At 43.6% G+C, this 57,212-nt stretch carries 61 protein-coding genes (2 of these 61 cut by a window edge); 35 read left to right on the top strand and 26 right to left on the bottom strand.

Annotation, left to right across the window (positions count from 1 at the left end):
* Positions 1-987 carry the beginning of a TonB-dependent receptor gene (locus INP83_RS02690; RefSeq protein ID WP_219126203.1) on the bottom strand. It extends 1,494 nt beyond the left edge of the window, so the window shows 987 of its 2,481 coding nt (coding positions 1-987); the start codon lies at positions 985-987; its stop codon lies off the left edge, out of view.
* Between the two features lie 152 nt (positions 988-1,139).
* Between INP83_RS02690 and INP83_RS02695 the strand changes: the two genes are divergently transcribed.
* Complete coding sequence (locus tag INP83_RS02695) at positions 1,140-1,664, top strand: 5'(3')-deoxyribonucleotidase (protein ID WP_186458809.1); 525 nt, start codon at positions 1,140-1,142, stop codon at positions 1,662-1,664.
* On the opposite strand, the gene ruvC is transcribed toward INP83_RS02695, so the two are convergent.
* Genes ruvC through INP83_RS02715 form a run of 4 tightly spaced genes read right to left on the bottom strand, consistent with a single transcriptional unit; the run spans position 1,665 to position 6,862 of the window.
* Positions 1,665-2,264: a crossover junction endodeoxyribonuclease RuvC gene (gene ruvC, locus INP83_RS02700; RefSeq protein WP_146273229.1), complete on the bottom strand. Its 600-nt coding sequence runs from the start codon at positions 2,262-2,264 to the stop codon at positions 1,665-1,667. It lies immediately after the preceding gene.
* 11 nt (positions 2,265-2,275) lie between these two features.
* The gene (aat, locus tag INP83_RS02705; protein WP_219126204.1) at positions 2,276-2,920 is read right to left on the bottom strand and encodes a leucyl/phenylalanyl-tRNA--protein transferase; all 645 of its coding nucleotides are present in this window, start codon (positions 2,918-2,920) and stop codon (positions 2,276-2,278) included.
* 10 nt (positions 2,921-2,930) lie between these two features.
* Positions 2,931-4,868, bottom strand: a complete 1,938-nt coding sequence (locus INP83_RS02710) for a DUF3857 domain-containing transglutaminase family protein (protein ID WP_219126205.1) — start codon at positions 4,866-4,868, stop codon at positions 2,931-2,933.
* 5 nt (positions 4,869-4,873) lie between these two features.
* Complete coding sequence (locus INP83_RS02715; RefSeq protein ID WP_219126206.1) at positions 4,874-6,862, bottom strand: DUF3857 domain-containing protein; 1,989 nt, start codon at positions 6,860-6,862, stop codon at positions 4,874-4,876.
* A 130-nt stretch (positions 6,863-6,992) separates the two neighbouring features.
* Here INP83_RS02715 and INP83_RS02720 point away from each other — a divergent pair, with 130 nt between their 5' ends.
* Together INP83_RS02720 and INP83_RS02725 are read left to right on the top strand one after the other, a co-directional pair.
* The gene (locus tag INP83_RS02720) at positions 6,993-8,378 is read left to right on the top strand and encodes a DUF1800 family protein (RefSeq protein ID WP_219126207.1); all 1,386 of its coding nucleotides are present in this window, start codon (positions 6,993-6,995) and stop codon (positions 8,376-8,378) included.
* 2 nt (positions 8,379-8,380) lie between these two features.
* Complete coding sequence (locus INP83_RS02725) at positions 8,381-9,577, top strand: DUF1501 domain-containing protein (protein ID WP_219126208.1); 1,197 nt, start codon at positions 8,381-8,383, stop codon at positions 9,575-9,577.
* 110 nt (positions 9,578-9,687) lie between these two features.
* Here the strand turns inward: INP83_RS02725 and INP83_RS02730 are convergent, their stop codons facing one another.
* On the bottom strand, positions 9,688-11,346 hold the full coding sequence (locus INP83_RS02730; protein WP_219126209.1) for a glutamine--tRNA ligase/YqeY domain fusion protein: 1,659 nt from the start codon (positions 11,344-11,346) through the stop codon (positions 9,688-9,690).
* Positions 11,347-11,522: 176 nt separating this feature from the next.
* On the opposite strand from INP83_RS02730, the gene INP83_RS02735 reads away from it, so the two are divergent.
* Together INP83_RS02735 and INP83_RS02740 are read left to right on the top strand one after the other, a co-directional pair.
* Entirely contained in the window at positions 11,523-11,939 is a 417-nt protein-coding gene (locus INP83_RS02735) for a cobalamin B12-binding domain-containing protein (protein ID WP_146273118.1), read from the top strand.
* A gap of 14 nt (positions 11,940-11,953) precedes the next feature.
* Positions 11,954-12,742 carry an enoyl-CoA hydratase/isomerase family protein gene (locus tag INP83_RS02740; RefSeq protein ID WP_219126210.1) on the top strand — a complete coding sequence of 263 codons (789 nt, stop codon included), beginning with the start codon at positions 11,954-11,956 and terminating at the stop codon, positions 12,740-12,742.
* Position 12,743: 1 nt separating this feature from the next.
* On the opposite strand, the gene INP83_RS02745 is transcribed toward INP83_RS02740, so the two are convergent.
* The gene (locus INP83_RS02745; RefSeq protein WP_219126211.1) at positions 12,744-13,307 is read right to left on the bottom strand and encodes a hypothetical protein; all 564 of its coding nucleotides are present in this window, start codon (positions 13,305-13,307) and stop codon (positions 12,744-12,746) included.
* A gap of 324 nt (positions 13,308-13,631) precedes the next feature.
* Between INP83_RS02745 and INP83_RS02750 the strand changes: the two genes are divergently transcribed.
* The 9 genes from INP83_RS02750 to INP83_RS02790 all read left to right on the top strand — a co-directional run bounded on the left by INP83_RS02750 (position 13,632) and on the right by INP83_RS02790 (position 19,457).
* Positions 13,632-14,198, top strand: coding sequence for a hypothetical protein (locus tag INP83_RS02750; protein WP_146273121.1), 567 nt, complete (start codon positions 13,632-13,634; stop codon positions 14,196-14,198).
* A 181-nt stretch (positions 14,199-14,379) separates the two neighbouring features.
* Entirely contained in the window at positions 14,380-15,816 is a 1,437-nt protein-coding gene (locus INP83_RS02755) for a sigma-54 dependent transcriptional regulator (protein WP_219126212.1), read from the top strand.
* 1 nt (position 15,817) lies between these two features.
* On the top strand, positions 15,818-16,027 hold the full coding sequence (locus INP83_RS02760) for a histidine kinase dimerization/phospho-acceptor domain-containing protein (RefSeq protein WP_219126213.1): 210 nt from the start codon (positions 15,818-15,820) through the stop codon (positions 16,025-16,027).
* Positions 16,028-16,103: 76 nt separating this feature from the next.
* Positions 16,104-17,150 carry an AI-2E family transporter gene (locus INP83_RS02765; RefSeq protein WP_146273124.1) on the top strand — a complete coding sequence of 349 codons (1,047 nt, stop codon included), beginning with the start codon at positions 16,104-16,106 and terminating at the stop codon, positions 17,148-17,150.
* A 68-nt stretch (positions 17,151-17,218) separates the two neighbouring features.
* On the top strand, positions 17,219-17,485 hold the full coding sequence (locus INP83_RS02770) for a YtxH domain-containing protein (protein ID WP_146273125.1): 267 nt from the start codon (positions 17,219-17,221) through the stop codon (positions 17,483-17,485).
* Positions 17,486-17,527: 42 nt separating this feature from the next.
* Positions 17,528-17,881: a phage holin family protein gene (locus INP83_RS02775; RefSeq protein ID WP_146273126.1), complete on the top strand. Its 354-nt coding sequence runs from the start codon at positions 17,528-17,530 to the stop codon at positions 17,879-17,881.
* 4 nt (positions 17,882-17,885) lie between these two features.
* Positions 17,886-18,338, top strand: a complete 453-nt coding sequence (locus INP83_RS02780; protein WP_146273127.1) for a hypothetical protein — start codon at positions 17,886-17,888, stop codon at positions 18,336-18,338.
* A gap of 134 nt (positions 18,339-18,472) precedes the next feature.
* Complete coding sequence (gene trmB, locus INP83_RS02785) at positions 18,473-19,120, top strand: tRNA (guanosine(46)-N7)-methyltransferase TrmB (protein ID WP_219126214.1); 648 nt, start codon at positions 18,473-18,475, stop codon at positions 19,118-19,120.
* Between the two features lies 1 nt (position 19,121).
* Positions 19,122-19,457 (top strand): MGMT family protein, encoded by a 336-nt coding sequence (locus tag INP83_RS02790; protein WP_219126215.1) that lies wholly within the window; start codon positions 19,122-19,124, stop codon positions 19,455-19,457.
* On the opposite strand, the gene INP83_RS02795 is transcribed toward INP83_RS02790, so the two are convergent.
* The 3 genes from INP83_RS02795 to INP83_RS02805 are packed head-to-tail and all read right to left on the bottom strand — an operon-like array spanning position 19,438 to position 20,613.
* Positions 19,438-19,809, bottom strand: coding sequence for a hypothetical protein (locus INP83_RS02795; protein ID WP_219126216.1), 372 nt, complete (start codon positions 19,807-19,809; stop codon positions 19,438-19,440). The genes INP83_RS02790 and INP83_RS02795 overlap by 20 nt on opposite strands.
* 52 nt (positions 19,810-19,861) lie before the next feature.
* A complete protein-coding gene (locus tag INP83_RS02800) occupies positions 19,862-20,224 on the bottom strand; it encodes a VOC family protein (protein WP_146273131.1) in 363 nt (120 codons plus the stop codon).
* Entirely contained in the window at positions 20,224-20,613 is a 390-nt protein-coding gene (locus tag INP83_RS02805) for a glyoxalase/bleomycin resistance/extradiol dioxygenase family protein (protein ID WP_219126217.1), read from the bottom strand. The genes INP83_RS02800 and INP83_RS02805 overlap by 1 nt, the downstream gene beginning before the upstream one ends.
* A gap of 115 nt (positions 20,614-20,728) precedes the next feature.
* Between INP83_RS02805 and INP83_RS02810 the strand changes: the two genes are divergently transcribed.
* The 4 genes from INP83_RS02810 (at position 20,729) to INP83_RS02825 (ending at position 27,686) form a co-directional block, all read left to right on the top strand.
* Positions 20,729-21,073, top strand: a complete 345-nt coding sequence (locus tag INP83_RS02810; protein WP_183553441.1) for a carboxymuconolactone decarboxylase family protein — start codon at positions 20,729-20,731, stop codon at positions 21,071-21,073.
* A gap of 162 nt (positions 21,074-21,235) precedes the next feature.
* Positions 21,236-21,790, top strand: coding sequence for a DNA-3-methyladenine glycosylase I (locus tag INP83_RS02815; protein WP_219126218.1), 555 nt, complete (start codon positions 21,236-21,238; stop codon positions 21,788-21,790).
* Positions 21,791-22,138: 348 nt separating this feature from the next.
* Positions 22,139-24,946, top strand: a complete 2,808-nt coding sequence (gene polA, locus INP83_RS02820; protein ID WP_219126219.1) for a DNA polymerase I — start codon at positions 22,139-22,141, stop codon at positions 24,944-24,946.
* Between the two features lie 466 nt (positions 24,947-25,412).
* Complete coding sequence (locus INP83_RS02825) at positions 25,413-27,686, top strand: Tex family protein (protein WP_219126220.1); 2,274 nt, start codon at positions 25,413-25,415, stop codon at positions 27,684-27,686.
* Between the two features lie 35 nt (positions 27,687-27,721).
* Here INP83_RS02825 and rmuC read toward each other — a convergent pair whose 3' ends face one another.
* From rmuC to efp, 4 genes are all read right to left on the bottom strand, one after another.
* Positions 27,722-29,095, bottom strand: a complete 1,374-nt coding sequence (rmuC, locus tag INP83_RS02830) for a DNA recombination protein RmuC (protein WP_146273137.1) — start codon at positions 29,093-29,095, stop codon at positions 27,722-27,724.
* 58 nt (positions 29,096-29,153) lie between these two features.
* Complete coding sequence (locus INP83_RS02835; RefSeq protein ID WP_146273138.1) at positions 29,154-29,399, bottom strand: hypothetical protein; 246 nt, start codon at positions 29,397-29,399, stop codon at positions 29,154-29,156.
* A gap of 4 nt (positions 29,400-29,403) precedes the next feature.
* A complete protein-coding gene (locus tag INP83_RS02840; protein WP_146273139.1) occupies positions 29,404-29,658 on the bottom strand; it encodes a hypothetical protein in 255 nt (84 codons plus the stop codon).
* A 176-nt stretch (positions 29,659-29,834) separates the two neighbouring features.
* The gene (gene efp / locus INP83_RS02845; RefSeq protein ID WP_146273140.1) at positions 29,835-30,398 is read right to left on the bottom strand and encodes an elongation factor P; all 564 of its coding nucleotides are present in this window, start codon (positions 30,396-30,398) and stop codon (positions 29,835-29,837) included.
* Between the two features lie 175 nt (positions 30,399-30,573).
* On the opposite strand from efp, the gene INP83_RS02850 reads away from it, so the two are divergent.
* The 4 genes from INP83_RS02850 (at position 30,574) to INP83_RS02865 (ending at position 34,831) form a co-directional block, all read left to right on the top strand.
* A complete protein-coding gene (locus INP83_RS02850) occupies positions 30,574-31,647 on the top strand; it encodes an ATP-binding protein (RefSeq protein WP_146273141.1) in 1,074 nt (357 codons plus the stop codon).
* A 223-nt stretch (positions 31,648-31,870) separates the two neighbouring features.
* Positions 31,871-33,289, top strand: a complete 1,419-nt coding sequence (locus INP83_RS02855; RefSeq protein WP_219126221.1) for a glycogen synthase — start codon at positions 31,871-31,873, stop codon at positions 33,287-33,289.
* A gap of 3 nt (positions 33,290-33,292) precedes the next feature.
* Entirely contained in the window at positions 33,293-34,555 is a 1,263-nt protein-coding gene (locus tag INP83_RS02860; protein ID WP_146273143.1) for a glucose-1-phosphate adenylyltransferase, read from the top strand.
* A gap of 87 nt (positions 34,556-34,642) precedes the next feature.
* Positions 34,643-34,831 (top strand): hypothetical protein, encoded by a 189-nt coding sequence (locus tag INP83_RS02865; RefSeq protein WP_146273144.1) that lies wholly within the window; start codon positions 34,643-34,645, stop codon positions 34,829-34,831.
* Positions 34,832-34,914: 83 nt separating this feature from the next.
* Here INP83_RS02865 and INP83_RS02870 read toward each other — a convergent pair whose 3' ends face one another.
* The 6 genes from INP83_RS02870 to INP83_RS02895 all read right to left on the bottom strand — a co-directional run bounded on the left by INP83_RS02870 (position 34,915) and on the right by INP83_RS02895 (position 39,679).
* A complete protein-coding gene (locus INP83_RS02870) occupies positions 34,915-35,592 on the bottom strand; it encodes a metal-dependent hydrolase (protein ID WP_146273145.1) in 678 nt (225 codons plus the stop codon).
* Between the two features lie 28 nt (positions 35,593-35,620).
* Positions 35,621-35,935, bottom strand: coding sequence for a YbaB/EbfC family nucleoid-associated protein (locus INP83_RS02875; RefSeq protein ID WP_146273146.1), 315 nt, complete (start codon positions 35,933-35,935; stop codon positions 35,621-35,623).
* A 108-nt stretch (positions 35,936-36,043) separates the two neighbouring features.
* Positions 36,044-37,255 carry a serine hydrolase gene (locus INP83_RS02880; protein WP_146273147.1) on the bottom strand — a complete coding sequence of 404 codons (1,212 nt, stop codon included), beginning with the start codon at positions 37,253-37,255 and terminating at the stop codon, positions 36,044-36,046.
* Between the two features lie 117 nt (positions 37,256-37,372).
* Positions 37,373-38,368, bottom strand: coding sequence for a zinc-binding dehydrogenase (locus INP83_RS02885; RefSeq protein WP_219126222.1), 996 nt, complete (start codon positions 38,366-38,368; stop codon positions 37,373-37,375).
* Between the two features lie 212 nt (positions 38,369-38,580).
* Entirely contained in the window at positions 38,581-39,192 is a 612-nt protein-coding gene (locus INP83_RS02890) for a superoxide dismutase (RefSeq protein ID WP_219126223.1), read from the bottom strand.
* 121 nt (positions 39,193-39,313) lie between these two features.
* On the bottom strand, positions 39,314-39,679 hold the full coding sequence (locus tag INP83_RS02895; protein WP_219126224.1) for a CoA-binding protein: 366 nt from the start codon (positions 39,677-39,679) through the stop codon (positions 39,314-39,316).
* Between the two features lie 250 nt (positions 39,680-39,929).
* Here INP83_RS02895 and INP83_RS02900 point away from each other — a divergent pair, with 250 nt between their 5' ends.
* The 8 genes from INP83_RS02900 (at position 39,930) to INP83_RS02935 (ending at position 46,070) form a co-directional block, all read left to right on the top strand.
* Entirely contained in the window at positions 39,930-40,502 is a 573-nt protein-coding gene (locus tag INP83_RS02900; protein WP_255563239.1) for an RNA polymerase sigma factor, read from the top strand.
* Between the two features lie 16 nt (positions 40,503-40,518).
* Positions 40,519-40,902 carry a hypothetical protein gene (locus tag INP83_RS02905; RefSeq protein WP_219126225.1) on the top strand — a complete coding sequence of 128 codons (384 nt, stop codon included), beginning with the start codon at positions 40,519-40,521 and terminating at the stop codon, positions 40,900-40,902.
* 82 nt (positions 40,903-40,984) lie between these two features.
* Positions 40,985-41,200, top strand: coding sequence for a hypothetical protein (locus INP83_RS02910; protein ID WP_219126226.1), 216 nt, complete (start codon positions 40,985-40,987; stop codon positions 41,198-41,200).
* 113 nt (positions 41,201-41,313) lie between these two features.
* Positions 41,314-42,462 (top strand): nicotinamide riboside transporter PnuC, encoded by a 1,149-nt coding sequence (gene pnuC / locus INP83_RS21320; protein WP_370630582.1) that lies wholly within the window; start codon positions 41,314-41,316, stop codon positions 42,460-42,462.
* A 161-nt stretch (positions 42,463-42,623) separates the two neighbouring features.
* Positions 42,624-43,184: an RNA polymerase sigma factor gene (locus INP83_RS02920; protein ID WP_219126227.1), complete on the top strand. Its 561-nt coding sequence runs from the start codon at positions 42,624-42,626 to the stop codon at positions 43,182-43,184.
* Complete coding sequence (locus INP83_RS02925; protein WP_219126228.1) at positions 43,181-43,756, top strand: hypothetical protein; 576 nt, start codon at positions 43,181-43,183, stop codon at positions 43,754-43,756. Before INP83_RS02920 ends, INP83_RS02925 begins: the two co-directional genes overlap by 4 nt.
* Positions 43,740-45,050, top strand: coding sequence for a hypothetical protein (locus INP83_RS02930; RefSeq protein ID WP_219126229.1), 1,311 nt, complete (start codon positions 43,740-43,742; stop codon positions 45,048-45,050). Before INP83_RS02925 ends, INP83_RS02930 begins: the two co-directional genes overlap by 17 nt.
* A 243-nt stretch (positions 45,051-45,293) precedes the next feature.
* Positions 45,294-46,070 (top strand): TerC family protein, encoded by a 777-nt coding sequence (locus tag INP83_RS02935; protein WP_146273157.1) that lies wholly within the window; start codon positions 45,294-45,296, stop codon positions 46,068-46,070.
* Here the strand turns inward: INP83_RS02935 and INP83_RS02940 are convergent, their stop codons facing one another.
* The 5 genes from INP83_RS02940 to INP83_RS02960 form a co-directional block, all read right to left on the bottom strand.
* The gene (locus INP83_RS02940) at positions 46,071-47,258 is read right to left on the bottom strand and encodes a class I SAM-dependent rRNA methyltransferase (RefSeq protein WP_219126230.1); all 1,188 of its coding nucleotides are present in this window, start codon (positions 47,256-47,258) and stop codon (positions 46,071-46,073) included.
* A 31-nt stretch (positions 47,259-47,289) separates the two neighbouring features.
* A complete protein-coding gene (locus INP83_RS02945) occupies positions 47,290-47,892 on the bottom strand; it encodes a flavodoxin family protein (RefSeq protein ID WP_219126231.1) in 603 nt (200 codons plus the stop codon).
* A complete protein-coding gene (locus INP83_RS02950; RefSeq protein WP_219126232.1) occupies positions 47,892-48,236 on the bottom strand; it encodes a four-helix bundle copper-binding protein in 345 nt (114 codons plus the stop codon). Before INP83_RS02950 ends, INP83_RS02945 begins: the two co-directional genes overlap by 1 nt.
* Before the next feature lie 133 nt (positions 48,237-48,369).
* Positions 48,370-49,422, bottom strand: coding sequence for a DUF6515 family protein (locus INP83_RS02955; protein ID WP_255563240.1), 1,053 nt, complete (start codon positions 49,420-49,422; stop codon positions 48,370-48,372).
* 114 nt (positions 49,423-49,536) lie between these two features.
* Positions 49,537-50,109, bottom strand: a complete 573-nt coding sequence (locus INP83_RS02960) for a thiamine pyrophosphokinase (protein WP_219126233.1) — start codon at positions 50,107-50,109, stop codon at positions 49,537-49,539.
* 56 nt (positions 50,110-50,165) lie between these two features.
* On the opposite strand from INP83_RS02960, the gene dinB reads away from it, so the two are divergent.
* The 4 genes from dinB to INP83_RS02980 all read left to right on the top strand — a co-directional run bounded on the left by dinB (position 50,166) and on the right by INP83_RS02980 (position 55,053).
* Positions 50,166-51,278 (top strand): DNA polymerase IV, encoded by a 1,113-nt coding sequence (dinB, locus tag INP83_RS02965; protein ID WP_219126234.1) that lies wholly within the window; start codon positions 50,166-50,168, stop codon positions 51,276-51,278.
* Between the two features lie 465 nt (positions 51,279-51,743).
* Complete coding sequence (locus INP83_RS02970) at positions 51,744-53,048, top strand: ammonium transporter (protein WP_219126235.1); 1,305 nt, start codon at positions 51,744-51,746, stop codon at positions 53,046-53,048.
* Positions 53,049-53,271: 223 nt separating this feature from the next.
* On the top strand, positions 53,272-54,669 hold the full coding sequence (locus tag INP83_RS02975; RefSeq protein ID WP_255563241.1) for a family 43 glycosylhydrolase: 1,398 nt from the start codon (positions 53,272-53,274) through the stop codon (positions 54,667-54,669).
* Between the two features lie 54 nt (positions 54,670-54,723).
* On the top strand, positions 54,724-55,053 hold the full coding sequence (locus INP83_RS02980; RefSeq protein WP_219126237.1) for a hypothetical protein: 330 nt from the start codon (positions 54,724-54,726) through the stop codon (positions 55,051-55,053).
* A gap of 115 nt (positions 55,054-55,168) precedes the next feature.
* Here the strand turns inward: INP83_RS02980 and thiL are convergent, their stop codons facing one another.
* Positions 55,169-56,212: a thiamine-phosphate kinase gene (thiL, locus tag INP83_RS02985; RefSeq protein ID WP_219126238.1), complete on the bottom strand. Its 1,044-nt coding sequence runs from the start codon at positions 56,210-56,212 to the stop codon at positions 55,169-55,171.
* 175 nt (positions 56,213-56,387) lie between these two features.
* Between thiL and INP83_RS02990 the strand changes: the two genes are divergently transcribed.
* Positions 56,388-57,212, top strand: the 5' portion of a protein-coding gene (locus INP83_RS02990; protein ID WP_219126239.1) for a DNA/RNA non-specific endonuclease. Its footprint extends 609 nt past the window's final position; only the first 825 of its 1,434 coding nucleotides appear in the window; the start codon lies at positions 56,388-56,390; its stop codon lies beyond the right edge, outside the window.

Below are 57,212 nucleotides of genomic sequence, written 5' to 3' on the forward strand. Positions count from 1 at the left end.
GATCTCAGACTCTAATAAGAAAGATAATTTATCGTTAGCTTTTATAGCCAGGCTTGGCGCCAGGGCAAATGAGCGGTTTTTACCATAATTCTGGAAACTGCCCTCGTAATTGTAAGCGGAGTTTAAACGGAAGGCTACGTTTGTGCCAAGCGGCGTGTTCAAGTCGATAGTGGTACGGCTGAGGTCATAACTACCTACAGTATGGCCAATTTCTAAACCAAAGGTTTCGTAAGGCTTTTTGGTAACACGGTTAACCAAACCACCAAATGAAGTTAAGGTGCTGCCAAACAACGTAGCCGACGGGCCTTTAATAACCTCTATCTTGTCGATGTTAATCGCATCAATGCCGCTGGTAACCAAACCCGCAATGCCGTTTCTTAAACGGGTTTGGGTAACAAAACCACGCAGTGTAAAATAACCACCGCCATCACCTGCACGGTTGGTAGCATCCCACATTTTTTGTATACCGGGGGCATTTCTTAAAGCATCCTCTACATTAAAAACATTTTGCTCTTTTAAAAGCTCGGTAGTTACTACGCTGTAGCTTTGAGAGTTTTCCAGATTGTTCAAGGGTATCTTTGCTACATCCGTACTTATTTTCCTGGTGAAGCGGTTTGCCCTGTTAGCAATTACATTAACCTCCGTAAGCTGCGACTGGCTTGCACGAACGGTTATGTCCTGCACGTTTGTTACCTGCCCTGCAGTAACTGTAACCGGTACTTCTACCCGCTCAACGCCTACATAAGAAATAATGATGGTATAAGAACCAGCCGGTGCTCTAAAAGAAAATGTACCGTTATCTGCAGTAGTTGTACCGTAACCTGTACCTTCCAAACCGATGGAAACGTTTTCTGCGGGTTTACCACCATTAGTTAACACCTTACCTTGTATGGTGCCCTTCCTTTGAGCAAACACAATAACAGGTGTAAGGAATAATAGAAGTGCGAATAACGCTGATCTGGAGATTGATAGTATAGGTTTCTTCATTATAAAATGCGCTGCGATACAAATAGTTTATTAAGACTAATTTTAAATAACGAGGCAAATATAACCGCGAGATGCTTAGCATCCAAATTATTTAGAATGATTATAAAGAAAGAAGCTTTGCAACAGCATCTTAAATGTGTAATTTTAACACTATGAAAAGAATAGCTATTGATATGGATGATGTGGTTGCAGACGCACAGGCACGCTTTGGCGAATGGTATGCCCGCGACTACGGCATCGAATTCACACCTGAGCAATTATACTCGGCCAGTGTACAGGATTTGATCAAGCCCGAGCACAGCAGCTGCATCCGCGAGTTTGTTTTTCATGACGACTTTTTTAAGGACCTGCCGGTTATCAAAGATGCAAAAGCGGTAATTGCCGAATTGTACAAAAAATACGAAATCTATTTTACTACAGCAGCTATGGAGTTTCCAAACTCGTTGTTGCCGAAACTGGCCTGGTTGGGTGAGCACTTTCCCTATGTTACCTGGAAGAACATTGTTTTCTGCGGTGATAAGAGCATTATCAATGCCGACTACATGATAGATGATAATGTGCGAAACTTCAACGGTTTTATTGGGCAAGGCATCCTGTTCAAAGCAGCGCATAACCACGATGTACGCTGGGATGTAAAAGTTAATAACTGGCAGGAAGTAAAGGAAATGCTGCTTTAATTACTTAGCTGCACCTTTAACCACCCTCCCGGCATTATCTTTTATAAAGGTTTCCCAGCCTGAGTACGCCTTTTTGCTTTTGGCCGCACCCTTAGGTGCCTTGGTGCTAATTTTTTGGAACGAATGGCAAACGGCAACAGCAAGCCCGTCCGTAGCGTCTAAAAAATCAGGCGTCTCTGTGAAGTTTAATAGCGTTTGCAGCATGGCGGCAACTTGCTCTTTGGTGGCGCTGCCATTACCAGTAATAGACTGCTTTATCTTGCGCGGCGAGTATTCTGTTATATCCAGGTTTCGGGATAAGGCAGCTGCCATGCAAATACCTTGCGCGCGCCCAAGTTTAAGCATCACCTGTATGTTTTTACCATAGAACGGCGCCTCAATGGCCAGGCAATCAGGTTTGTAGTTATCTATTAAAGCAACGGTTTTTTCAAAGATGCGCTGTAGCTTAAGCATATGGTCATCAAGCTTGCCCAGTTTTACAACACCGAGGCTGAGCAGTTCAATTTTGTTCCCTTTCTCAAGCACTAATCCGTAACCCATAACAGCGGTACCGGGGTCAATTCCCAATATGATACGCTCTTTAACATTCACCTGCTCCATCAGTAACAAAGCTACGTTTTAATGCGGTTATTATGCAGCACATCCATGTATTGCTGGCGTGGTATCATCCGCGCGCCCAGACTTTCAAGATGTTCGGTATATACCTGGCAATCTATTAAAGCAAAATTGGTGGTCTGGCAAAGCCATATCAATGCAGTTTTAGAGGCGTTACTTACTTTGCTGAACATACTTTCGCCGCAAAATACATTACCGGTCTGCACACCGTATAATCCACCCACTAATTCGTTATTTTTCCAAATTTCAACAGAATGAGCAAAACCGAGGCGGTGTAGTTCTGCATATGCAGCCTTCATTTCGTTTGTGATCCAGGTACCGTCTTGTCCCTCGCGTGCAATAGATGAGCAACTATCGATTACGCTCCCGAAAGCTTTATTCAAGGTTACCAAAAACACGCCATCCCTTATTACCTTACGCATAGATTTGGAGACAACCAATTCATCTGGAAAAAGCACAAAACGCTCATGCGGTGAATACCACAAAATCGGCTCATCCGCGCTATACCAGGGAAATATCCCATTCTCGTAAGCAAGCATTAAGCGCCCGGCCGAAAGATCGCCGCCAACGGCAAGCAGTCCATCCTCTTCGGCCAGGGCTGGGTCCGGGAATATTAAACGCTCATCAAGCCTGAATATCATCAGGGCAAATTTATGCCTTCTTGCGTATCACCAGCTTTTTATTTTGAGCTTTGGCTATATTATCCATGTACTGCTGCATCTCGGTGTATTTTGCTGCCGGTATCACGTGATTATTCAGGTTAAAAGTGGCTGTACTTAACACCTGGTTTTTAGCGGCGTCATATTTATAATTCACGTCATAGCTACCGTAAGTAAACTTAAATGCCTGGTTAACCGGCAAAGTCTCTACCTCGTAGCCCTGCGGCAGATCAATTGTGGTAACACATGATTTTTGCAGGGGTACAGAAAAGTAGAAATCATTTTTACGCTTTTCTAAAGGCGGCACAGTCAATTTCCACAGATCAAACAGGCGTGGCCTGTAAAACATTTTATTGCCGGCGGCTATGTCGCAAAACTTGTCAAACTCCAGCTCAAGGCTTAATTCTTTAACCCCGTCATTATCCGTTACCGGGCTTATCTCCAGCACATTGGGCTGCTTCATGTTTAACATTCTTATAAGCGTTTCCTTTTGTTCATCGCTTTTTAAAGATGCCATGCTGATAAAATCATCCCGGTATGCACCGGTAGTTATTGCCTTCATTTTTGCTTTGGCACCACCTTCAGCTTCAAACGTGATATGAACTTCGGTGTTAAACTGGTTGTCAAGCATTGAACTTTTAGGGGTATTTACCAAAACGCCGCCGTCGGCTGTTACCAACAACGCATTTCGGTTCTCCGTAAACGGACCAAGTTTACCGAATGGCCTGGTGCTGCTGGTACACTCCAGCCAGGTGGTATCACCCTTAAATGGCACACACAAAATAACGTGATTGAAAGGGTCGCTCGGGAAAGCTTTATCAGCCGGGCGTTCATTGTCTCCGGCTCTAACCATTGCATAATAAGATGGAATGTCAACCGCCTTTAGCAAGGCGTGCATATAATTGGATAACGCTTTGCAATCGCCATACTTTTTCTGATCTACAAAAGTTGCCGGGAAGGGCTTTAAACCACCTATACCTAATTGGATACTTACGTAACGCATGTTATCCTGCAGGTATTTATATAAGAACCTGGCTTTCTCTTTATCAGTTTTTAAATTGGCCGTCATCGCTTTTATTTCTTCTACACGTTGAGGCGGCAAGCTATTCACATCTGTATTTAAGCCTAACTGCCAGTTACCGTAGCTTTTCCATGTTGTGAAATCACCGGGGATACCATCAAATGAGAAATAATTATTTGCAAAGGATATACTCGGGAAAACCTGCCAGTCAACCGCGTCGTCCTCGGGCTTTATTGCTTTAAGCGATTTTACCGTCCAGGTGTATTTATCCAGGCCATCCTGTGATGTTTTCACCGGGGCTATAGAGGTATTGTAATTTTTGTACCTGAACCCGTTTGCCGGGTCGGTTTGTACGCTATACTCGGCATACTGCACGGCCCGCTCAGGCGACAGATAACTCCATTCACTCAGATCGAAATAGCTGTTACGGGTAACCTCGTAATTTATCTCAACCGTTGTGGGATAACTTGCAATGCTGTGGCCCGCAACCAACATACGGTCATCAGTTACTATAGAGATACCATCTACCGCTGCCCGATCATACATATCGCCTTTCTTGTACTTTTTTAATTGCACGCCATCGGCATTGTAAATAATCATCTCGGCATCATTAACGCTGTTGAACTTTTTATCGTAAAACAGAACCAGCCTTGCAGCATCGTCGGCCTTTTCATTGAGGACAGTAACGATACTGTGATGTTTTATAACAAGTTTGTCTTTACGTTTTACAACCAACTCATCTGATGCGTAGCGTACAACAGCATTAGCACCATCCTTTAAAGAATCGGGTATGGTTGATGCCTGCAAGTACTCTTTTAGATTTTTATTTTTTTGAGCGCTAACTTCTAAACTGCCGAATAGCAAAAAAGCGGCGGCACAAAGTGCCGCCCTAAATAACTGGAATTTCATGTCAATTATGATTTCTTAAGCACGATCTGCTCGTTAAGCATCTCATACATTTTCTTATAGAACTCGTGTACCATTGGATAGATGTCCCTGCCATAGCTGATGGCTTTTTGGTCTATCTGGTAACGTATCATCAGCATACCGTTCTCGGCAGATGCTACACGCCTGAACAGGATGCTTTCATCTGGCATTTTCAACGTTACGTTCTTAGGCAAGGCATCCAACTTATAATTTGCGGGTAGCTTGTATGAGCCAATAATGGTGTAGCTTTTCTTGTAACCAAAGTCAATATCGGTAAGCCTGTTCTCGCTCAGGAACGGATTAGCCTTTAAGGCGCTGAACATGTTAGGCACAAAATAGATATAGTTCTCATCAGATCCGGTAAGGTCTAATTTGAAATTAACATTCTGTACAAGCGGTAAACTATCAACTTCGGTATTCTCTAATTTAAGCGAACTGATGTTTAGGGCATTGTTATTATCCCTAAGATAATCCGTATATTTTTTCTCACCATCGTCCTTATATCTGTTAAGCGCATTTACCCTATTGTAGCTAAAGCTGCTTATTTGTGCATTACCGTCTAATTTACCATCGTTTGTTACCTCACCTTTCAACATCACCACCTGCCTAACGGCATCATCTCTCTGCAGCATCACTATATCATACTTTTCATTTTCCTTGTCTATGTATAAGCCGCTCGAGTTTAAAAGGTCATAAGGCGTTTCGTTATATTGGTTGTATTTACCGGTAGCATCCAGTATATAGCTCTTGCCTTCGCCCATCGGCACATAAACTACCGCACGGTTAAACTGGTATAGGAAGGTAAAATATGGCACAACCTTGCCATGCTCGCGGGTGCTTACTACCATCGGGAAGGCTTTAACATCAGCCTTTTTAAGTAAATGGTATAGTATAATGTTTATCTCAGCAGAGTTACCGGTTTTCTTTTCCCAGGCCTTAACAGTACCATCATTGGTATACCACCTGTCAACACCGTTCCATTTCATACTGTTCCTCACCTCGTTAAAAAGGTATTGAATTTTTTGATCGTCAGTTTTTAAGCTTTTAGCTTTCGTGATCAATACTTCTTCGTTGGCCAGTTTGCGTTTTAACTGGCTGCCAAAATCCTCATCATCCGCAAGTATACGGCCCACCTTAGCCCAACTATCTGAATATGATGGCGAGTAGGTACCCAAAGGTCTTACTGCGGTTAATTGATGCGCAATTTTTTGAAGGTTATCGGCAGAGGCTGTCATGTAAGCTTCATCGGGTAATGACGGCACATTAGCAAGCCCCCTGTAAGTTGTTTCAAGGCTGTAAGATATGAGGTTAGTGCCCGTGCCATAGCTGCGCCCTTCTGATTTGGCACTGTATTTTACCAAAGGCTGCTCTACATGCGCGTTTATCTGAAAGGTCATAAAATCGGGCACGTAAGTCTTAAACTCGCTGTAACGGGTTGGTAATTTGCTTTGGAAATACCAATCTGGGAAGTTATTAAGTGAGTTGCTTCTCAACGAATATTTATACTCGATGATAGAGCCAGCCTTTACATTCGGCATGCTGAATACCAGGGCAGATCTGTTCTTATCGATCTGTTCAGTGTAGATCAGTTTCTTATCAAGCTTTGTAATTTCAGGTTTGCCATCAACAAGGTTTATGGTTTGTGCCTGCAAACCGTTGATGTACTCAAGGCGGTTACCGCCGTAAAATTCAATGCGAATGTTTGCATTGTCCTTACCGTTGATATTAAAGATCTTGATGCGTTTATGCCTGTCTAAAGACAGGTCCATGTTAGGGTCATAACCTGCGCTGCCAATATCAAAAAGCACTTCGGCGTTGGCATCTTTCTCAAAATCACATGATTTTAGTTCGAGATCAGCTACTTCTACTTTGCCAAAAGGCTGTGCGGCTACATAATTTGAGTTGGTTTCTGCGCTCTGCGCGAGGGATAAAAAGGGAGCAATACAAAATGCTATTGCTGCAATAGTTTTGTTCATTGTAATTAAGGTTAAAAGCAACACTAAGATAATACAATACCGAGAATTGCAAGCAAATATTTTTACCGGTATTAAACTTAGTTACACAGGGCTTGTCAAACCTCACGTTTAACAACTTAGCGCAAATACAATGAGCGACTTAGGTAAAATAAAGCATCTATATGCCAGGGCCGGTTTCGGGCTAAATGTTGATGATCTGGCAACGTTTCAAAAAGCATCTTTAACGCACGCCACTGAGCAGTTGTTCAAGTCATCAACTACCGCACAACCGCTTATGCTGGTAACTGAAAATTTGAGCTTTAAAATGGCCAGTGCAGATAAAACAGATACGCTAACCCGTAAGATGTTTATGAAGCAGCAACGTGAGCAGGAAAAAGACCTCAACATTGCCTGGCTCAATCAAATGAGCACCACGCCGGCACAGCTGCGCGAGAAGATGACCTTGTTTTGGCATAATCACTTTGCATGCAGGTCTCAAAACCCCTACTACGCCCAACAACTTAATAATATTCAACGCAGCAATGCTTTAGGCAACTTCAAAACATTGCTGATGGAGGTATCGCAATCTCCGGCCATGCTGCAGTTTTTAAATAACCAGCAAAATAAAAAGGGACACCCTAATGAGAACTTTGCCCGCGAGTTAATGGAGCTTTTCACCATTGGCCGGGGTAACTACACCGAGCAGGATATCAAAGAATCGGCACGGTCTTTCACCGGCTGGGGTTTTAATAACAAAGGCGAATTTGTTACCCGCGAGCAGCAGCATGACGAGGGCACAAAAACCTTTATGGGCCAAGCCGGCGCCTTTAAAGGTGAGGACATCATTAACATGCTGCTACAAAACAAAAAGACAGCCACGTTCATCTGCACAAAGTTGTACCGCTACCTGGTTAATGATGTTCCGGATAGCAGGCACGTGAGCGCAATGGCTGATGTTTTTTATAACAGCAACTACGAGATAACGCCGCTTTTAAAGTTTGTTTTTGCTGCCGATTGGTTTTATGCACCTGTTAACACCGGCAATTTGATCAAATCGCCGATAGACTTAATTGTTGGCTTAAACCGGCAGTTTTACATCAACTACAACAACCCCGATGTAATGATGCAGTTTCAGCGTGCACTTGGGCAGGTATTGTTTTATCCGCCAAACGTAGCGGGCTGGCCCGGAGGTAAAAGCTGGATAGACAGCTCATCATTAATGACGAGACTGAAAATACCATCAACGGTTTTAAATAATGGGATCATCGATTTCCACGGTAAGGCCGACCCGGAAGATGAGGCGCTATTGGCAACCATGCCCAACCGTAAACAGCAAACCCAAACGCCTGCACAAACAACGCCTGATTGGAATAAGTTTTTAAATGACATACCTAAAGGCACTACCAAAGACCAGGTAGCATCGGTGATATTAGCTGCGCCTATTGATAACAGCATAAAAGCGGTTATTGCTCAATCGTCAAACATTCGGTCAATGGTTGTGGAACTGGTTTCTACTCCTGAATATCAATTGTGTTAATTATGAAAAGAAGGGATTTTTTGAAGAACAGTGCGCTGGCATCCGGTGCCTTTCTTATACCATCATTTTTAAAACCATTTGAGGCGATGGCTTCCAATGAGCTAAGTGGTTTCAAAAACCTCGTTATCATACAGCTATCTGGCGGTAACGATGGGCTTAACACCATTGTGCCTTATGGCAACGATATTTATTACCAAAAGCGCAACACCATTGCCATAAAACCAACTGACCTGGTGAAGCTGAATGATAGGCAGGCGCTTAACCCCAATCTATCGGCTTTAAAAGAACTTTACGACCAGGGCTGGATGAGCATCATTAATTCGGTAGGCTATCCTAACCCGGATAGGTCGCACTTCCGTTCTATGGATATCTGGCAAACCGCCAGCGCATCAGACCAGTTTTTAACTACCGGTTGGATAGGCCGTTACCTGGATGCCAATTGCACCGTGAATAAAGACCCTTACACAGCCGTTGAAGTAGATGATACTCTTTCATTAGCTATGAAAGGCAATAAGATGAAAGGCATTGCCGTGCAAAATCCCGGCAAACTTTTTAACAATACCCGCGAACCTTTCTTTAAAGAACTGGTTAGCGAACACGACCAGCATTTGAATGAGGACAACCTCGGGTATCTCTATAAAACCATGATAGAGACCTATTCGTCGGCAGATTATATACAACAAACCTCAAAAACATATAAAACCGTTGCACAATACCCGCAAACAGGGTTTGCAAACCAGCTTAAAAACGTTGCCAAGTTTATCAACTCCGGCTTAAAAACCCGGGTTTATTATGTATCGCTTAGTGGTTTTGATACGCATACTACGCAATTGAACCAACAAGGCCGCCAGCTAAAGATCTATGGCGATGCAGTTGCGGCGTTTGTGAAAGACCTGAAACAAACGGGCAAGTTGGATGATACCCTGGTGATGACATTCTCTGAATTTGGGCGCCGTGTCGAGCAAAATGCCAGCGACGGCACCGACCATGGTACAGCCAACAATGTGATGCTGTTCGGTGGCAAACTCGAAAAACAAGGTATTTATAACAATGCACCAGATCTGGGCCAATTGGACAACGGCGACCTGAAATATGAAGTGGATTTTAGGGATGTATATGCCACACTGCTTGATAAATGGCTTAACGTTAATAACAAGAGCGTGTTAGGCACGAGCTTCAGAGGATTGGATTTTGTGTAGAACTACATCCATGTCATTTCGCCCCGCTCTCGCTCTTTCGAAATGATATGGCCGTTAAACAGAAAGCCCCGATTGTGGTCAATCGGGGCTTTCTTATAGATTAGGGTTAATTATTTCTTCACCCAACCGTCTTTTAGCGTTACCGTGCGGTTAAACACTAATTTTTCCGGGGTTGATGTTTTATCCACGGTGAAATATCCTTTTCGGATAAACTGTACAGGCTTGCCTTCAACGGCATTTAACAGATCAGGCTCTATAAAGGCTTTTTCTATCACCTGCAAGCTATTCGGGTTGATGTAATCTTTAAAATCTCCATCTTCGTTGCTTGGGTCTTCTACCTGGAACAGGCGGTCATACATACGTATTTCAGCTTCTTTGGCGTGTTCAGTACTTATCCAGTGGATAGTTCCTTTTACGTTGATGCCGCTGGTGTCGTTTCCGCTTTTTGATTCAGGGATATAGGTACAGTGTATCTCGGTTATATTACCATCAGCATCTTTAACCACGCTTTCGCCTTTTACAATATAAGCATGTTTAAGACGCACCATGGTACCAATACCCAGGCGGAAATACTTCTTAGGCGGGTTCTCCATAAAGTCTTCGCGCTCTATCCACAGCTCACGACTAAACGGTATATCGCGTCCACCTTCGCCACCTTCAACCTCAGGGTTGTTCTCTCCGTGCAAAGTTTCTGTCTGGCCTTCCGGGTAATTATCAATTATCAGCTTGACAGGGTCAAGCACTGCCATGCGGCGCCATGCTGTTTTGTTAAGATCTTCGCGGATGCAGAACTCCAGCAAACCCACATCTATCATGTTCTCGCGCCTGGCAACACCAATGCGTTCGCAAAACTCGCGGATACTGGCAGGTGTATAACCACGGCGACGAAGGCCGCTTATGGTTGGCATACGCGGGTCATCCCAGCCATCAACAAAACCATCGGCAACTAATTGCAGCAGCTTGCGCTTGCTCATTACTGTGTAGTTGAGATTAAGGCGGGCAAATTCGTACTGTTTGCTCGGGAATAATTCCAATTGCTCTATAAACCACTCGTACAACGGGCGGTGCGGCACAAACTCCAGTGTACAAATACTATGAGTGATCTCCTCAATCGCATCGCTTTGGCCATGGGCAAAATCATACATCGGGTAAATACACCATTTGTCGCCGGTGCGGTGGTGATGGGCATGTTTAATGCGGTACATCAGCGGGTCGCGCAGATGCATGTTGGGTGAGGCAAGATCACCTTTGGCACGCAGCACTTTTGCGCCGTCAGGGAATTTACCGGCTTTCATGTCGGCAAATAAAGCAAGGTTTTCTTCCACACTGCGGTTTCGGTATTCGTTGCCTTTGCCGGGTTCGGTTGGCGTACCTTTTTGTGCAGCTATTTCTTCGGCTGTGCTGTCATCAACATAAGCCAGGCCTTTTTTGATCAGTGTAACGGCAAACTCATAAAGTTTGTCAAAGTAATCAGAAGCGTAAAGCTCATTGGCCCACTCAAAGCCCAGCCACTTAACGTCCTCTTTTATACTGTCAACATACTCAACATCCTCTTTTACAGGGTTAGTATCATCAAACCTAAGGTTTGTTTGCCCATTGTATTTTTGCGCCAACCCAAAGTTAAGGCAGATGGACTTTGCGTGACCGATATGCAAGTAACCATTAGGCTCCGGCGGGAAACGCGTTAAAACACGTCCGCCGTGCTTGCCGGCAGCAATATCCTCTTCAACAATTTCCTCTATAAAATTAAGTGATCTTTCTTCGCTCATGATGTATGTAACAGGGTGCAAAAGTACGCAAAACTTCACATTATTTTACTTAACACTGTCATCCTGGACTATAGCGTAGAATCTTATAAGCAATGGATAAGTGGTACTATTGCTTCAATCATCGCAATTAAGCCGTACAGAAAATTTCCTACATTTACCAAAACCAAATCATCGCCATGAGCCAGTTTGATCGCCCCATACGTGTTTTAGTTGCCAAAGTAGGCCTTGACGGGCATGACCGCGGCGCTCGCATTATCGCCACATCACTAAGGGATGCCGGCATGGAGGTTATCTACACCGGGCTGCGCCAAACGGCAGAAATGGTAGTGAACACGGCCTTGCAGGAGGATGTTGACGCCATTGGCATCAGCATATTATCCGGCGCGCACATGACGGTTTTCCCAAAAGTGCTGGCGCTGATGAAAGAAAAGCAAATGGACGACGTTTTACTTACAGGCGGCGGTATTATCCCGGCTGACGATATGGCCGAATTAAAGAAAATGGGTGCAGGGGAACTTTTTCCGCCGGGTACCAGCACGCATGACATCGTAAAATATATTACCGAGTGGGTGCATACTCATCGTAATTTTTAAGAATAAACATTACCATGGAATTTGAGCATATCAAAGTTGAGACGATTGGTCGCATACAATATATTACTATTGACAGGGAGAAAAAGCTGAATGCCCTAAACCGCTTTACACTTGCCGAGCTGCATGACGCATTTACTGCGGCTTTTAAGGACCCGGCCGTAGGCGGAATAATACTAACCGGTAAAGGTACCAAGGCTTTTGTGGCCGGTGCAGACATTGTTGAGTTTGATGGTTTGGGTTATGAGGGAGGCAAGGAAATAGCACTACGCGGCCAAAGCACTGTATTTGATATAATAGCAAATGGTAAAAAGCCGGTGATAGCAGCAGTAAATGGCTTTGCACTTGGCGGCGGCTTAGAACTGGCTATGGCCTGCCACATCCGCATAGCTTCTGAGAACGCAAAAATGGGCTTGCCAGAAGTTACGTTAGGTTTAATACCAGGCTATGGAGGCACACAGCGACTTACGCAATTGGTTGGCCGCGGCAAGGCTTTAGAAATGATCTTGACCGCAGATATGATAAGCGCTGCCGAAGCGTTGCAATTGGGCTTGGTAAACCATGTTGTTTTTGCAGACGATCTGATACCAAAGGCAGAAGAAATAATAAACAAAATACTTACCCGTTCGCCGATGGCTGTGGCAGCGGCTATAAGAGCCGTTAACGCCGGGCTGGTTGACCCCGGTAATGGTTATAATACTGAAATAGAAGAATTTGGAAAGTGCTTTGGTACGCCGGATTTTATTGAAGGAGTATCAGCTTTTATGGAAAAACGCCAGCCAAATTTCAGTACTCAGCGCGATTGATCTAAGCGCGCTTTTGAAAGCTGATCCTGCTTAGGCCAGAGCTAAACCTTTGTTGAACGGATGCTAAGGCATTGCCCGTTGCATATATAATGCCACCAACTAACAGTCCCTTTAAAACAAGATACCCTAAATAAGTAGCGAGCACTGCGTCATTTCTACCGCCATAAAATCCATTAGCATATAATGCAGTAAGTTCAAAAAACCAGCTCAAGTTTATTAAAAGCGATATGGATAGCAGTACATATTTATTGCGTCCCTGGTTTTTATTGATCAGGAGCAGCGGCAGTACAGTGCTTGAGAAGAGTTTAATATAAAAGGCCCACCAATAATGGTCGTTCGCCTGCTCAGAAAAGCTGATTATCTCGGCAGAGCTAAAATACCCAATCGCTATCTCGCAAATATTCAGTACTGCGTAACTTACTATTACCCATCTGATAATCTCTAAAGCCTTCCTGTTGTCAGTATTAAACAGCTTTCCGGCTAATATAACCGATATGGTAGTTACGCACATTCCCCTTATAAGAAGATTACTAAAAAGATGTATAAGCGTATAAACTATCTGCATGTTTAAATTTACTAATAATTAGCAAGCACTCAACATCTATTTTAAATTGATGCTAACATCTTAATGTTAAGGAAATGTTATTAAAAACAAGCAATATCATCTTCCAATTTTAAAACCTAAAAACTTATAAATCGCTGTTTTTCATCTTATTTTCACCGATTTCTGACACTCGTTTGACTATTTATACCTAATGGTCAAAATTAATTTATTGTTAATCAATCGATTGAATATTCGTGACAATAGGATGAAAATTCGAATGCCATTTGGTGCTTTACTTTGCCTCGTGCTAATGAAAAACAGCACACATTTAAATTAAATATGACCATGAAAAGTACATTAAAAATCGCAGCATTAGTTTTAGCATTTGCAGGTTTATCATACTCTGCCAAAGCACAAACTACAACAACAACTACTACTACAAATAATGGCGTGCGTTACAGCATCGGCGTTGAAACAGGCGTACCTATTGGCAATTTTAAAGACAGTCACAAATGGAACCTTGGCGGTTCGGTACAGGCTGATATCCCTGTAGCTCAACAATTATTTGTTACTGTTAACGCAGGCTTCAACAACTTCTTTGGCAAAACAATTGCAGGCGTTGATGTTCCTAACGTTCAGTTGATCCCGGTTAAAGCAGGTCTTAAATTCTTCCCGGTACAAAACTTCTACATCCAGGGTGAAGCAGGTGCAGCTTTCTTGTTGAACAAAGATTTCTACAATGACAAATCAACTGCATTTGTATGGGCTCCGCAAATCGGTGTTCAATTCCCGGTTAGTGCAAGTGGTAACTTTATTGATGCGGGTATCCGTTATGAATCAACCAGCAACTACGTAAGCAACTTTGATAGCAAAGTTAAATTCTTAGGCTTACGTTTAGCTTACGGCTTCTAAGCAAGATAAAAACCTACAAAAAACAACAATTGAATAAAAAAGGGAGACTTTAACAGTCTCCCTTTTTTATTTAGCGGCAAATTTTGTCTATAATTAAGCAAATAACAATATTTCTGATAATTTAGCGATTGTTTGCGGCGTAAGCATGCAAACTACATTTACCGCCCCCAGATAGTACTGTATGAAGAAAATTCTCATCATTGACGATGAAGTGAACGTAGGGTTATTGCTTTCAAAGTTTTTAACCCGCAATGGCTTCGAAGTGAGCACTGCAGCCAACGGCAGCGCAGGGATGGAATGCCTTAAGAAGGACGAGTATGACCTTGTCCTTTGTGATTTCAGGCTGGAAGATACCGATGGCCGCGAAATGTTGAAAAGTATCAAGTCACTTTACCCTAAAACCGGCGTAATTATTATAACAGGCTATTCTGATATTAAAATGGCGGTTGAACTGATAAAGATGGGGGCGTATGATTATATCACCAAGCCACTTTATCCGGATGAGATCTTAAACACTATCACCAAGGCCATTGAAACCCAATACGCCTTACAGGAAATTGCGGCGAATGATTACAGCACACCTGCTAAAGTCACCAGTTCAAAAGAGATCAAAAAGCAGATCTTAACCGGCGAATTTGTGGTGGGTACCAGCAAAGCTTCAAAAGAGCTTTACAGGCAAATTGAGCTGGTTTCTCCTACCAATTACAGCGTTATCATCCTGGGCGAAAGCGGCACCGGTAAAGAATCGGTTGCTAAAAGTATACACATGAACAGCCAGCGGGCCAACCAACCCTTTGTGGCTATGGATTGCGGATCACTAACAAAAGAACTGGCTGCAAGTGAATTTTTTGGTCATGAAAAGGGATCTTTCACAGGCGCGTTGTATACCAAAATAGGCCATTTTGAAATGGCTAATGGCGGTACGCTTTTTTTGGATGAGGTAGGTAATCTTTCTTACGAGATACAGGCTGCTTTATTACGTACCGTGCAGGAACGCAAAGTAAAACGCATAGGCAGCACCAAAGAGATAGACCTCGATGTACGTATCATTATAGCTACCAATGAAAACCTGCAGGAAGGCATAAATAAAGGCCGTTTCCGCGAGGACCTCTATCACCGGTTTAACGAGTTCAGCATTTACATGCCGCCGTTGCGGGAGCGTGGCAACGATATTATGATGCTGGCAGAACATTTCTTAAAAGTGGCCAACCAGGAGCTTGACCGAAACGTGAGCAGTTTCTCGCCTGATGTGGTTGATTGTTTTATGAACTATCGCTGGCAAGGTAACATCCGTGAGTTAAAGAACGTAGTGAGGCGGGCAACTTTGCTTACAGAGGGTAATGAGATTACCATGAAGGTGTTGCCTTTAGAGATATCCAACTACAGGGTATCAGGTTTCGAACCGGCAATGTCGTCGTCTTCAGCATCAGCTATTTCAGCCGGTAGCGATGCAAAAGAACCAAAGCACGATCTTAAAAATGCCGCTCTTGGGGCCGAGCATGAAACTATTTTAAGAGTATTACGCGAAGTTAATTTCAATAAAACTAAAGCTGCCGAGATATTGAATATTGATCGCAAAACGCTATATAATAAGATGAAAGCCATTAATCTGAAATAGAATGGCGACAGAGGAGCAACAAAGCCTACAGGGCGACGGCGATTTTTTAAAGCTAAGGCACGATATACGTAACCAGCTATCGAACATACAATTGGCGTTAGCCGGGCTTGAGTTTGAGTGCGACCAAACCAGCGAGGACCTTGCCCTTTATTTAAGCAGCATTGCAGAGTCTGCCAAAAGGATCGACAAGCTATTGGCCGATCACAAATAATATTAACACAAAGCGCTAAACTTTTCGGCGCTTTTTTGTTTTATAGCAAACACTAAACTTTACGGTGTAAAGGGCCATGTCCATTTTCAATTATAAGCAGCGTAACAATATTATACTGGTAAGCATAATTGTGCTTGGCTGTTTCTTGCTGTACGCATTAACCGAACTTTTCAGCTCGATACTTGGGGCCATTGTACTATTCACCATTTTCAGGCCTTTCTATTTATGGATGGTTGAGCGGCGCAGGTTTAACCGCGCCCTGGCAGCAACCATTATCATTGTGTTATCCTTACTGGTTATCGTGATACCGTTCCTGTTCATCAGCATTATGGTTATCGGCAAAATATCCAGCATTAACAGGGAAACAATACCAATTGATAAGTGGACACAAAAGATAGACGCATTTACGGCGACCAACCTGGGCCAACCGCACTTTGCAGAAAATACACTGCAAAAGCTTGGAGCATACGCTGCCGACCTTTTCCCCTCGTTGTTAAGCAGTGCTGCCAGCATTGTACTTACTTTGTTGGTGATGTACTTTCTGTTATATTTTATGTTTGTGCAAATGCGCGAGTTTGAAATTGGCTTGTTAAAATATGCACCCTTTCGTGAGCAGCATGCTTTAAAGTTTGCTACAGAACTGCGTAATTCCACCTACTCAAATGTATTAGGCCAGGGCATTATAGCCATTGTACAGGGCGCGCTGCTCGCTAACGGTTTCTGGCTTGCCAAAATACCTGATCCTATTTTCTGGGGTATAATCGGTGCGTTTATTTCGTTTCTCCCTGTTGTGGGTGCGCCTACATTATGTATCCCCGCATCTATCATCCTGTATGCCAATGGTGATAAGTGGCAGGGCGTGGCCTTGCTGCTATATGGCATCCTTTTCATCGGTAATGTAGATAACGTGCTACGCCTTATCATTAACCGCCGCATAGGTAATACGCACCCTATCATAACCGTTATTGGGGTGTTTATAGGTTTGCCTTTATTTGGTATACTTGGGTTAGTTTTTGGCCCGGTATTGTTATCATATTTCCTATTATTGTTAGAGATATATGAAACCAACAGGATGGCCGCAGACAGATTAGAGCGCATACGCGTTGGGCCTGATGCGCCTTAAGTGGCTGCCAAAAGACACTTATTTAATAATTAATAAAACAAATACTCAACTTAAAAATTTATACAATTATGAACGATAACGCAAAAGTGGCAGTTGCCCTGCTTGCCGGATTAGCCGCAGGCGCAGCATTAGGGATTTTATTTGCCCCTGACAGAGGTTCTGAAACCCGCGATAAACTATCTGAATCATTAGCTAACCTTGGCGATTCTATCAAGGAGACCGCCGCTGCAGAAATTGACAAACTTGTTGGCATGAAAGACAAGGTTGTAGAAAATATAATGAACAAAGTAAAGGGTGCTGAAGAAGAGTACCAGGACGATCTGGAACACGCATAATTAACCCCTGTGGCCAATACCACCAGGAGCTAAACAAAAACCATGGAACAAGCTAAAGAAAAAGAACAACACGAGCCGGTACGCCCTATAATTGACCAGTTAAAGGAGTATGCCGAAACCCGTTTTAAACTGATCAAATACGAGGTGATCGAGCGCAGCACTTCAATAGTTGCTGACATTATTACTGATATTGTGATCATCATACTTTGGTTGCTCGCTTTCCTTTTCCTGAGCTTTACACTTGCATTGTGGGTTAGCGACCTGTTGCATTCATACTGGCAAGGCTTTGGTTGTGTAACTGCGTTTTATGCCTTGCTGGCATTTATAATTATGGCGGCCAAGCGCACATTCGAGCGTCCGCTTATTAACATTATGGTTAGGAAGCTATTTAAGTAAGCGCATGGAAACACCTATCAGAGACATACAAGAATTAAAAAGCGAAATAGCGCGCTTAAAAAACCTGGAAGTTATACAAAGCGGAGCTTTAAAAGCACGCTTCTCCGGCCCGGGAGCAATATTTTCAACCGTGCTATCATTATTTCCGGGCACATCATCAACTATTGATGGGGTAAAAAGTGCAGGTTTTTTTAAGCAGGATTTCTTGGGGCTTATATCAAGGTTCTTGTTGCCATTAACGCTTAACAAAACCTTGTTCCGCAAATCAAACTTCATTGTTAAAACCATAGTAGGCATTTTATCACAAAAAGCTTCAGGTTATATCAATGAGGAGTCGGTAACAAGTGTTTGGGATAAAGCAAAGGGTATTTTTAATAACCTATTTAAGAAGAAAGAAAAACCTGTAAAAGTCAAAGTTGAGGTGATCAAACCGCAACCAATACTTCCGCAGGTATAAGATACCGGTTCTGTTGCGAAACACAACCGTGAAAGGGATAAGCGCCATGCGTTTATCCCTTTAGCTTTTTAAGGAACTTGCGTAAGTTTGGCTTCGCCCCTCTTTCTCCCAAATTTCATTATTTTTGCAGCCTGATGGGAAAAGACAAATTAAGGCGTTTTGCTGAAATTGAAACGTTTGATAACGTGGTACAACTGGAGGCCGGGCAACCTTACAAAGGTAAGTGGGCCATTGATTTCTTTAAGAATGAAAACCCTGTAGTACTTGAGCTGGCCTGTGGAAAAGGCGAATACACGGTTAACCTTGCCCAAATGTTCCCACATAAAAATTTTATTGGTATTGACTATAAAGGCAACCGCATTTGGCGCGGTGCTAAAACAGCCATTGAAGAAGGTGTGCCAAACGTGGGCTTTCTGCGCATACAAATAGAAAACCTTTTAGATTATTTTGCTCCTGGAGAAGTGGATGAAATATGGATCACCTTCCCCGATCCGCAGCCCCAGCTAAGCAGAGAAAAAAAGCGCTTAACATCTCCCCGTTTCCTGGAAAAATATAAGGAATTGTTGAAACCCGGCGGCTTTGTTAACCTTAAAACAGACAACGACGGCTTGCACGCTTACACGGTAGAAAAGATACTGGAATTGGGACTGAATATTGCGGCGAGAACAGAAGACCTTTATCATTCTCCATATGCTGATGAAGTGCTTTCTATAAAAACCTACTACGAGAAGAAATACCTGGCAAGCAATAAGAATATCAACTACGTTAAATTCTCTTTTTAACATGGCAGAGGACTACAACTTTTACGACAACGTTTATGATGTGGTTCGCCAGATACCTAAAGGGAGAGTAACCTCATACGGAGCTATCGCCTCCTATCTTGGCGCAAAAAGATCATCGAGGGTTGTTGGCTATGCCATGCAGGTAGCCGGTTCGGCAAACCCACCTGTACCGGCGCACCGGGTTGTAAACAGGAGTGGTCTTTTAACAGGCAAATTCCATTTTGGCGGCAATACCATGCAGGAGCTGCTGGAAAGCGAAGGCGTAGAAGTAAAAGAAGACCAAGTGCAAAATTTTAAAGTACTATTTTGGGATCCGGCTATAGAATTGGAGCTTTAACTCCATCCCTGCTTTTATCATAGTCAGAAAACACTACTACGATAAACCAAAAGATCGCCAAGCCAAGATAATATCCCCGGGCGCGCTCATCATATTTAAAAATTGTGAAAGCGGCAACTACCATCCCAACACAAAGCAATAGCTCTATGATACCATGTACTTTTAATGGTATAGCCCTAAACATGCCGAAGCTATAATTGGTAACGATTGTAAGCAACATCTGCACCACCGCCAAAGTGTAAACCTGCGCACTGGTTTCGCTGGTCATGCTGAATGCCACTGGCGACATGAACAGGAAAATGATGAGCATGTAGTCAATAATGCCATGTAATTTGGGGGAGATCAACTTCATTGTACGCGTTTTGCGTACATACGCAGAAATCAGGCCATGCAGATTGTATTACTCATATTAGTTGTAATAACTCCATGCGGTTACCAAACGGATCAATAAAAGCAAAGCGTTTGCGGCCGGGAATAACGGGTTCTTCAACTATTTCGATATTGTTTTCTTGTAATAGTTGGCGTGCAACATCAACATCCTCAACTTCAAAAGCGGTGTGCCTTATGCTGTGTGGCAAAGCAGGTTCAACACCGATGTGCAGTTGCACGTTGCCTATGTTAAACCAATAACCGGCTGATGAAAATAAGTGATCGGGGCGATCTATCAATTCCAGCCCTAAAATATCGGCATAAAATATTTTTGCTTCTTCCAACCTTTCGGGTGGAACACAAACGTGGAAGTGATCGAGGCGTTTAAATTGGACCATTATGCGTCGTGCTCTGCAAAAGTTAAAACGTAGTTGTTGTTATCAAGTATAGTAAACTCAGTTGCGCCATAAAAGGTCTTTTCGAGGCCTTTCAACACGGTAACTTTATTTTTTATCCTATCAAACAAAGCCTTGATATCTTTAACGCTTATGTAAAGCAACAATGAACCGCCATTGGTACGGGAAACATGGGGCAGGTTATCATCTGATTCATCAAGGCTTGCAAATGTTTGGAACATAAAGGTAACGTTGCCATTTTTCATCATCGCCCAAACCATATGTTCTCCATCTTCGGGCACGGTCATTTCGGTTGTAAAGCCTAAAATTTTATAGAAATTAACAGTTTGTTTGATATCGGTAACGAAAATGTTGGGTGATAAAGATTCCATGGTGTATTTAATTATGCAGTAAATTTATGATTTAAGCTATTGCAGCCAAATAAACATTTTTACTTTCGTATTTAACATTTACTATACCGATAGCTATCGGACACTCACTAATAAAATGGGACAATTAATAAACGATTTTGAAGCCTATCGTACCAAAATGAACGACAGGATAATGGAGACCGCCAATACCAACATCAAACGCTTTTTTGCGCTGGATACTACCACTTATGCTGATGGTGCCCTGGATGTAAAGACCAAGGAAATGCTGGGGCTGGTTGCCTCAATGGTTCTTCGCTGCGACGACTGTATAAAGTATCACTTGGGCAAATGCCATGAAGCAGGCGTAAAGCACGATGAAATGAACGAAGTATTCATGATAGCGAATCTTGTAGGCGGCTCAATTGTGATCCCTCACTACCGAAGAGCGGTTGAGTATTGGGATGAGTTAAATGGTTTATAACTTTCACTATGTCATTGCGAGCGATAGCGCGGACAACCGACCGTAGGGAGCTCATTGATACCATATTCTTAAAGGTATACACATCAATAATCTCAGCATATCTACTTGTACTCTGAGATTGCCACGTCGCTACGCTCTCGCAATGACATATAAATATATTGTATGTCAATTAAAGAACTAACCCGCTGCTCCTGGTGCGGTACCGACCCATTATACATGGAATACCATGACAAAGAATGGGGTAAAACCGTTCACGACGATAAAATATTCTTTGAGTTTCTAACCCTTGAGGCTGCGCAAGCAGGCCTAAGTTGGATCACCATATTGCGTAGGCGCGATAACTACAGGAAAGCTTTCGCCGGTTTCGATGTAAAAAAAGTTGCCGCCTTTACCGACAAGGATAAGGAACGTTTGCTCAATGATGCAGGCATAATCCGTAACCGGTTAAAGATCAGTTCGGCTATCCGCAACGCCCAGCTGTTCATCGATATACAGAAAGAGTTTGGCTCTTTTGATAAATACTTGTATAGTTTTATGCCTGATGGTAAACCTGTAACCGCCTATACCGGCCCTCATGTAAGCACGCCCGAGTCTGACGCCATTGCCAAAGACATGAAAAAGCGCGGCTTCAAATTCTTCGGCACCACCATCTGCTACGCCTTTATGCAGGCCACCGGCATGGTGAATGATCACGTGCCTGAGTGTAGCTTTAGATAATGATAGCTATAATAAGCCCTCTTGTGCTAAGTGCCACGTCCATGTAGTTAACTTACCTGATCTACGCTACGCTGGACCACCCTCTCTGCTGCAAGCAGCAAAGAGGGTAAGAGAAAAATATAAGCTAAAACAGCCCCCCTCTTTACGCTTGCGTAGAGAGGGGTGACGAAGCGTAGCGATGTCGGGGGGAGTCGATGTAAACGCGATTTCTACAACACGCTCTCAAATAATCTTGAACAAAACCGTGTTCAGCATTTCTTATTCGGTGTTCGATATTAATCCCATGAAATTGTACTTTTGATACATCGGTGAAATCGATCCAACAATCGGTGCATCCAGAAAATAATCATGAAAAAGCTATTCCTTTTAGACGGTATGGCCCTGATATACCGGGCCCATTTTGCGTTAAGTAAAAGTCCGCGTTTTACATCGGGCGGTTTAAACACCTCTGCTGTAATGGGTTTTACCAACACGTTGCTCGATGTTCTGAAAAAGGAAAAACCCACTCACATGGCGGTAGTATTTGACACCGATGCACCAACCGAGCGCCATACCGATTACGTTCATTATAAAGCACACCGCGAAGCGATGCCCGAGGACCTGGCCAAAGCGATGCCGTATATATTTAACGTAGTGCTGGGTTTTAATATTCCACTGATCACTTCTGACGGTTACGAGGCCGACGATATTATAGGCACCCTTGCCAAAAAAGCTGAGGCTAAAGGCTACCAGGTATACTGTATGACGCCCGATAAGGATTTTGCGCAGTTGGTATCAGAGAACATCCGTATCTACAAACCGGCCCGTATGGGTAACGATATGGAGATATTGGGCGTTGAAGAAGTTTGTAAAAAATGGGAGGTTGAACGCGTAGAACAGGTTATAGATATCCTCGGCCTTTGGGGCGATGCAGTGGATAATATCCCCGGCATACCGGGCATTGGCGAGAAAACTGCGAAAGCACTGATCAAGCAATATGGCTCCATGGAGAACATTATTGCCCACAGCCATGAGTTGAAGGGTAAGTTGAAAGAGAACGTGGAAACTTACGCCGAGCAAGGCCTCCTTTCAAAAAAATTAGCAACTATTCTGTTAAACGTTCCTGTGGAACTGGATGAGGCCGGCCTGGAAATGTGCGCCCCAAGCAAAGACCTGCTGGAGCCGCTTTTTGCCGAGCTGGAGTTCCGTACGCTGGGCCGCCGGGTGTTTGGCGACGATTTCAGTATTACTGAAACCCGTGCCACATCCGTACAAACCGATCTGTTTGGCAACCCTGTTGCTGGTGGCCGTACACTGGAGGTTGAAGTTCAGGACATTTATGATCCGCCTGCACCGGTTGAGATCAAGAACATCAATACCATTGAGCACGAATACATACTGGCCGATACGTTTGAAAAACGCGCCGAACTGATCGATATACTTAAAGCGCAAAAGCACATTTGCTTTGACACTGAAACCACAGGTACCGATGCCAACTTCTGCGAGTTGGTAGGCCTGTCGTTCGCAGTGAAACATCACCAGGCATGGTACGTGCCGGTACCTCATGATGAAGCCGAGACCAAAAAAATAGTTGCTGAATTTAAATCTGTATTTGAGGATGCTAACATTGGCAAAACAGGCCAGAACCTCAAGTTCGACATCCTGATGCTGAAATGGTATGATGTGGAAATGAAAGGCGACCTCTTTGATACCATGATGGCGCATTACGTTATCGACCCGGATACCCGCCACAATATGGATATTCTGTCTGAAAATTACCTGAGCTACAAACCGGTTTCAATTACTGAGTTGATAGGTCCTAAAGGCAAGAATCAGGGTAACATGCGCGATGTGGAGATCGAAAAAATAAAAGATTACGCTGCAGAAGATGCCGATGTAACTTTGCAGCTCCGCACCGTTTTTGAGCCTAAGATAAAAGAAGTGGAGGCCGAAAAACTGCTTCATGAAATAGAGAACCCGCTTATATATGTATTGGCCGATATAGAACACGAAGGCGTTAAAATTGATAACGATACACTGCGCGAATTCTCCAAAGAACTGGAAACCGATATTGCCAAACTGGAAAAAACAGTTTATGAAAAGGCTGGCGTGCGTTTCAACATTGCATCGCCAAAGCAATTGGGCGAGGTATTGTTCGAAAAGCTGATGCTTGATCCCAAAGCCAAGAAAACCAAAACCGGTCAGTACCAAACCGGCGAGGATGTGCTGATGGCCTTGGCTGCGAAGAGCGACATTGTAAGAGATATATTAGATTTCCGCCAGTTGCAAAAGCTGAAATCAACATATGTAGACGCGCTGCCAACTATGGTGAATGCCAAAACTGGTCGTGTGCATACCTCATATAACCAAGCTGTGGCCGCAACCGGCAGGTTAAGTTCAACTAATCCTAACCTGCAGAACATACCTATCCGCACCGAGCGTGGCCGCGAGGTGCGCAAGGCCTTTATCCCAAGAGATGAGAACCACATCATTGTATCTGCAGATTATTCGCAGATAGAGCTGCGCATTATTGCTGAGATAAGCAAGGACCCTAACATGCGCCAGGCTTTTATCGATAATGTGGATATCCACACCGCTACTGCCGCCAAAGTTTATGGTGTTGCTTTAGAAGACGTGGATAGCACGCAGCGCCGCAACGCCAAGGCCGTTAACTTCGGTATTATTTACGGGCAGTCGGCATTTGGTCTATCGCAAAACCTGGGTATCCCGCGTAAAGAGGCTGCCGATATCATAGAACAATATTTTGCGCAATACCCGGGCATTAAACAGTATATGAGCGATACCATGAATTTTGCCCGGGAGAATGGTTACGTAACCACCCTGATGGGCCGCCGCCGTTACTTGAGGGATATCAATTCGGCCAATGCTACCGTACGTGGTTTTGCCGAACGAAATGCCATCAACGCACCGATACAAGGCTCTGCAGCGGATATGATCAAGATAGCCATGATCAATATTCACCGCGAAATGAAGTCCAAAAACCTGCAATCAAAAATGACCATGCAGGTGCATGATGAGTTGGTTTTCGACGTGCTAAAAAGCGAGCTGGATATCATCAAACCTATCGTCACCGAAAACATGAAGAACGCTATTAAAACCGAAGTACCGATTATGGTGGAGATAGGCACGGGACTTAACTGGCTGGAGGCACATTAATTATTCTGAGCAAATGATGAAGGATTGCTCCTAACGGAGCAAAATTCGTTTCTTATATATTTCCTACAAAGCGGTAGTCCCTACGGGACAGATTTGGCAATGGGTGTAAGTAGATAATCTCAAAAAACTTATTGTCAGTCATATCTCGTTAGAGATTGCCACATCGCAACAAATGGATTTCTCTACAAAGCGGTAGTCCCTACGGGACAGATTTGGCTATGGGTATAAATAGGTGACCAAGCCTACCAAATCATTTGCTTGGCATACCTCATTAGAGGTTACCGCTTTGTAGCAAAAAACAAATACAGAAGCTTTTGCCTCGTAGAGGCTACCCGCAACCAGTGAAATGCATTAGACAGTAATTTTTCAATTGCATTTCTTCCCAATTACCCCCAACTTCGCAGTCCTGGTATTTTGAAATTGCATCGGTGCAATCCTCAAATAATCGGCGAAATCACAAACCAAAATGGAATACAATATAAAAATAGCACAGGAACTTTCTGTTGGCAGCAAACAGGTAGCGGCAACAATTGCTCTGCTTGATGAAGGCGCAACGGTTCCCTTTATATCACGTTACCGTAAAGAACTTACCGGCAGTTTGGATGAGGTGCAAGTAGCTGCCATCCGCGACCGCTTGCAACAACTGCGCGATCTGGATAAACGCCGCGAAGCAATCCTGAAATCACTGGCCGACCTTGGCAAACTTACGCCCGAGTTGGAGCAACAGATCAACACTGCCGAAACGATGGTGCTGTTAGAGGATATATACCTGCCATACCGTCCAAAACGCAAAACCCGCGCAACCGCAGCCCGCGAAAAAGGCCTGCAGCCATTGGCAGATGCCATTCTCGCACAAAAAACATTTGATGTAGAAGATGAAGCTGCCAAATATATCGACGAAGCAAAAGGCGTGAAAGACGCTGCTGAGGCTTTGGCCGGCGCCCGCGATATCATTGCCGAATACATTAGCGAGCATGCAGAAACGCGTGCCATGATGCGCCAATTGTTTACAGAGAAAGGTGTATTTGAGTCGAAAGTTATACCGGGCAAAGAGGAAGCAGGCATCAAGTACAAAGACTATTTCGAGTGGACGGAGCCCGTTAAATCTGCACCATCACACCGCGTATTAGCCATGCGCCGCGGCGAAAAAGAAGAGATCCTATGGCTGGATATCAAACCTACGGAAGAGGATGCCATCGACCTGTTAAAGCGCGAGTTTATAACCGCCAATAATGCCGCAGCAACCCAAATGAAACTGGCTATCGCCGATGGGTACAAGCGTTTGCTGAAACCATCCATGGAGACCGAGATCCGTTTGCTGACCAAGAAAAATGCAGACGAAGAAGCTATCCGGGTTTTTGCAGAGAATGCCCGCCAGTTATTGCTTGGTGCACCACTCGGTCAAAAGCGTATGATGGCCATTGACCCGGGTTTTCGTACAGGTTGTAAAGTAGTTTGTTTAGATGAGCAGGGGAAACTGTTAGAATATACGGCCATCTTCCCGCATACGGGTGCCGGCCAGGCCCGCGAGGCGGAGAAAACCGTTGAGCACCTGTTTAAAAAATACGATATAGAAGCCATTGCCATTGGTAATGGTACTGCCGGCCGCGAGACTGAGGTTTTTGTTCGCAAGCTTAACCTGCAGGGTGTAACCATTGTGATGGTGAACGAAAGCGGTGCTTCTATCTACTCGGCATCTGACGTGGCCCGCGAGGAATTTCCTGATCAGGATGTTACCGTTCGTGGTGCGGTATCTATCGGTCGCAGGCTGATGGATCCGCTGGCCGAGCTGGTAAAGATAGATCCGAAATCTATCGGTGTGGGCCAGTACCAGCACGATGTAGATCAAAACAAATTGCAAACCTCACTGGATGATACCGTTATCAGCTGTGTGAACGCTGTGGGTGTTGAGCTGAATACGGCATCAAAACAGATCCTTGCATACATCTCGGGCCTTGGGCCTCAACTGGCGCAAAATATTGTGGATTACCGCAACCAGAATGGTGCTTTTAAACAACGTAACCAGTTAAAGAAAGTGGCTCGTTTGGGCGATAAAGCATTTGAGCAAGCAGCAGGTTTCCTGCGTATTCGCGGAGCGGAGAACCCGCTTGATGAAAGCGCCGTTCACCCCGAGCGTTATGCCCTGGTAGAACAAATGGCCGCCGACCTCAAATGCAGCGTACGCGACCTGATGCGCGACCAAAAGCTACGCGCTTCTATCCCTCTACAAAAATACATTTCGGATACCGTGGGCTTACCAACACTTAACGATATCATCGCCGAGCTGGCCAAACCCGGCCGCGACCCGCGCGAGCAGTTCGAGGCGTTTAGTTTTACGGATGGTGTAAATGATATTAATGATCTAAAAGTGGGCATGAAATTGCCGGGCATCGTAACCAACATCACTAATTTTGGTGCCTTTGTTGATATCGGCGTTCACCAGGATGGTTTGGTGCATTTGAGCCAGATAACAAATCGTTTTATAAAAGATCCAAATGAGGTTTTAAAAGTTCACCAACAGGTTGAAGTAACTGTTACCGAAGTTGATGTGAACCGCAAGCGCATTTCCCTCAGCATGAAGGAAAGCGAAAAGCGCGAACCGAATACCAATAGCCAGAATAATCGCCCTAAAGAGCACCGCCCAGCTAACAAGCCATTCAACCAGCGCCCTCAGCAAAGGCAGGAGCCGGAGACGGATATGGCTATTAAGTTAGCTGCGTTGAAGGGGAAGTTTAAATAATGGACGATTAATCAAATCATTACTGAGATGTAAGTTCATTGGGCTTCGCCTTCATCCAAATACCTGTTATCTATTTGCTTATTTGCCTTTGCACCTAATTTTTTGATTTTCTCGGCCGTGACGGTAAGGTTCCCGGTACCATCAGTTAGTTTGTTAAAAGCATTGGCGTATGCGGTTTGCGTTTGGCCAATGTTTTTGCCAATGCTTTCCATGTCGCTCACAAAGCCAACAAACTTATCGTACATGGTGCCGCTAAGGCGGGCTATCTCCATAACGTTACGGTTTTGGCGTTCCTGTTTCCACATGCTGGCAATAGTGCGCAAGGTTGCAAGAAGCGTGCTCGGGCTAACAATAACTACCCGTTTTTCCCAGGCATCGCTAAACAACTCGGCATCCAGCTGTACGGCAAAACTGAACGATGATTCTATTGGCACAAACAACAGGACAAAATCAGGCGAGTTTACCTGGTGCAGATCGTGGTAGTTCTTTGATGAAAGGTTGTGCACATGCCCGCGGATGGATTCGACATGGCCTTTTGAGTATAACTTACGCTCTTCTTCGGTTTCGGCATTCACCAGGCGCTCATAAGCTATCAATGACACCTTTGAATCTATTATCAGGTGCTTATTGTCCGGAAGATCAATGATCACGTCGGGCTGGAAGCGGCCTCCGTCGGTACTGTTCAAACTGGCTTGTATACGATACTCGCGGTCGCGCAGCAAACCGCTTCTTTCCAAAACTTTTTCCAGTATCACCTCGCCCCAGTTGCCTTGCTTTTTGTTGTCGCCCTTTAGCGCCCTCGTTAAATTTGATGCCTCTGCGCTAATGGTCTGGTTCAGTTCCATCAACTGCGTAATAACACCTTTTAAGGTATTACGCTCGGCAGCTTCCATGTTGTAAACCTTATCTACCTTCTCCTCAAATTGTTTGATATTGTCCTTAAGCGGATTAAGTAAAGCATGAATACTGTTTTTGTTTAAATCTGTAAATTCGCGCGATTTTTCTTTCAGCAATTTCTCGGCTATGTTCTCAAACTCGCGTTGAAAATGGAGACGGGTATTTTCAATCTCCTGCTTTTGTTCGGAAAGTTTCTCCTGTTGAGCCTTAAAGTAAGAACGGGACGACTCTAAAGACTGGTTAACCTGTGCCAGCTGAGAGCGCTCGTATGAAAGTTCATCCAAAAGTCTGGTTTGGGCATCCTTAAAATGCGCCACTATGTTTTCCTTTTCGGCCGATACGTTGCTCGCTTTTTCTTCCGCCCGGGCAAGGGCAATTTTCAGTTGCTCAATTTCTGCGCGTGACCGGTCGGCATCTGCCAAAGGTATACCGGCGGTTGCCCCTTTCTTAAAAACAAAGGTTAATATCGCTCCAGCCAGCAACCCGCAAACGGCATAAATCACCTCATTCATTCTGATAATATTTTTAGCAAAACGAATGTAGGTAATTTATAATTGCTAAAAAAGCAGGCTAATGGGTTTTCACCGTGTCTTTAGGCATATTGGTTGTGCCTGCGCCATTACCTGTAGAATCTTTACCACCGGTTTCAACAGGCGTTGCAGGTAATTTTCCGGTGTCGGTAGGAGATTGGTTGCCAACATGTTCTTGTCCGCTATCTGCAGCACTTGTGTCTGATGCTGATTTTGAACCGTTCCCTTTGCATGCAGCAAGGCTTACCATACCTGCAATACAGAAATATAAAATACGCTTTTTCATCATCCTATTTTTTGGTTGTGTCTACTGTAGGGTTAGTAACACCTTTACCCGTGGTACTGGTATCGGTACCAGATGTGCCTGCCGGTGTAGGAGAACTGGTGCCTGATTGGCCGGCGCTATCAGGTGTCGCCCCTGAACTGCCAACGTTGGTAGCGCCAGAATCAGCCTTTGCGCCGCCGGTTTGCCCGGTCGAGTTTCCTTTGCAAGCCGCCAGTGAAGTAACTGCCAACACCGCTAAATATATAAACAGCTTTCTCATGCTCTAACTTATTAGTAATTATAGTACAAACAGTTACGGGGCATGTTTTAATTAAAATGAAAGTTATGGATCGCTGAAGCAAACGCGTCTTTTATCGCTAAGCGGCAGAGGCATAAGATGAAATAAAAAAGTCCCGACTGTTTGCCGGGACTTTCATTATTACTTTGCTCAGATTATTACGCTTTCACTCGCTCTACGTAAGAACCGGTAGCGGTATCAACCTTTACTTTATCACCAATATTGATGAACAACGGAACGCGGATCTCAGCACCAGTTTCAACTGTTGCCATTTTCAAAGCGCCGCTTGAGGTGTCGCCTTTTACAGCGGGTTCAGTGTAGGTGATCTCTAGCTCAGCCGAATTTGGTATCTGGCCCATAATAGGTTCATCACTTTCAAAGGCAACAATCACGTTCATTCCTTCTTTCAGGAACTTAACGGCAGGCCCAAAAAGCGCTTTGGGTACATTATGCTGATCGTACGAGGTGTTGTCCATTATCACTAATGAATCGCCATCTTCATACAGGTATTGATAATCATTGGTTTCAACACGGGCAATATCTACCTCTTCGTCGGTACGGAAACGGTACTCAACCAATTTACCGGTTTTTACGTTACGCATACGTGCTTGGTAAAAAGCGCGAAGGTTACCCGGTGTGCGGTGTATAAATTCTTCTACCTGTACCAGCTCGCCATTAAAGCGCAGAATATTACCATTTTTTACATCAGATGCTTTAGCCATATAACTTATTATAATTGAGGGGCAAAATTAGGTAAATCTTTTAAATTAAGACAGATGGATTTCAAAGATTACTCATTTGCAGCTTCACCTCAAAAAGTTGTAACCTAATTTAAGTGCCGCCGTATAATGCAATAATCCCCCTCTAACAATAACATAGTACTTATCACAAATTAACATGCCTGTTGAGGTTGCTACATATAATGCTGAACTGTTTTTTGAACTTTCTGCCGATCTGCTTTGCATTGCCGGATACGACGGATATTTCAAAAAGGTGAATCCTGCTGTTGTAAGCACACTTGGTTTTAGTGAACAGGAGCTACTCTCAAAGCCTGTTAATGAATTTGTACACCCGCAAGACCAGCACTTGACACAACAACATCGTGTTAACCTGCATAACCGAATCCCCCTTCTAAATTTTGAAAACCGTTATCTCACCAAAAGTGGAGATACGGTTTGGTTGTCATGGACGTCAATACCCGATGATGACACGCAAACGGTTTATGCCATTGCAAAAAATATTACGCATAAAAAGAAAATTGAAGAAGAACGCAACGGCCTTATCAAAGATCTGACCACCTTAAACCAGGATCTAAGGCAGCTAACGTATGCAACATCACACAACATGCGATCACCGGTTAATAACCTTATTGCCATATTCAGCATGCTCGACAGGTCAAAGATACGGGACACAGAAACCCTGGAATTTATTGATGTGATGCAATCTGCCGTGGGCAATCTTCGCGAGATGCTTAATGGTTATGTTGATGGGTTGAAAGGGCAATCAACTTTAATTACCAGCAAAACACAAGTTTGTTTAACTGATATTATAGACTCGGTAATGTTATCTATCAGCTCGTTGATCAGTGCATCAGGTACAACTATCGTTTCAGATTTTACCATGTGGGATACGGTTGAGTTTAATGAGTGTTATATGGAGAGCATCTTCCTAAACCTCATGACCAATTCAATTAAATACGCTAAGCCTGGTTTAAAAGCCGAGATAAGGATAAGAACGGACATAGTGAATGGCGTTAAACAGTTGTTATTTGAAGACAACGGTATCGGGTTTGATCTTCCTGCCATTGGAAGTAAGCTGTTTGGGCTTAACCAGCAGTTTCATCAAAACGATGACAGTAAGGGCATAGGCTTGTATTTGGTTCATAGCCACATTACCAGTTTAGGTGGCAGCATTACCCTGGATAGCCAGCCGAGCAAAGGCGCAACATTTACACTGTCTTTCCGGGGGTAGTTATAATCCTTCTATCAACTTTCCTTTCGAATTTATTGTTCGCTTTTCAACAAGGTTGCAAAGCGCTATATCTTACCTTTCCAACTGTAACAGCCAATCTACATAAATGGCAAACAAGAGCTACTTTTGATTAAATTATAGCAGAATTTTAAACTTATTTTTAAGATTATCTGTTTGTTCATTTGGGGAAATGTTTAGTACCTTAACCCCTATATCCACCCAAATGAGAATATTCCATTTAAGTGCCGAGTGTTATCCTGTTGCCAAAGTTGGCGGCCTTGCCGATGTTGTTGGTGCGCTGCCAAAGTACCAGAACCAGGCAGGTTTGCAGGCGGCAGTTGTGATGCCTTTTTACAATCGCAAATTTGTGCACGAAAGCCAGTTTGATATTGTTTTTCAGGGAACATCGTTACTTGGCACACGCCGGATCTATTTTGAGATTTTAAAAGAACAAAGCGATAAACTTGGTTTTGAACTATACCTGATAAAAATACCGGGATTGTTAGACCGGGAGAATGTTTACAGCTACCCCGACGAGCGCGACCAGTTCCTGGCCTTTCAGCTTTGCTTTTTAGATTGGATAAACTGGAGCGGCCAAAAGCCTGATATAGTACATTGCCATGATCATCATTCAGGGTTAATACCGTTTATGATGTACCATTCGGCGTTATACACAAGCCTGGCCCATATCCCTACAGTGTTCACTATCCATAACGGACAGTACCATGGCGCTTTTGGCTGGGATAGATTGGAGCTTTTACCCGAAGTTGACTTTTATAAGACCGGCCTGCTTGAATGGGCTGGCGGTATCAATCCGCTGGCATCAGCCGTTAAATGCTGCTGGAAGTATACCACTGTTTCCCCAAGTTATTTATACGAGCTTACCAAAAGCAGCAATGGGCTGGAGTATTTATTTTATATAGAAGGGCAAAAAGGTGTAGGCATATTAAACGGTATAGATACCGAAGTTTGGAACCCTGCTACTGATCCAATGCTGCCTTCACATTATAATGCAACTACGGTTACTAAGGGTAAAGCCGCTAATAAAGCCGCTTTGTGCCAGCGTTTTGAAATTGACAAAGCGAAACCTTTGGTAGCTTTTATAGGCCGTTTGGTTGATGAAAAAGGCTCAGACCTTTTACCGGCCGCTATTGAAAGAAGTATTGAAGAACACGGCGATACAGTTAACTTTTTAGTTTTAGGTACCGGCGATGCAGAAACCGAGGAGGGTTTGAAGCAATTAAAGGAAACCTATCCGGCACAGTGTGCAATTTTCATTGGTTATGATGAATCACTGGCGCACCTGGTATATGCAGGTTCAGATTTTTTACTGATGCCATCTCGTGTAGAGCCCTGCGGCTTAAACCAAATGTATGCAATGCGTTACGGCACGTTACCAATGGTGCGCAGCACCGGGGGCTTGCGCGATACCGTTATAGATTTTGGCGATGAGGGCGGTTACGGCATACGTTTTGACCAGGTAAGCGTAGATGACATCTGCTCATCAATAAACCGGGCAATAGATTTATATAAAGATAGCCGTAAATTGCAAACACTGCGTAAGCGGATGATGGCATTGGATTTTTCGTGGGGACGTTCGGCAAAAGAATACACAGATCTGTACCAAAGTTTAATTTCTTAAGATATGACATCGAAAGTAATCAGTATTGTACTTGGAGGCGGGCAGGGCAGCCGCTTAGCACCTCTAACCCAAACCCGTTCTAAACCCGCTGTACCCATTGCCGGTAAATATCGTTTGGTGGATATTCCTATCTCTAACTGCCTGCACTCGGGTATTGACAGGATATTCGTGCTAACGCAGTTTAACTCGGCATCGCTAAATAAGCACATCAAAAACACCTATCACTTTAGCACTTTCAGTAAGGCTTTTGTTGATATTTTGGCGGCCGAGCAAACGCCAACAAGCGGGCATTGGTTCCAGGGTACGGCAGATGCGGTTAGGCAAAGCCTTCACCACCTTAACGTACACGATTTTGAGTATGTGCTGATCCTATCAGGCGACCAGTTGTATCAGATGGATTTCCATGAAATGATACAGCAGCATATCGAAAAGGAAGCAGACATCTCTATTGCAACTATCCCGGTACACGCCAATGATGTTCCCGGCTTTGGTATCTTAAAAACGGATGAGAACAGCCTGATCACTTCTTTTGTTGAAAAGCCTAAAACAGATTTTGAAGACCTTGTATCAGAAGTGAGTGATGAGATGAAGGCGCAAGGGCGTTTATACCTTGCATCAATGGGTATCTACATCTTTAATAAAAAGCTTTTATACGAACTGTTAGAAAGCACAGAAGAAACTGACTTTGGTAAAGAGATCATCCCGCAGTCTATAGTAGGGCATAAAGTAGTAAGCTACCAATACGAAGGTTACTGGACAGATATTGGTACCATACCATCTTTCTTTGATGCCAACCTTGGCCTTACTGATGATATTCCGCAGTTTAACCTGTTTAACAGCAACCAGATATTTACCCGTGCACGTATGTTGCCGCCAACTAAAATATCGGGCACCACTATGGAAAAATCTATTATTGCCGATGGTTGTATCATTAACGCAAGCCTGGTTAAACGTTCTATAATAGGTATCCGTACCCGTATAGGCTTTAATTCGCAGATAGAGAATTGTTATGTGATGGGTAGCGACAGCTATCAAAACCTTGATGAGATAGAACTATCCAAACAAAATGGTACGCCGGCAATGGGTATTGGCGACAGGTGCTGTATAAAAAATGCCATCATAGATAAAAATACCTACATAGGCGACAACGTGACCATTAATTGCGGCAGCAAGCTACCAGATGGCGATTACCCAACGTATACTGTTGTAGACGGGATAGTTATTATAAAGAAGCGTGCTGTTATACCAAATGGCACAGTAATTTAACATAAATTTAATTAATAAGACAGAACACTAAATGCTGGTTAATTTGTAGTACAAGTAGAGAAACTTAAAAACTTAAATTAACTAACCATGAAAAAGACAATTGCAACCATCGCCATTGCTGCTATTTCGTTTGGAAGTATTAACGCTTTTGCAGCGCCAATGCAAACCCAGCAAGACACAACCAAGATGAAAAAAGAGCACAAAAAGAAGATGAAGAAAAGCAAAAAAATGTGGACCGATTCCTCTAAAATGAAGAAAGACACCACGAAAATGTAATCTTTAACTTTGTGAACTATCTTATTCAAACAGAAATGGCCCCAAAAAACTTCGGGGCCATTTCTGTTTGGAGATTGTTTTAATTACAACTCTATACTTTCGCCAATTGCAGGCAGCTTAAGATTTAAGCCTGCTTTAAGGAATTTCTCGGCTACTTCATCTTTGTTGATCTTGATAACCGGGAACGAATCATAGTGTATACCTACAATGTTTTTACAGTTAACAAATGCTGCAGCCTTAATTGCATCATCGGCACCCATGGTGTAGTTATCGCCAATTGGCAACAGCGCCCAGTCGATGTTTTCATCTTCCAGTAACTTCATGTCGTAAGTTAGGGCTGTGTCACCTGCAAAATAGACGGTTTTGCTTCCGCCGTAGACCACAAAACCTGCAGGGTTGCCACCATTTGAGCCATCGGGCAGTGCGCTTGAGTGAATGGCGTTTACCATTTTAACGCGACCGAAATCAAAGTTAAAAGCACCGCCAATATTCATGCCGTGTACATTTTCAACACCCTGGTTGCCCAACCAGTTAGCAATTTCTGCAATGCAAATAACTTTTGCACCTGTGCGTTTGGCAATATCAACCAGGTCACCAACATGGTCGCCATGGCCGTGCGATACCAGGATAAAATCTGGTTTTAGTGTATTAACGTCAACATCTTTTGCTAAGGGGTTGCCGGTTATGAACGGATCAAATAACAAGGTCTTACCGTCAACAACTATCTCCAGTGTAGACTGACCATAATATGTAAGTTTCATAGTATTGTTTTAAAAGATGTACTGCAACTTATTTGCCAAAAAGATTACCGAGGCCACCCATCCCGCCTAACATTGCACTGGTCATGGCAGCCATTTCACTCTGGCTAACATTCTCAGCTTGTTCTAAGGCTTTGTTCACAGCAACTACAAGTAGTTCTTCAAGCTCCTCTTTACCGGCTTCTTTCAAAAATTCCTCATCAATAGCAATTGATCTAACAACCTTGTTACCGTTTGCCTGAACGGTTATCTTGCCACCTTCTGCAGTACCGGTAACTGTAATGGCATCTAATCTTTTCTTTACTTCGCCAGCCTTTTGCTGGGCTTCCATTAATTTATCGAACATAATGTTTGCCCCCTATTCCCCTAAAGGGGAAATAAAAGTTAATATTTTGAGTTAATTGTCTTATCCATTTTAATCCTACTCCCCCTTTAGGGGGCTGGGGGGCGAGCTTTAATCCTCCGCCGTATCTCCGGCACCGTTGTAGGCCCCTTTGCGTACAATAGGCATGCCTGTCATTTTAAACAGATCATCCAGGTGCAGCAAGCTGCCGTTTACCATATTACCTAACAAAACAATGGTAACATCGTTTTTAAGATCGCGCAGATAAATATGCCTGAAACCATGCCACCAGCCGGTGTGGTAAACCACCTTTTGCCCCGGCGATTCAAATATCCGCCATCCATAGCCGTAACTAAAGTGGCCACGTATCATAGGGTTATGGGCGGTATAAGCAGAATCTTGCGTAGCAGGTTTTATCAGTTTGCCCGCCTTAAGCGCCTGGTCGAACACAAAAAGGTCACCCACAGTACTGTAAATACCTTTATCGCCCACCGGGCCGTCTAAGAAATTTTGCGCTACAGAATATCTCCAGCTATTACGATCATGGCCGACAACATCAACCGGTATCTTATCATAAACCGCCTTTGAGTAAACAGCTGTGTGTGTCATACCAGCTGGTTTAAAGATGTTCTCTTTCATATAGTCGGCGTAGGTTTGGCCGCTTACCTTTTCAATAATGGCGCCCAGCACCATAAAGTTGCTGTTGTTGTACAGGAAACTGGCGTTTGGTTTATTAAAACGGGCCGGTTTGTATTTGGCTATCATTGCCATAGCTTCCTGGTTGGTTAAGCCTTTCTTTTGGTTTAGGTGTTGTGTGCGATAAATGTTGTCTACAAAATACACGTAGTTCATCATACCGCTGCGGTGTGTGAGTAACAGGCGAATGGTTACACCTTCATAAGGAAAATCAGGGAAAAAGTCGCGCACATCCTGGTCAAGCTTTATTTTTCCGCGTTCCCACAACTGCATAATGGCGGTGCCGGTCATTGTTTTACTAACCGATGCAAGCTCAAACTGAGAGCTAAGTTTTAAGCTATCGCGGGTTAAATGGTTGGCCCAGCCATAAGAACCTTCATAAATTATTTTACCTTTTTTGGCAACAAGCACATTGCCGTTGAAGCCGCTTACCCTGTGAAGGTGCTCCATAAACTCCGCTATCTTTTTATCACCGTCTTTCGGGTTATACTTAAGTATCTCGGTGGGATTAAATGGCTTTCCATTGTCGGCCTCGCCGGGTTTATTATGGCCCGGGTTTGAATGGCACGCAGATAAGGAAATCAAAGAAAAAGCAAAGGAAATGACAGTAGAACACACTTGTCTCATAGGTAAAAAATCAATCACAAAACCAAAGGCGAAAATTAGAAATTATATAGCACGTAAAATATTAAAATGCTATTAATGTTCAGAAATGTTGATAACTCCCAAGGTTTCTGCGTGCTGTCAGGATATCTTCAGCACTATCTTACCAAACTGTTTTGATGCACCCATTTTTTCAAAGGCCGCTTTTGCATCGGCAAGGGGATAAATCTCATCTACTACAGGCACAATGTTGTGCTCGTTAACAAATGCAAGCATCGCTTTAAATTCTTCCTGCGTACCCATAGTTGTACCCAGGATCTGGATCTGTTTCCAGAATAACGGTCGCGCATTTATTTCAGGGATGTTACCTGCCGTACCGCCGAAGAAAACGATCCGGGCGCCCGGATTGCAAACATCGGGTATTTTGGCAAAATCAGGGCCCAAAGCGCTATCAACCACAATGTCAAAGCCGCCTGCAAGATGTTTTAACTCCTGCGCCCAATCTTGTGCCTTATAATTTACGCCTGCCGATGCCCCAAGTTGTTTGGCCCGGTCTAATTTATCACCACTGCCGGATGTTACAAAAACCTGTGCGCCCGCGGCAAGGACCCATTGCAACAGGAAAGTACCCGTACCCGCGCCAACGCCAACTATCAAAACCTTATCGCCCTTTTTTAAATGCGCTTTGGTAAACAATGCACGGTAAGCGGTTAATCCGGCCAAAGGTATGGCTGCCGCCTGCTCCCAATCCAAATGTGCTGGTTTCGGGTAAAGATATTCCGCCTTTACCAAAACGTATTCGGCCATGGTACCATCATCAGGCAGGCCCAGTATTTTAAAATCTTTTCCCTGGAACTCGGCATGTTCTCCCCAATTATGCGATGGATTGATGATCACTTCTTTGCCTATCCAATCGGCCGCACCATCACCGGCTTCGGCAACAATGCCTACGCCGTCGGCACCCAGGATGGTCGGATATTTTATCCCTGCATATTTACCCTGCGTAATCCAAAAGTCGCGGCGGTTTAAGGCTGCTGCTTTTATCTGCACCAATACCTCCCCTGCGCCGGGTGTTGGTTTGGATACTTCTTTAACTACTATCGGGTTTTCTGCTGATTCGAGAACTATGGCTTTCATAACGGATGTTATTAATTTCACCAACATGTCATTGCGAGCGATAGCGCGGCAATCTCATCGCGTATATCTTAATGCGACGAGATTACCACGTCGCTACGCTCATCGCAATGACATAATTGGTATAGTGTGCGTAATATTACTAAATAAAAAAGCGGCAGATTGTTTACCTGCCGCTTCATATTTCTCAAGTCTTCTCCTTTGGAGAAGGTTAATTATGCTATCGCTTTAGTGTATAATTCAGAAACGTGGTTCCAGTTGATCACATTCCAGATTGCTGCTAAATAATCAGGGCGACGATTTTGGTATTTTAAGTAGTAAGCGTGTTCCCAAACGTCGATACCCAGGATAGGTGTACCTTTTACTTCAGCAATATCCATTAAAGGATTATCCTGATTAGGGGTAGAGGTTACTGCTAACTTTTTATCAGCACCAACAATTAACCATGCCCAGCCAGAACCGAAGCGGGTTGCACCAGCTTCAGATACTTTGGTTTTAAAATCAGCAAATGAGCCAAAAGTACTTTTAATAGCATCAGCTAACGGGCCTGTAGGCTCGCCGCCACCGCTTGGCGAAAGCAAAGTCCAGAACAGAGAGTGGTTGTAATGGCCACCACCGTTGTTGCGTACAGCAGCAGGGTATTTTGATATGTTTTTGATGATATCTTCAATTTTGCCATCAGCCTCAGGCTTACCTTCTAAAGCTTTATTTAAGTTGGTAACGTAAGCTTGATGGTGTTTACCATGGTGAATTTCCATAGTAGCTTTATCAATGTGTGGTTCAAGGGCGTCAGTAGCGTAAGGTAACGCCGGAAGGGTAAATGCCATAATATTAAAATTTAATGGTTAAACTATATCGTGATGTAGCAAATATAAGCGCAGATATTACTTTTTGTTCTAATGAAATGTCATTTAATAATATGATAACCTGATGCCATTTCAGCCATCATTAATACTGCCCTACCGATAGCAACACCAATGTACAAGCGTAATCAGTATCAATGCCATTTTCGTTTGCCATGCGGCGAAGTTCAGAATTTTCCGTACCGGGATTAAAGATGATCCGCTTGGGTTTGGTTTTGATTATGTAATCATACAACGGCGGCTGGTTCTGCGGCCCTACATAAAGTGTGATGGTATCTACATCTGTATGGATAGTTTCAGGCTTCTCGATCTTTACGCCCGCTACCTCGCCGGTTTTAATGCCCACGTTAACAATACTATGCCCGTGACTAACCAGCCTGTTGGCGGCCAGGAAAGCATAACGGCTTGGATCGGGCGTGGCGCCTAATATCAATGTTTTTTTATCAGCCATAAGTTTATAACAGGTAAGGTTACCGTTGGTTTTTTTGTGGAGCGGGATATCGGTGCGAGAGCGGGAACTAATTTGTCAAAAAGGGCTCTAACAGTGAATAATGAATTCAATGCTTGACGAAAAGATCTATTTATATCAAACCGGATTGTCCCTGCTCTAACAACGCGCTCCACCCTTCTCTCAAAAAAATTAAAAAACTTTAAAAGGTTTTAAAAGCACGGTCGTCATTACCTTTATAAAACCTACAAAGTTGGAAATCGTAGCAATGCCCCAGGATAAAAACAGCCACATCATACAAACAATAGCATCGTATGGTAAAAGCTTGTTGGGTTTTATCCGCAAGCGGGTAAAGAACGATGCCGATGCCGAAGACATTCTGCAGGATGTTTGGTACCAGTTCAGCAATGTGGTTGATACCAGTACAATTGAACAGACCGGTGCATGGCTTTATCGCGTAGCACGCAACAAGATACTTGATAAGCATAAAAAACATAAAGAAAGCTTGTTAGATGATCTTTCGCCTGCCGGTGATGAAGATGGTGATGACCCCGACTTTGCCGGGATACTTATGCAGGAGGCCACAACTCCCGAGACCGAATACATCCGCAACCTTTTTTGGGAACGACTTTTTGCCGCTCTTGATGAGCTGCCTGAGAACCAGCGCCAGGTTTTTGTATGGCACGAGCTGGATGATACCCCGTATGAAGAAATTGCCAAACGCACAGGTGAGAATGTGAACACCCTGGTATCACGTAAACGCTATGCGGTACTGCACCTGCGTAACAGGTTAAAACAATTGTACAAAGAGATAACAGAATATTAAAGACATAAAGAGAATCATGAACAGAAAATTAAAATTCATACTGATGCCGTTTTGCTTCGCCGGGATACTGGCTCTGGTAAGCCTGGCAGTAATGTTACTGTGGAACGGTTTATTGCCAGATATACTACACGTTGGCCCAATAAATTACTGGCAGGCCATGGGCATTTTTGTACTGAGTAAGATATTATTTGGTTTTGGAGGCCCGCGGGGTGGCGGTGCGCCATGGATGCGTAAAAAACGCATGATGGAAGAAAAATTCAGGAACATGAGCCCGGAAGAGCGCGCCCGCTTTAAAGAGCAATGGCAAGACCGTTGCGGATGGGGCAAACGCCGCGGCGACTGGATGAAGGATTTCAAAGACCCGGTTACACAGCCTGCCTACGAGCAAAAAGCAGAGTAGATCCCAAAAAGTCATGCTGCCCGCCAGATGACAGACAGCATGACTTTTTGAAAATATATGCCTCTATAAAACATAAAACACCATGGATGTACTGATATTTAAAACAAGTGTAGCCAGCCAGCAGGATGCAGGCAGGGTACAACTGATGCTTTCGGCCATGAAAGATATTAAGCAATACAATTTTGACCTGGAGGACTGCGATAACATATTACGGGTAGTGAGTTACGGATTGGAAGCGCAAACCATTAGCCATGCCCTGCACGTAGCCGGCTTTATGTGCGAGGAGTTGCCGTATTGAGTTGGCAGTTCTTAGTTTGCAGTAAGCAGTTAAATGTGACTTAGTCAAGTTTGCCTTGGAGAATTCACTGCAAACTGCACACTGGCTACTGCCAACTAATCTTATATTTATCCATGCAAATTTTCCACGCATTGCAGGCCTGGTGGCAGCATCAAACCCTTCTTGAAGTTATAGCCGTTATAACAGGCTTGTTTTGCGTGTATCTCGCTGCTAAAAATAACATCTGGAACTGGCCTTTTGCCATCGTAAGCGTATCGCTTTACATATTTATCTTTTTTGAGGCCCGGTTGTATGCTGATATGGGCCTGCAATTCTATTTCCTGGCAATGAATATCTACGGCTGGTGGTTCTGGAGCCATTCGCCTGCAGAAAGTAAAGTGCCGATAAAGAGAATTGCCAATCGTGAGACCGGGCTGGCAATCGCTGCTATTGTAGTAACTACCTTTGTTTTAGGTTCGCTTTTAAAATATACACCGGCATCGTATCCTTATTTAGATAGCTTTTTAGCAGCCTGTAGTTTGGTGGCACAGGTATTCCTGGCGCGTAAAGTTTTAGAGAACTGGCTAATATGGGTTTTTGTTGATATCATATACGTAGGTGTTTATATTTTTAAAGATCTGCATCTCACTGCCGTTATGTATGCCGTTTATACGGTTATCGCAGCCATGGGCTACTTTGACTGGCGTAAGGATTGGAAAGTGCAGCTACCTAAAAAAAAATTAACGACATTAAACATTATCAAAATAGCAGTAGTAGGTCCGGAGTCGACAGGTAAATCAACCATGTCGGCCTTTTTGGCTAAGCATTACCAAACCGTTTGGGTGCCCGAGTACGCCCGTGGCTACTGCGAAAAACTGACCGAGCCGCCAACCTGGCAGGATGAGATAAATATGTTCTACGGCCAGTTGGCCCTTGAAGAAGAAATGGAGCAGCAGGCCAACAAACTGCTTATCTGCGATACAACCTTTATGACGGTAAAAATATGGAGCGACCAGATGTTTGGCTCATCTCCTCAGGAAGTTCTGGATGAGCTACCTAAACATCCGTATGATCTTTACCTCCTTTTAAACATCGACCTTCCGTGGGAAGATGACCCACTTCGTGATTTTCCCGATATGCGCGAACATTTTATGAGCGTATGGCACAAAGAACTTAAAGCTCTTAACGCTAATTACACCGTAATATCAGGCACCGGGCCCGAGCGGTATGAGAGAGCGGTGGCGGCGATAGATAGTTATCTGAATCAGAATTTACAAGATTAGAGAATTTTTCTCGCCACATAGCAATTACTGGATTAAAGAGATTTTACAGGCATTTTGTCTATTTTAAAATTCTGTAAATTCTGATTTCAACACTTTTTTTCACTCTCTGTGCAACGTTGTTGAATACCCCGCGTCATTTAAACTGAAACCTGTCAACAATTTTGGAAGCCGTATACGTAGATAAACATTACAATCTGGTAGTTGAGTGTAAGCAAGGCAGTAAAAAAGCCTGCTATGAGCTTTACCGGCTGTATGCTAAGGCAATGCTGAACGTTGCCCTTAGAATTACAGGCAATATCGGCGAAGCCGAAGATGTGCTGCAGGAATCTTTCACGGATGCTTTTAACAAGCTGAAGGATTTTAGACAGGATACCACTTTTGGCCTTTGGCTTAAACAGATCGTAGTGAACCGCTCTATCAACCTTTTGCGCAAACGGCGGTTAGAGCTTGTGGAAATAGAAGACGGCCACCTGGATAATGTGCCTGACGAAGAACCATGGGATGACGAGGATGTACAATATCAGGTAGCGCAAATAAAAGAAGCCATGAAGGAATTGCCTGAAGGCTATAGAGTAGTGCTATCCTTATACCTGTTAGAAGGATACGACCACGAAGAAATAGGTCAAATTTTAAACATTAGCGAAAACACATCCCGCACACAGTTTTTGAGAGCAAAGCGAAAACTGAGCGAGATATTGATGAAGAAAGGAATAACGAGATGAGCAAGCGTTTGGAAGATTTTATTAGCCAGAACCGGGAACAATTTGATGACCTGGAACCACGTGCCGATATATGGGCAAACATTGCAAAGGAGCTTGATACCTTTGACGAGCAACATGCGCAACTACCTAAAAAAAAGGAAGCAAAAACCTTTTCGTTAAGCTTTGTGCTAAAAGTTGCGGCATCGGTTATCGTAGTAATGGGCTTAGGCTTTGCGGTGTATCTTAAAACCTTAAAAACCAACAACAACGGTGTTGATCTTGCAGACATCAATCCATCTTATGCCAAACAGCAGGTACACTTGGTATCGGTTATTGAAACACAGAAAAACGAGTTAAAGCAGATCGCCAAGTTTGACCCTCAGCTATACCAGGAGTTCAACGGCGAGATCACGAGGATGCAATCCATCTATAAAAAATTAAATGCTGAGTTAGCAACATCACCCAACCAGGAACGTGTGTTACGTGCAATGATCCGGAACTTGCAAATACAAACGGAAGTGCTTAACCAGCAGCTAAGTGTAATTCAACAGTTTAACGACAGTAAGAACGAACAACATGAAAAAAGTATTTAATATAGCCTTTATAGCAATCATTGTTGTATTGGCTGCAGGTTCCGGCGTGCTTGCACAAATAAGCCCACCATTGCCACCGCTTCCGCCAGAAAATTATAAGCTGGACAAAAACTTCGACACGGAAGGTTTTAACAAAAGCATGGCAAAGCTTGATGCAAAAATGGCCGACCTGAGCAAAAAAATGGCAAAGCTATCTACCGATCAAACAAGGAAGATGAGCCTTTCCATGAAAAACTTTAGCAGAAAGTTTAAAGCTGATTTTAAGGATTTCGGTAAAGATTTTTCAGGCAGCTTTAACGATCTTATTCCGCAGGGAAACCTCGATTTTAATGGCAGTAATTTATCCGATGAGGAATACCGCCAAAAAGTAGCCAGCGGCGAGATCAAAGAAAAAACAAAGGTGTACAGCAAAACCTACCCAGCAGATGCAAACGATATACTGCAGATCAGCAATCGTTTTGGTAAGATTAAAGTTAACACCTGGAACAAGAACGAATTTAAGGTTGACGTATCTATGAAATTCGCATCAGAAGATGCAAGCCTGGTTGATGAGATGGCCGACGGGACTTCTATCATCGATAGCAAGGCTGGATCAGTAGTATCATTTCGTACCAAAACATGGAGTAACAAAGAAGGCAGAAACAATACCAGGCAAACCATGAACATAGATTATGTGATATATATGCCTGCAGGAAACGCCCTGGATATTGATAACAAGTTTGGCTCGGTAACCTTACCAAATCTAAGCGGAAAGGCTACTTTAAAAGTTCAATTTGGCTCATTGATAGCCCAACAACTTACCAATGCCCAAAATGATGTATCCATTAAATTTTCACAGGATAACCCTTCAACTATAGCTTTCTATAATGGCGAGCGTTTGAAAGTGGAGTTCAGCAAGTTTAAGGCAGGTACGATTGATAATAGTGCAGCATCTTTTAGCTTCTCTGATGTAAGCATCGATAAATTAAAAACATCTGCAGATATCAGCGTAAAATTTGGTGATGGCTTAAGCATTGGTGCTATTGATAAAACGATGAAAAACTTGAACATCAATGCATCAAATACAAAAATTAATCTCGATTTTGCCCAAGCCCTTAACTTTAATTTTGATGTGACTACCCGATTAGGCAGCTTTAACTTTGACGATGATAAAGTAAAAATTATCACCAAAACGCCGTCAGACGAAGATAAGGGCTGGTCGCAAACCAAAACCTACAAAGGCTATGTAGGTAAAAATAACAGCGGCCCCAATGTAGTGGTAAACGCAAGATTCGCGGAGATACAGTTTAAGTAAACTAAAGTCCTTCGGTCATGCTGAGGAACAAAGCATCTATCTGAATTTCTATAATTTAAAAGATTCTTCACTGCGTTAAAACTGGACAAATCTTTAAGCGAATTGTCCGTCTGAGCTTGTCGAAGACCTACCGCGTAATATGGTTAGACACGCTCGCAATGACATCCTTTAATAGAAAAATATCACACCCTTGCCAACAAAGGCAGGGGTTTTTCTATTTTAGTAGCAACAATAAACATCTGCATGGAAATATTTACCGACCCGGAGGCCTGGATCTCTCTTGTTACGCTTACATTTCTGGAAATTGTACTGGGTATAGATAACGTGATATTTATATCTATCCTGGCCGATAAGCTTCCTAAAGAACAACAAAATAAAGGGCGCAGACTGGGTTTGGCCATGGCCATGATAACCCGCGTGCTATTACTATTTGGTATAAGTTGGGTAATGAAACTTACTGCACCATTATTTAACCTGTCAGGCATAGTGGGCATAACCAATGCAGAATGGGTAGAAAAGCTCGCTATTTCCGGAAGAGACTTGATCCTTATAGTAGGTGGTTTATTCCTTATTTATAAAAGCACAGCCGAGATCCATCACAAAATCGAGGGCGATGAAGAGAGCGGCGATAACGTTAAAGCGCATTCTTTTTGGGGAACAATTGTGCAGATCATGCTGCTGGATATCGTTTTCTCCCTCGATTCTGTAATTACTGCTGTTGGTATGGCGCAGCACATAGAGATAATGGTAGCTGCAGTGGTTATTGCTGTTGGCATTATGATGTGGTCATCTGCAGGTGTGGCCAACTTTGTGAACAAGCATCCAACGGTAAAAATGCTGGCCTTATCATTCCTGTTATTAATAGGCGTTTCGCTTTTAGCCGAAGCATTTGAGCAACACATCCCTAAAGGCTACATCTATTTTGCTATGGCGTTCTCCGTATTGGTAGAGATGCTGAACCTGAAGATGAAATCGAAAAACGCAAAAGGCAGCAAACTTAAAAAACCAGCAACTAAATAATTACCAAACGCGGCAAAGCAGTCCTTTGAGGTATTCACCCTCCGGGAATGATGCCCTTACAGGGTGGTCTTCAGGCTGGTTAAACTGGTAGATAAATTGTACTTGCTTACCTGCATCTAACGCAGCCCAGGCAAGCACTTGTTTAAAGGTTTCCATATCCATAGCGCCCGAGCAGGAGAAAGTGGCAAGTAAACCGCCACTGTTTAGTAATTGCATGCCGATTCGGTTAAGATCTTTATAAGCCCGAGATGCCCTATCAAGCGCGGAGCGCGATGGTGCATATTTAGGTGGATCGAGCACGATGATATCAAATTTTGCTTCCTCGTCCCTGAATTTGCGCAATTGCGCGTTCACATCAGATTTGATTGCGGTATGCTTTTCGCTCTCAAAATTATTTAAGCGAATATTTTCCTGCAGGGTCTCTATCGCCAATGCGGAACTATCCACACTGGTAACTGATTTAGCGCCGTTGTGAAAAGCATTCAAGCTAAAGCCGCCGGTATAGCAAAAGCAATCTAACACGTTTTTGCCTTTAGCATAGTGTGCCAATATACGGCGGTTGTCGCGCTGGTCGCAGTAGAAGCCGGATTTTTGGCCTTCGGCGATGTTAATACCATAGGTAATGCCGTTCTCTTTCACCATCACCAACTCCGGTGGATTGGTGCCCGCTAATAAAACGTTTGAAGTTTCCAAACCTTCATGTGCCCGGGACGTGGCGTCGCTCTTATCAAAAATACTGGTTGGCTTTAACAGATTGTTCAGTTCATCTATAATTACCGGCATCACATTCTGGATGCCTGAGGTAAGCACCTGCACAGCTAAATGGTCGGCGTATTTATCAACAATAAGACCAGGTAGGTAATCTGATTCGCTGAAGATCAAACGGCAAGTATCTGTTTGCCAATCTGACAAAACATCAGCACGACCTGCAACAGCCATTCTTACTTTCTGGCGAAACCATTCATCGTTAATATCTACATTCTCATCCCACTCCAGCAAACGAACTGCAACGCGAGATTGATCGTTATAAAAACCATAAGCAAGAAAAGCTTTTTTACCATCAAGCAAGCGTATAACTTCGCCGTTAACGGGTTTGCCTTTTACATGCTCAATAGCACCCGAAAATACCCATGGGTGCCTTTGTAAAACAGCTTTCTCTTTGCCTTTCTTTAATACAACGTCAATCATGCGGCAAAGGTAATAATATCAAAGGGCATTATCAGCCATTGCCCGGCATAGGGGTTACCTGCAAAGCCTTTGCAACTGCAACAATATTGTTGGCAGCAGCTTTAGCGACCTCTATCGACCAATCTTTGCGGTAATCACTTTCCAGGTATTTGCCACCTGGGCCGGGGCCATTGTTCCAATAAGTGTATGATTGCGGCGCAATGGTAAAACCAACATCCATCAATGCCCCGGCAATTTCTGTTACCACATGCCTTGCACCATCTTCTTCTCCGGTTACTACAAAGCCGGCTACTTTGTTAAAGGTTACCGGCCGGCCCTGCTCGTCCTTGGCGGGGTAAAGTCCGTTCATACGCTCAAGCACCTTAAGCGCCATGCTCGACATGGTGCCTACCCATGTTGGCGTAGCAAATATCAATATCTCCGAATCCAGCAATTCTTTAAGAATAACAGGCCACCCATCGCCCTCACCCATGTCTGATTTTGTACCGACGGCAATGTTATGATCTGCTACGCGAATGATTTTTGTACTCACGCCCAGGCGTTGCATTTCGGCAACAACTTCGTTGGCCAAAGCCTCGGTGTTAGAAACCTCCGGTGATCTTTTTAGTGTGCAGTTGAGCACCAATGCTTTCATTAGTCTTGCGTTATTGGTTGGTGGTGTTCATGGCAGGCCTCGGCACACTCGCGGCAAGCAGCGGCGCAACGCTGGCAATGTTCGTGGTCATGCATACCACATTCTTCTGCACACATGCGGCATATTTCTTCGCAAAGTACCAGGTATTGATGTGCTATTTCAGAACGGCGCTCTAAAAGCCTTGCCGCTTGTGAACATATATCGGCACAATCTCTATCAAGGCTGATGCAGCGTACCATAGGTTTTACTTCCTGCTCATTTAAACAAGCGGTAGCACAATTTTCGCAAGCTTCAACGCAAGCTAACAGCTTTTTTATCAGGGCGGTGTGATCATGATTTTCCATAGTATATTCCTTTAATGATATTATAGGAATATACCCTTGATTAAAAATGTTTCGATTAATTAAAAATGCACTAAAACAAAAAAGCGGAGGTTATCGAGACCTCCGCTTTTTATGAAGCTAATGTTCAGAAATATTATTGTTGGTTATCGTCACCCTGATCTTCTTCGGTTGACAGGCCAACAACTTTGTAAACCTTTTTATTGTTCTCATCGCGTTGCTCCTGGAAATAAGTACCATCAGGAGAAACCCACAGTTTTTCGCCGTTTACCTTTATTTTGCGGCTATCCTCTGGTAATGAAGTGATAATGTCACCTACCTGGTAAGACTGGTAGTCGCCTTGGTCACCGCCACCATTGCTGGTTTCCAGTTGGCCGTCTTTACCGGCAACTTCGTAAGTTACAGTACCGTCATCTTTAGTCACTGCGCGGTAGTATACACCGTTAGATTCGTAGAACTGCTCGCCATTGATGGTGATAGGCTCTGCTTTTGATGGTAGTGATTTTACTTCAGCACCTACCGGTGGCTCTACCACTGTGTATTGGTTATCGTTATATTGATAGTACAAACCATCAGCATAATAATACTGGTAATTGTTCCACCAGAAAGGATAATAACCAAATGGTAATACACCTATGCTAAAACCAATACGTGGTAAATAGTAAGAATTGTAGTAACCGCGGTAGTTATAAAAACCATAACCAAAGTAACGTGGGCCATAATAGTTACTGCGGTAGCCGTATCCATAAGGACGGCCATAGCCATAACCGTAACGGCCACCGTAGTAACCGCGTGAGTATGAACCACGTGAATTTACACCCATTGAAGGGCGACCTGCGTAATTACCACGGTTGCTAAAACCGTAGCTGCTTCTGCCTTGTACCGCGCCACCCATCTGCGGGCGGGTACCACCGAAGCTACCCCGGTTAGGAGCTGCCCCCATTGAAGGACGGCTAAAAGAACCTTGCGGGCGAGACATCCCCATTGATGGCCTGCTAAAGCCACCGCCCGAAGGGCGACTGAAGCCGCCGCCACCACCGCCGCCGCCAAATGATCCACGACCGCCTCCACTAAATCCACCACCGCCGCCGCCGCGAGCGCCACGCTGAGCGTTTGCGTCTAAGCCTAAGCCAAGGAACATCATTCCGCTTAAGGCTATTGTTAATAATTTTTTATATGCTGTTCTCATCTTAAATTAATAAAAGCACCAGCGCCCTTACGCTAATGTTACTATTTGACTAAACAAGGCACTAACGGTTTAATGCCATTTAAATTATTTTTACACAAAAAGTAAGCCGATATTTTATTCGATCTCTTCGGAAATAAAAACAAATGGATCTTCAAACTCCAAACTGAAAAACCCATCATGGTTGGTAAGGTAAGACCAGCTTGATCGCAAGCTTAACCCACTGATTTTCAAACTTGAAGATATGGATAATATTTCGACAATTTCGTTACCCGGTTTCCATTTTTTAAAGCCGTTTGTTACCGGGTATATTTTGCGGTTACCACTATATAATACAATGTTGATCTTGCTGACGTAGGGTTCAAAATCAGTTAGTATGAGATCGCTTGCAATTACGTTAATTGATGGATAGCTATTATTGATAAGATATGTTAGCGTTGCAGCTACCGGCGTTTGTGATGCAGGCGGTATAATTTTTACGTCTGATTGCGCAAAAGGTGAGGCTTCATTAGTAATAATAACATCTACTTTTATTTCATAGATAGCCAGCTGTTCGGCAACCTCAGCAACAGCAATAACAGTTGGGCTCCACTCTAATAATTGGCCTAAAAGTTCGTGCGAAAAATTATCAAGGCTTAGTATAAGCAAAGCCGGCTCCTGTTTTTCGCGAACAATGTGATGTGATGACATATTATACCTCAATAACCCTTTTGGCAAAGGTATGTTAAATTAATAGCTTTGATTAAATGGCACAGGAACATGGGAAACAACAACGCAAGATCATCCATATAGATATGGATGCATTTTACGCGTCTGTTGAACAACGCGACTTTCCCGAATACCGCGGTAAACCGCTTGTGGTAGGCGGCCTGCCCGAAGGCCGCGGCGGCGTGGTAGCAACAGCAAGCTACGAAGCACGCAAATTTGGCGTACGATCGGCCATGCCCTCAAAACAAGCTTTAAAGCTTTGTCCGCATGCGCTGTTTGTAAGGCCTCGGTTTGCTGCATACAAAGAAGTATCGCAAAAGATCCGCGAGATATTTAGCAGGTATACGGATCTGATAGAACCCCTTTCGCTTGACGAAGCCTATCTGGATGTTACAGCAGATAAGCTGAACATAGGCTCGGCCATTGAAGTTGCGCAGCAAATAAAGCAGGCTATAAAAGATGAATTGCAGCTAACCGCCTCTGCAGGGGTATCTGTCAATAAATTTGTTGCAAAAATAGCATCAGACCTAAAAAAACCCGATGGACTTACTTTCATAGGACCATCATCCATCGAAAAATTTATCGAAAACCTGCCGGTTGATAAATTTTACGGTGTGGGCAAAGTAACTGCAGATAAAATGAAAAAGCAGGGTTTATTTACAGGTGCCGATCTGAAAGCGCTGAGCAAAGAAGATATGGTTAGCCGTTTTGGTAAAGCAGGCGGCTTTTACTATGACATTGTTCGGGGCGTAGATGACCGCCCCGTGCAGCCGCATCGCGAGACCAAATCTGTTGGGGCCGAAGATACTTTTCCTTACGACCTGACAACGGCAGAAGAAATGTACGCTGAACTGGAAAAGATCGCGAAAACTGTGAACGAGCGACTGTTGCGGTATCAGTTAAAAGGACGTACAGTAACACTTAAAATAAAATACAGTGATTTTAAACAGATAACACGCAGTCAATCTTTTACTGAAGGTGATAATGATACCAATTTCATTGCCGATACTGCAAAACGTTTGCTCGACGCCACCGATCTGGAAAATTCCAGCGTTAGATTGCTTGGAATAACGCTTTCTAATTTTTATCCGCCGGAAATCCGTACGAAAACTTCCTCAGAACAGTTAGATCTCTTCGATCAGCAGATTTAATACTCCTAATCTTCTGTTTTCTTTTAAAACATTTGTTTTTAGTAGACTTTTACTTGCTTAAAAAACGCTTAAAAATCGATTATTTTCATAAATGTGATATTTTTTGAAATAAAATTTCAAAAAAAAGTGTTTTTTATTGACAATATTATTTTAAAGTCGTTATTTTAGCTAAATAAACAATAAGACAAATAAATTTTCTCGATGCTCTAAAGGTTTAACAGAAGAATACTTCTATTTAAAGTCAGATTCCAACTGATTTTAATTAAACATTGAGAATATTATGGAAATATGAGCCCTGAATTGGTTGTTGAAGGGGACAAATATTGTTTTATTGAATACACATTGCGTTTTAAAATGTAAATACAGGCCGATATTGTGGCCAAAAAATATTTTACCCTGATTTTACTGACTAACTAACTATTAATTAACTGATCAATTAACTAAACTTTCACTTAAACTAACGAAATGAAAAAAATTGTACCCTTTCTCATTCTTGTTATCGTGGTGGTGCTTGCCCTGGTTTATCCGGGCGCTACTGTTGCAGCAAAGCCTGCTACCACTTACAACGGTGCGGATATAGCATGGATGCTTATCTCAACCGCGCTGGTATTATTAATGACGCCCGGCCTCGCCTTCTTCTATGGCGGTATGGTGCGTAAAAAGAACGTAATATCAACCATGCTTCAAAGCTTTGTATGTATGGGCCTCATTACTATTATTTGGGTAGTATTTGGTTTCAGCATGGCCTTTGGCGATGATATTGGCGGTGGCTTTTTGGGCAATCCCAAAACATTTTTCATGATGCAGAATACCCTGGGCGTTGCTTGGCTTGGCGGTACAATTCCGGTAATACTTTTTGCAATGTTCCAGCTTAAGTTTGCGGTTATCACCCCGGCTTTGATCACCGGCGCATTTGCAGAACGTATCCGTTTCAATTCTTATCTTATTTTCATTACACTGTTCATAGTAGTGGTATACATTCCTCTTGCACACGCTACATGGCACCCTGATGGTTTCTTCTTTAAAATGGGAGTGCTTGACTTTGCCGGTGGTACCGTTGTACACATGTCTGCAGGTTGGGCTGCCCTGGCTTCGGCTCTTTATCTTAAAAAACGTAACGAGGTACCGGAGTCGCATACCCCTGCGCGTATCAGCTACGTAATATTAGGTACCGGTTTACTATGGTTCGGCTGGTTTGGCTTTAACGCAGGTTCTGCGTTGGCATCAGGCGAATTAGCGGCAACAGCTCTGGCTACTACCACAACAGCCTCAGCAGCTGCGGCAATGTCATGGATCTTCTTCGACATACTGAGAGGTAAAAAACCATCTGCAATGGGTGCCTGTATTGGCGCAGTTGTAGGTTTAGTTGCTGTAACCCCTGCTGCCGGTTATATCACCGTATCAAGTTCGCTTGTAGTAGGTATTGTAGCTGCAGTAGTAAGTAATCTGGTAGTGATCTGGAGAAGCAAAACCAACATTGATGATACGCTTGACGTATTCCCTTGCCACGGTGTAGGTGGCATGGTAGGGATGCTGTTAACAGGTGTTTTTGCTACAAAGAGCGTTAACGCTGCTGGTGCGAATGGCTTGTTTTACGGTGAAACCGGATTGTTTGTAAAACACCTTATTGCACTGGTTGCGGTTTCTGCATTTGCCTTTATAGGTGCATTCATCCTGTTAAAAGTTACCGACCTGATAAGCCCTCTACGTGTTACACCTGAGGATGAGCTTGCCGGTTTGGACGTTTCACAGCACGACGAAGAATTATAGTATTCAAACCTCAACTATCATACACTAAACTAACTAACTGGAAAGGGGCTTCGGCCCCTTTTTTTGTTTTTTGGCTTGCAGGCTCCAATTGTAACCATAGCTTTGTTTTATGACAGCATGCAACAACCTAAAACTCCCTCTCATTTTAATTGCTCTACTGCTATTAAGCCCCCACATTGTTAGCGCGCAGATAAAGAACTTTGATAATAAAGGAAGGCAGATTGTGCGTTACAGCACAGCCGGAGACGCTGTTGACGCGCACGATGGTGAAATTGCGCAGTTCAACGGTGTTTATTATTTATATGGCACCAGTTACGATTGTGGCTTTGAGTGGGGCAACAAGGGAGCTCCGTTTTGCGGATTTAAGGTTTACTCCTCAAAAGACCTGAACAATTGGACCGATCGCGGATACTTGTTTGACGCCAAAACAAAAATCTGGCAAACACGCTGCGATGGTAAAACTTACGGATGCTTTAGGCCACATGTTATTTATAACAAGCTTACTAAACTTTATGTGCTTTGGATAAACGTTTATGATAATGTAGTTGGATACAGGGTGTTCACATCCAGGTCGCCGGTTGGGCCTTTTACCGAGGTGGCCGAACCTATACTTGCCGTGAATGGCGATATGCCTGCTGCCGGCCTTAACAATGGCGACCACGATACCTTTGTTGACGATGACGGGATAGCATACTTAGCTTATACCGACTGGCGAACAAAGGGCACAATCGTGATCGAAAAATTAAGCGCAGATTACCTCACCGGTACAGGCGAGCATGTTAAAGCGGTTACCAGTGGCGAAACGGAAGCGCCGGGTTTGTTTAAACGCAATGGCAGGTATTACGTAACTTACTCTGACCCAAACTGTGGTTACTGCTCCGGCACAGGAACGTCTTATAAAACCGCGATGTCTCCGCTGGGCCCATGGTCTGAGGGCAAGCGGATCAGCGACAATTCATGCGGAGGGCAGCCTTCATTTGTGTCAACAATAAAAATAAATTCGCAAGCAGTATATCTCTATGGAAGTGACCTATGGAATAATGCAGCTAAAAATGAGGCCCTTGCAAATTACTACTGGGCTCCCTTAACTTTCGCGGCAGACGGTTCTATCAATCCTTTAAAATGTTATGAAACCTACCGCCTGCCTAAGGCTATACCGCAATCAGCCGCAGGCTCGGCTACAAAAAACTTTCTATCAAAATGTGATATAGCTGCTGACTTGCAACGTTCACAATCTTTTGTTGCAGGCAAAACAGGTAAACTATCTCGTTTAAGCATTACTGCTTTTAAAACCGGAAGCACGGATCAAAACCTTGAAACAGCTATTTACGTTGCTGATGAAAACGGGCTGCCGCAAGGCAAACCTCTCTATAAAAGCAATATCGATGCTAAGAACATAGGTTGGTCTGCAAAGAATGTTTATCTAAAGCCTTCGCTGTCGGTACATAAAGGACATCGTTATGCTATCGTTTTACATTCAAACACAACAACGGGTTGCTATGGTGTTGCCTTAAGAGATGAAGTGAATTCTAATGATGGCGTCGCTTCTAAAAGCAATAACGGCGGGCAATCTTTTAAGCCCGATGGAAAAGTATTGAAATTTAAGGCTATTGTAAATTAGAGCCCGCCCGGCAACAATTATTCTCTTCAGTTGTAATTTGTAAAAGGCCCAACAATGAACGATCAGGAATTTAGAGAATTACACCAGCCATTGCACGTACCGGCGCATTACGACGCTTCGGCGGCGCTTAAAGAAAATCTGGCTTATGCCTTAGCTGATCTTGGCGAAGGTACAGCAGATGAAGTGATAGCGCACTTGCACGAGCTATCCGGCGGAGATGATATTGAACGCGAACATGCTTGTGAACTGTTGGAGCTTTGGTACAAGAACGGCATGGTTACCGTTAACGAAGAAACTAAGCCACGCAAATACAACCTGCATAAAATAACCCAGGCCAACAGCGGCAGTGTTAACCCGAGGCTGATAGAGCCCGGGGTGGATTAATTCATGCTTTTTTCGATCGCAAATATATTAGAATTGCAATCCACAGTTTACAGAGCAATCTGCAAATTGAGGATCGCAGCATTTAAATATGCTCTATCGCAACAACATGATTGATTTACCCTGCTTTAAACGCATTCCAACCCTGTGCTTTCAGCTCATGCACATTTCCTGATTTAGTAATAAGCGTATAGCCCTCATTTGGCTCGGTAATGTAACCTATGATGGAGAAATCCATCTTGTGTTTTATCTTGTCGTAATCGGCTTGCTTAACTGTGAAAAGCAGCTCATAGTCTTCGCCACCGCTTAAGGCACACACTGTTGGGTCGAGGCCAAATTCGCGGGCGGTTTCGTAGGTCATCGGGTCAATAGGGATCTTTTCTTCATACAGTTTAGCGCCCTTATTGCTTTGTTTACAGATATGCAGAACTTCTGATGCCAAACCGTCTGATACATCTATCATGGAAGTAGGTTTAACGCCAAGTTCCTGTAGCAGGTCTATGATATCTTTACGCGCTTCGGGTTTCAATTGGCGTTCAACAATATAATCCTTACCCTCCAGATCAGGCTGAATATTGGGATTCTCCATATAAACCAATTTTTCACGCTCTAATAACTGCAAACCGATATAAGCCCCTCCAAGATCTCCGGATACGCAGATCAGGTCGCCCGTTTCAGCGGTGTTACGGTAAACCACATCGTTCTCATCAGCATAGCCTAAAGACGTTACGCTTATCACCAAGCCCTGGCGCGATGCGGATGTATCGCCCCCAACCAGGTCAACATTGTAGTTTCCGCAAGCAAGATAAATGCCTTCGTAAAGTTCTTCAATTGCTTCTAACGGGAATTTACTGCTCATACCTATGGATACAGTGACTTGGGTGGCCGTACCGTTCATGGCGTAAATATCGCTCAGGTTTACCTGGATGGCCTTATACCCCAAATGTTTAAGAGGAGTATATGCAAGATCAAAATGTATGTTTTCTAACAGCAGATCTGTAGACACAAGGGTGCGTTTGCCTTCGTAGTTTAGTACGGCGGCATCATCGCCGATGCCCTTTACCGTACTTTTTTGTACCAGTTTTATATTTTTTGTGAGATGGCTGATCAGGCCAAATTCACCTACTGATTCCAGATTGGTTTTCTCTTCGTTCTCGAACATATTGTATATGATTTCAGCGATTGGTCTGCAAAAATACGCAAAGCTTATTACAATTGATCACTTAATAGCTTAAGCTACTTTGGCTTGGTTTCAATTGTAAAATTTACCGTACATAAAGTTATTTAACATAGGATTAACAAAACCATCATAGCTTTGCTCTGGAAAATACATTTATATGAAATTTAGAAAATTACTCATCGTCTATCTATCTGTTCTGGTGGTTGTTGCGGGCTGTAGAAAAGACATTACACAACAACCAATCAACCCCGGCAATGGTACCGAAACACCGCAGCCCCCTAAACCCTACAAAGTAACAGAAGATTTTGAAACCGGGTCTAAAACAGCCTATGCAGCAGCAGACGTACAGTTAACCACCGGCGTGTGGACTTTTAATGATGCTCTTTTGGGTGCCCTTGCGGCTGATGCAAAGAACGGTTCAAAATCAGTAAGGCTAAGAACCGGTGACATTACCATGAAATTTGATATAAGCAACTTACAGCAGATAAAAATAAGCCACGCTAAATATGGTACGGATGCAAATTCTACCTGGCAGCTAATGATCTCTGACGATGGCGGCGCTACATTTAAACAAGTGGGCTCAGACATATCGGAAACCAGCACTACTCTTGTGGCCGACTCATTTAAGGTAAACACTACCAAACCTGTAAGGTTCCGTATACAAAAAACGGGCACAACCCGCATCAATATAGATGATATCGTATTTACCGGCACCGGTGATTCTGGCATTATCATAAGCACTGACCCGGGCACAGGCGACGGAGATAATGGCGCAGGCACAGGTTCTGCAGCACCTGAACGCGGGGTAACCGCAGGCAGCGATGCACAGCCAGCATCCGGAGATAACAGCAACCTATTGTTTGGCAATCCTTCAAACGCGCAAACATCTGTAACTGTTGCTGATAATTATCTGATAGATCAGAGTTACTACGTAGAATCGTACAGCGCTATGCGTGGCACACCTAATTGGGTAAGCTGGCAT

It is taken from the genome of Mucilaginibacter sp. 21P (assembly GCF_019331605.1).
GTDB lineage: Bacteria > Bacteroidota > Bacteroidia > Sphingobacteriales > Sphingobacteriaceae > Mucilaginibacter > Mucilaginibacter achroorhodeus.

What these genes read in the sequence shown, in the direction of transcription:
- INP83_RS02970 (WP_219126235.1), top strand. Translation starts at nt 51,744, where the DNA reads ATGAAAAAAATTGTACCCTTTCTCATTCTTGTTATCGTGGTGGTGCTT.
- INP83_RS02760 (WP_219126213.1), top strand. Translation starts at nt 15,818, where the DNA reads ATGGCGACAGAGGAGCAACAAAGCCTACAGGGCGACGGCGATTTTTTA.
- INP83_RS02825 (WP_219126220.1), top strand. Translation starts at nt 25,413, where the DNA reads ATGGAATACAATATAAAAATAGCACAGGAACTTTCTGTTGGCAGCAAA.
- INP83_RS02795 (WP_219126216.1), bottom strand. Translation starts at nt 19,809, where the DNA reads ATGAAGTTGATCTCCCCCAAATTACATGGCATTATTGACTACATGCTC.
- rmuC (WP_146273137.1), bottom strand. Translation starts at nt 29,095, where the DNA reads ATGAATGAGGTGATTTATGCCGTTTGCGGGTTGCTGGCTGGAGCGATA.
- INP83_RS02770 (WP_146273125.1), top strand. Translation starts at nt 17,219, where the DNA reads ATGAACGATAACGCAAAAGTGGCAGTTGCCCTGCTTGCCGGATTAGCC.
- INP83_RS02715 (WP_219126206.1), bottom strand. Translation starts at nt 6,862, where the DNA reads ATGAACAAAACTATTGCAGCAATAGCATTTTGTATTGCTCCCTTTTTA.
- aat (WP_219126204.1), bottom strand. Translation starts at nt 2,920, where the DNA reads ATGATATTCAGGCTTGATGAGCGTTTAATATTCCCGGACCCAGCCCTG.
- thiL (WP_219126238.1), bottom strand. Translation starts at nt 56,212, where the DNA reads ATGTTCGAGAACGAAGAGAAAACCAATCTGGAATCAGTAGGTGAATTT.
- INP83_RS02930 (WP_219126229.1), top strand. Translation starts at nt 43,740, where the DNA reads ATGAAAAAAGTATTTAATATAGCCTTTATAGCAATCATTGTTGTATTG.
- INP83_RS02710 (WP_219126205.1), bottom strand. Translation starts at nt 4,868, where the DNA reads ATGAAATTCCAGTTATTTAGGGCGGCACTTTGTGCCGCCGCTTTTTTG.
- INP83_RS02790 (WP_219126215.1), top strand. Translation starts at nt 19,122, where the DNA reads ATGGCAGAGGACTACAACTTTTACGACAACGTTTATGATGTGGTTCGC.
- INP83_RS02740 (WP_219126210.1), top strand. Translation starts at nt 11,954, where the DNA reads ATGGAATTTGAGCATATCAAAGTTGAGACGATTGGTCGCATACAATAT.
- INP83_RS02880 (WP_146273147.1), bottom strand. Translation starts at nt 37,255, where the DNA reads ATGAGACAAGTGTGTTCTACTGTCATTTCCTTTGCTTTTTCTTTGATT.
- INP83_RS02910 (WP_219126226.1), top strand. Translation starts at nt 40,985, where the DNA reads ATGGATGTACTGATATTTAAAACAAGTGTAGCCAGCCAGCAGGATGCA.
- INP83_RS02885 (WP_219126222.1), bottom strand. Translation starts at nt 38,368, where the DNA reads ATGAAAGCCATAGTTCTCGAATCAGCAGAAAACCCGATAGTAGTTAAA.
- INP83_RS02780 (WP_146273127.1), top strand. Translation starts at nt 17,886, where the DNA reads ATGGAAACACCTATCAGAGACATACAAGAATTAAAAAGCGAAATAGCG.
- ruvC (WP_146273229.1), bottom strand. Translation starts at nt 2,264, where the DNA reads ATGGAGCAGGTGAATGTTAAAGAGCGTATCATATTGGGAATTGACCCC.
- efp (WP_146273140.1), bottom strand. Translation starts at nt 30,398, where the DNA reads ATGGCTAAAGCATCTGATGTAAAAAATGGTAATATTCTGCGCTTTAAT.
- INP83_RS02745 (WP_219126211.1), bottom strand. Translation starts at nt 13,307, where the DNA reads ATGCAGATAGTTTATACGCTTATACATCTTTTTAGTAATCTTCTTATA.
- INP83_RS02840 (WP_146273139.1), bottom strand. Translation starts at nt 29,658, where the DNA reads ATGAGAAAGCTGTTTATATATTTAGCGGTGTTGGCAGTTACTTCACTG.
- INP83_RS02925 (WP_219126228.1), top strand. Translation starts at nt 43,181, where the DNA reads ATGAGCAAGCGTTTGGAAGATTTTATTAGCCAGAACCGGGAACAATTT.
- INP83_RS02890 (WP_219126223.1), bottom strand. Translation starts at nt 39,192, where the DNA reads ATGGCATTTACCCTTCCGGCGTTACCTTACGCTACTGACGCCCTTGAA.
- INP83_RS02775 (WP_146273126.1), top strand. Translation starts at nt 17,528, where the DNA reads ATGGAACAAGCTAAAGAAAAAGAACAACACGAGCCGGTACGCCCTATA.
- INP83_RS02800 (WP_146273131.1), bottom strand. Translation starts at nt 20,224, where the DNA reads ATGGTCCAATTTAAACGCCTCGATCACTTCCACGTTTGTGTTCCACCC.
- INP83_RS02835 (WP_146273138.1), bottom strand. Translation starts at nt 29,399, where the DNA reads ATGAAAAAGCGTATTTTATATTTCTGTATTGCAGGTATGGTAAGCCTT.
- INP83_RS02860 (WP_146273143.1), top strand. Translation starts at nt 33,293, where the DNA reads ATGACATCGAAAGTAATCAGTATTGTACTTGGAGGCGGGCAGGGCAGC.
- INP83_RS02850 (WP_146273141.1), top strand. Translation starts at nt 30,574, where the DNA reads ATGCCTGTTGAGGTTGCTACATATAATGCTGAACTGTTTTTTGAACTT.
- INP83_RS02875 (WP_146273146.1), bottom strand. Translation starts at nt 35,935, where the DNA reads ATGTTCGATAAATTAATGGAAGCCCAGCAAAAGGCTGGCGAAGTAAAG.
- dinB (WP_219126234.1), top strand. Translation starts at nt 50,166, where the DNA reads ATGGCACAGGAACATGGGAAACAACAACGCAAGATCATCCATATAGAT.
- INP83_RS02895 (WP_219126224.1), bottom strand. Translation starts at nt 39,679, where the DNA reads ATGGCTGATAAAAAAACATTGATATTAGGCGCCACGCCCGATCCAAGC.
- INP83_RS02865 (WP_146273144.1), top strand. Translation starts at nt 34,643, where the DNA reads ATGAAAAAGACAATTGCAACCATCGCCATTGCTGCTATTTCGTTTGGA.
- polA (WP_219126219.1), top strand. Translation starts at nt 22,139, where the DNA reads ATGAAAAAGCTATTCCTTTTAGACGGTATGGCCCTGATATACCGGGCC.
- INP83_RS02750 (WP_146273121.1), top strand. Translation starts at nt 13,632, where the DNA reads ATGAAAAGTACATTAAAAATCGCAGCATTAGTTTTAGCATTTGCAGGT.
- INP83_RS02940 (WP_219126230.1), bottom strand. Translation starts at nt 47,258, where the DNA reads ATGATTGACGTTGTATTAAAGAAAGGCAAAGAGAAAGCTGTTTTACAA.
- INP83_RS02945 (WP_219126231.1), bottom strand. Translation starts at nt 47,892, where the DNA reads ATGAAAGCATTGGTGCTCAACTGCACACTAAAAAGATCACCGGAGGTT.
- INP83_RS02695 (WP_186458809.1), top strand. Translation starts at nt 1,140, where the DNA reads ATGAAAAGAATAGCTATTGATATGGATGATGTGGTTGCAGACGCACAG.
- trmB (WP_219126214.1), top strand. Translation starts at nt 18,473, where the DNA reads ATGGGAAAAGACAAATTAAGGCGTTTTGCTGAAATTGAAACGTTTGAT.
- INP83_RS02735 (WP_146273118.1), top strand. Translation starts at nt 11,523, where the DNA reads ATGAGCCAGTTTGATCGCCCCATACGTGTTTTAGTTGCCAAAGTAGGC.
- pnuC (WP_370630582.1), top strand. Translation starts at nt 41,314, where the DNA reads ATGCAAATTTTCCACGCATTGCAGGCCTGGTGGCAGCATCAAACCCTT.
- INP83_RS02935 (WP_146273157.1), top strand. Translation starts at nt 45,294, where the DNA reads ATGGAAATATTTACCGACCCGGAGGCCTGGATCTCTCTTGTTACGCTT.
- INP83_RS02955 (WP_255563240.1), bottom strand. Translation starts at nt 49,422, where the DNA reads ATGAGAACAGCATATAAAAAATTATTAACAATAGCCTTAAGCGGAATG.
- INP83_RS02765 (WP_146273124.1), top strand. Translation starts at nt 16,104, where the DNA reads ATGTCCATTTTCAATTATAAGCAGCGTAACAATATTATACTGGTAAGC.
- INP83_RS02720 (WP_219126207.1), top strand. Translation starts at nt 6,993, where the DNA reads ATGAGCGACTTAGGTAAAATAAAGCATCTATATGCCAGGGCCGGTTTC.
- INP83_RS02730 (WP_219126209.1), bottom strand. Translation starts at nt 11,346, where the DNA reads ATGAGCGAAGAAAGATCACTTAATTTTATAGAGGAAATTGTTGAAGAG.
- INP83_RS02855 (WP_219126221.1), top strand. Translation starts at nt 31,871, where the DNA reads ATGAGAATATTCCATTTAAGTGCCGAGTGTTATCCTGTTGCCAAAGTT.
- INP83_RS02980 (WP_219126237.1), top strand. Translation starts at nt 54,724, where the DNA reads ATGAACGATCAGGAATTTAGAGAATTACACCAGCCATTGCACGTACCG.
- INP83_RS02810 (WP_183553441.1), top strand. Translation starts at nt 20,729, where the DNA reads ATGGGACAATTAATAAACGATTTTGAAGCCTATCGTACCAAAATGAAC.
- INP83_RS02905 (WP_219126225.1), top strand. Translation starts at nt 40,519, where the DNA reads ATGAACAGAAAATTAAAATTCATACTGATGCCGTTTTGCTTCGCCGGG.
- INP83_RS02815 (WP_219126218.1), top strand. Translation starts at nt 21,236, where the DNA reads ATGTCAATTAAAGAACTAACCCGCTGCTCCTGGTGCGGTACCGACCCA.
- INP83_RS02725 (WP_219126208.1), top strand. Translation starts at nt 8,381, where the DNA reads ATGAAAAGAAGGGATTTTTTGAAGAACAGTGCGCTGGCATCCGGTGCC.
- INP83_RS02805 (WP_219126217.1), bottom strand. Translation starts at nt 20,613, where the DNA reads ATGGAATCTTTATCACCCAACATTTTCGTTACCGATATCAAACAAACT.
- INP83_RS02960 (WP_219126233.1), bottom strand. Translation starts at nt 50,109, where the DNA reads ATGTCATCACATCACATTGTTCGCGAAAAACAGGAGCCGGCTTTGCTT.
- INP83_RS02950 (WP_219126232.1), bottom strand. Translation starts at nt 48,236, where the DNA reads ATGGAAAATCATGATCACACCGCCCTGATAAAAAAGCTGTTAGCTTGC.
- INP83_RS02755 (WP_219126212.1), top strand. Translation starts at nt 14,380, where the DNA reads ATGAAGAAAATTCTCATCATTGACGATGAAGTGAACGTAGGGTTATTG.
- INP83_RS02870 (WP_146273145.1), bottom strand. Translation starts at nt 35,592, where the DNA reads ATGAAACTTACATATTATGGTCAGTCTACACTGGAGATAGTTGTTGAC.